The 56,381-nt window shown below is 56.3% G+C and carries 57 protein-coding genes, 1 tRNA gene and 1 riboswitch (2 of these 59 only partly in view); of the genes, 36 read left to right on the forward strand and 22 right to left on the reverse strand.

Annotation, left to right across the window (positions count from 1 at the left end; translation table 11 throughout):
- Positions 1–1,251, forward strand: partial view of a flagellar hook-length control protein FliK gene (locus BC777_RS12200; protein WP_100368453.1) — the 3' portion only. It extends 57 nt beyond the left edge of the window; only the last 1,251 of its 1,308 coding nucleotides appear in the window; its start codon lies beyond the left edge, outside the window; it ends in the stop codon at positions 1,249–1,251.
- Between the two features lie 9 nt (positions 1,252–1,260).
- On the forward strand, positions 1,261–1,923 hold the full coding sequence (locus BC777_RS12205; RefSeq protein WP_100368454.1) for a flagellar hook capping FlgD N-terminal domain-containing protein: 663 nt from the start codon (positions 1,261–1,263) through the stop codon (positions 1,921–1,923).
- 98 nt (positions 1,924–2,021) lie between these two features.
- Here BC777_RS12205 and ubiB read toward each other — a convergent pair whose 3' ends face one another.
- Positions 2,022–3,551, reverse strand: coding sequence for a 2-polyprenylphenol 6-hydroxylase (gene ubiB / locus BC777_RS12210; protein ID WP_100368455.1), 1,530 nt, complete (start codon positions 3,549–3,551; stop codon positions 2,022–2,024).
- A gap of 2 nt (positions 3,552–3,553) precedes the next feature.
- Positions 3,554–4,306, reverse strand: coding sequence for a bifunctional demethylmenaquinone methyltransferase/2-methoxy-6-polyprenyl-1,4-benzoquinol methylase UbiE (gene ubiE, locus BC777_RS12215; RefSeq protein WP_100368456.1), 753 nt, complete (start codon positions 4,304–4,306; stop codon positions 3,554–3,556).
- Positions 4,307–4,393: 87 nt separating this feature from the next.
- On the opposite strand from ubiE, the gene BC777_RS12220 reads away from it, so the two are divergent.
- From BC777_RS12220 to gyrB, 10 genes are all read left to right on the forward strand, one after another.
- Positions 4,394–5,059 (forward strand): hypothetical protein, encoded by a 666-nt coding sequence (locus BC777_RS12220; protein ID WP_100368457.1) that lies wholly within the window; start codon positions 4,394–4,396, stop codon positions 5,057–5,059.
- Positions 5,059–5,910: a bifunctional DNA-formamidopyrimidine glycosylase/DNA-(apurinic or apyrimidinic site) lyase gene (gene mutM / locus BC777_RS12225; RefSeq protein ID WP_100368458.1), complete on the forward strand. Its 852-nt coding sequence runs from the start codon at positions 5,059–5,061 to the stop codon at positions 5,908–5,910. Before BC777_RS12220 ends, mutM begins: the two co-directional genes overlap by 1 nt.
- Before the next feature lie 63 nt (positions 5,911–5,973).
- Positions 5,974–6,750 (forward strand): enoyl-CoA hydratase, encoded by a 777-nt coding sequence (locus BC777_RS12230; RefSeq protein WP_100368459.1) that lies wholly within the window; start codon positions 5,974–5,976, stop codon positions 6,748–6,750.
- A 170-nt stretch (positions 6,751–6,920) separates the two neighbouring features.
- On the forward strand, positions 6,921–7,184 hold the full coding sequence (gene rpsT, locus BC777_RS12235) for a 30S ribosomal protein S20 (protein ID WP_100368460.1): 264 nt from the start codon (positions 6,921–6,923) through the stop codon (positions 7,182–7,184).
- Positions 7,185–7,779: 595 nt separating this feature from the next.
- Positions 7,780–9,117: a chromosomal replication initiator protein DnaA gene (dnaA, locus tag BC777_RS12240; RefSeq protein ID WP_100368461.1), complete on the forward strand. Its 1,338-nt coding sequence runs from the start codon at positions 7,780–7,782 to the stop codon at positions 9,115–9,117.
- 128 nt (positions 9,118–9,245) lie between these two features.
- A complete protein-coding gene (gene dnaN / locus BC777_RS12245; RefSeq protein ID WP_100368462.1) occupies positions 9,246–10,364 on the forward strand; it encodes a DNA polymerase III subunit beta in 1,119 nt (372 codons plus the stop codon).
- Positions 10,365–10,425: 61 nt separating this feature from the next.
- Positions 10,426–11,526, forward strand: coding sequence for a DNA replication/repair protein RecF (gene recF, locus BC777_RS12250; protein WP_100368463.1), 1,101 nt, complete (start codon positions 10,426–10,428; stop codon positions 11,524–11,526).
- A complete protein-coding gene (locus tag BC777_RS12255; protein WP_100368464.1) occupies positions 11,523–11,954 on the forward strand; it encodes a VOC family protein in 432 nt (143 codons plus the stop codon). The genes recF and BC777_RS12255 overlap by 4 nt, the downstream gene beginning before the upstream one ends.
- Positions 11,951–12,571: a LysE family translocator gene (locus BC777_RS12260; RefSeq protein ID WP_100368465.1), complete on the forward strand. Its 621-nt coding sequence runs from the start codon at positions 11,951–11,953 to the stop codon at positions 12,569–12,571. Before BC777_RS12255 ends, BC777_RS12260 begins: the two co-directional genes overlap by 4 nt.
- 94 nt (positions 12,572–12,665) lie before the next feature.
- Positions 12,666–15,080 (forward strand): DNA topoisomerase (ATP-hydrolyzing) subunit B, encoded by a 2,415-nt coding sequence (gene gyrB, locus BC777_RS12265; RefSeq protein WP_100368466.1) that lies wholly within the window; start codon positions 12,666–12,668, stop codon positions 15,078–15,080.
- On the opposite strand, the gene BC777_RS12270 is transcribed toward gyrB, so the two are convergent.
- From BC777_RS12270 to BC777_RS12280, 3 genes are read right to left on the reverse strand one after another with little or no spacing between them, the layout of a single operon-like run.
- Positions 15,081–16,124: an AbrB family protein gene (locus BC777_RS12270; protein ID WP_100368467.1), complete on the reverse strand. Its 1,044-nt coding sequence runs from the start codon at positions 16,122–16,124 to the stop codon at positions 15,081–15,083. It lies immediately after the preceding gene.
- 5 nt (positions 16,125–16,129) lie between these two features.
- Entirely contained in the window at positions 16,130–17,035 is a 906-nt protein-coding gene (gene trhO / locus BC777_RS12275) for an oxygen-dependent tRNA uridine(34) hydroxylase TrhO (protein WP_100368468.1), read from the reverse strand.
- A 24-nt stretch (positions 17,036–17,059) separates the two neighbouring features.
- On the reverse strand, positions 17,060–18,307 hold the full coding sequence (locus BC777_RS12280) for an Hsp70 family protein (RefSeq protein WP_100368469.1): 1,248 nt from the start codon (positions 18,305–18,307) through the stop codon (positions 17,060–17,062).
- Positions 18,308–18,455: 148 nt separating this feature from the next.
- On the opposite strand from BC777_RS12280, the gene pncA reads away from it, so the two are divergent.
- Positions 18,456–19,049: a bifunctional nicotinamidase/pyrazinamidase gene (pncA, locus tag BC777_RS12285; protein WP_100368470.1), complete on the forward strand. Its 594-nt coding sequence runs from the start codon at positions 18,456–18,458 to the stop codon at positions 19,047–19,049.
- Here pncA and BC777_RS12290 read toward each other — a convergent pair.
- Positions 19,046–19,903 (reverse strand): DMT family transporter, encoded by an 858-nt coding sequence (locus BC777_RS12290; protein WP_100368471.1) that lies wholly within the window; start codon positions 19,901–19,903, stop codon positions 19,046–19,048. The two genes, pncA and BC777_RS12290, sit on opposite strands and share 4 nt — an antisense overlap.
- Positions 19,904–19,928: 25 nt before the next feature.
- Positions 19,929–20,468 carry a hypothetical protein gene (locus BC777_RS12295; RefSeq protein ID WP_100368472.1) on the reverse strand — a complete coding sequence of 180 codons (540 nt, stop codon included), beginning with the start codon at positions 20,466–20,468 and terminating at the stop codon, positions 19,929–19,931.
- 72 nt (positions 20,469–20,540) lie between these two features.
- On the opposite strand from BC777_RS12295, the gene pncB reads away from it, so the two are divergent.
- Positions 20,541–21,833: a nicotinate phosphoribosyltransferase gene (gene pncB / locus BC777_RS12300; RefSeq protein WP_100368473.1), complete on the forward strand. Its 1,293-nt coding sequence runs from the start codon at positions 20,541–20,543 to the stop codon at positions 21,831–21,833.
- Between the two features lie 66 nt (positions 21,834–21,899).
- Here pncB and BC777_RS12305 read toward each other — a convergent pair whose 3' ends face one another.
- From BC777_RS12305 to BC777_RS12335, 7 genes are all read right to left on the reverse strand, one after another.
- Entirely contained in the window at positions 21,900–22,997 is a 1,098-nt protein-coding gene (locus BC777_RS12305) for a GGDEF domain-containing protein (RefSeq protein WP_100368474.1), read from the reverse strand.
- A gap of 73 nt (positions 22,998–23,070) precedes the next feature.
- On the reverse strand, positions 23,071–23,484 hold the full coding sequence (gene arfB / locus BC777_RS12310; RefSeq protein WP_100368475.1) for an alternative ribosome rescue aminoacyl-tRNA hydrolase ArfB: 414 nt from the start codon (positions 23,482–23,484) through the stop codon (positions 23,071–23,073).
- Between the two features lie 313 nt (positions 23,485–23,797).
- Entirely contained in the window at positions 23,798–24,439 is a 642-nt protein-coding gene (locus BC777_RS12315; protein ID WP_100368476.1) for a queuosine precursor transporter, read from the reverse strand.
- Positions 24,440–24,517: 78 nt separating this feature from the next.
- Positions 24,518–25,330 carry an esterase-like activity of phytase family protein gene (locus BC777_RS12320; protein WP_168769153.1) on the reverse strand — a complete coding sequence of 271 codons (813 nt, stop codon included), beginning with the start codon at positions 25,328–25,330 and terminating at the stop codon, positions 24,518–24,520.
- 39 nt (positions 25,331–25,369) lie between these two features.
- Positions 25,370–26,275, reverse strand: a complete 906-nt coding sequence (mepA, locus tag BC777_RS12325) for a penicillin-insensitive murein endopeptidase (RefSeq protein ID WP_100368478.1) — start codon at positions 26,273–26,275, stop codon at positions 25,370–25,372.
- Entirely contained in the window at positions 26,260–27,636 is a 1,377-nt protein-coding gene (locus BC777_RS12330) for an MFS transporter (RefSeq protein ID WP_100368479.1), read from the reverse strand. The genes mepA and BC777_RS12330 overlap by 16 nt, the downstream gene beginning before the upstream one ends.
- A 69-nt stretch (positions 27,637–27,705) precedes the next feature.
- Positions 27,706–28,248 carry an acyl-CoA thioesterase gene (locus tag BC777_RS12335; RefSeq protein WP_100368480.1) on the reverse strand — a complete coding sequence of 181 codons (543 nt, stop codon included), beginning with the start codon at positions 28,246–28,248 and terminating at the stop codon, positions 27,706–27,708.
- A gap of 138 nt (positions 28,249–28,386) precedes the next feature.
- Here BC777_RS12335 and BC777_RS12340 point away from each other — a divergent pair, with 138 nt between their 5' ends.
- From BC777_RS12340 to BC777_RS12365, 6 genes are all read left to right on the forward strand, one after another.
- Positions 28,387–28,674 carry a YggT family protein gene (locus BC777_RS12340; RefSeq protein ID WP_100368481.1) on the forward strand — a complete coding sequence of 96 codons (288 nt, stop codon included), beginning with the start codon at positions 28,387–28,389 and terminating at the stop codon, positions 28,672–28,674.
- A 129-nt stretch (positions 28,675–28,803) separates the two neighbouring features.
- A complete protein-coding gene (locus BC777_RS12345) occupies positions 28,804–29,205 on the forward strand; it encodes a PA2779 family protein (protein WP_100368841.1) in 402 nt (133 codons plus the stop codon).
- Positions 29,163–30,032, forward strand: a complete 870-nt coding sequence (locus BC777_RS12350) for a PA2778 family cysteine peptidase (RefSeq protein WP_245834339.1) — start codon at positions 29,163–29,165, stop codon at positions 30,030–30,032. The genes BC777_RS12345 and BC777_RS12350 overlap by 43 nt, the downstream gene beginning before the upstream one ends.
- A gap of 136 nt (positions 30,033–30,168) precedes the next feature.
- Positions 30,169–32,937 (forward strand): formate dehydrogenase subunit alpha, encoded by a 2,769-nt coding sequence (gene fdhF, locus BC777_RS12355; RefSeq protein ID WP_100368482.1) that lies wholly within the window; start codon positions 30,169–30,171, stop codon positions 32,935–32,937.
- Positions 32,938–33,062: 125 nt separating this feature from the next.
- A complete protein-coding gene (locus BC777_RS12360) occupies positions 33,063–34,535 on the forward strand; it encodes a peptidoglycan-binding domain-containing protein (RefSeq protein ID WP_100368483.1) in 1,473 nt (490 codons plus the stop codon).
- Between the two features lie 25 nt (positions 34,536–34,560).
- Complete coding sequence (locus tag BC777_RS12365) at positions 34,561–35,406, forward strand: MBL fold metallo-hydrolase (protein ID WP_168769154.1); 846 nt, start codon at positions 34,561–34,563, stop codon at positions 35,404–35,406.
- An 8-nt stretch (positions 35,407–35,414) separates the two neighbouring features.
- Here BC777_RS12365 and BC777_RS12370 read toward each other — a convergent pair whose 3' ends face one another.
- On the reverse strand, positions 35,415–36,161 hold the full coding sequence (locus BC777_RS12370; RefSeq protein WP_168769155.1) for an IclR family transcriptional regulator: 747 nt from the start codon (positions 36,159–36,161) through the stop codon (positions 35,415–35,417).
- A 140-nt stretch (positions 36,162–36,301) separates the two neighbouring features.
- Here BC777_RS12370 and BC777_RS12375 point away from each other — a divergent pair, with 140 nt between their 5' ends.
- The 10 genes from BC777_RS12375 (at position 36,302) to kce (ending at position 44,834) form a co-directional block, all read left to right on the forward strand.
- Positions 36,302–37,141: a cyclase family protein gene (locus BC777_RS12375; protein WP_100368485.1), complete on the forward strand. Its 840-nt coding sequence runs from the start codon at positions 36,302–36,304 to the stop codon at positions 37,139–37,141.
- A gap of 61 nt (positions 37,142–37,202) precedes the next feature.
- On the forward strand, positions 37,203–37,550 hold the full coding sequence (locus tag BC777_RS12380) for a cupin domain-containing protein (protein ID WP_100368486.1): 348 nt from the start codon (positions 37,203–37,205) through the stop codon (positions 37,548–37,550).
- On the forward strand, positions 37,550–38,347 hold the full coding sequence (locus BC777_RS12385; RefSeq protein WP_100368487.1) for an SDR family NAD(P)-dependent oxidoreductase: 798 nt from the start codon (positions 37,550–37,552) through the stop codon (positions 38,345–38,347). Before BC777_RS12380 ends, BC777_RS12385 begins: the two co-directional genes overlap by 1 nt.
- On the forward strand, positions 38,344–39,273 hold the full coding sequence (locus BC777_RS12390) for a 3-hydroxyacyl-CoA dehydrogenase family protein (RefSeq protein WP_100368488.1): 930 nt from the start codon (positions 38,344–38,346) through the stop codon (positions 39,271–39,273). Before BC777_RS12385 ends, BC777_RS12390 begins: the two co-directional genes overlap by 4 nt.
- Positions 39,274–39,296: 23 nt before the next feature.
- Entirely contained in the window at positions 39,297–40,568 is a 1,272-nt protein-coding gene (locus BC777_RS12395) for an ABC transporter substrate-binding protein (protein ID WP_100368489.1), read from the forward strand.
- A gap of 10 nt (positions 40,569–40,578) precedes the next feature.
- Positions 40,579–41,307: an ABC transporter ATP-binding protein gene (locus BC777_RS12400; RefSeq protein ID WP_100368490.1), complete on the forward strand. Its 729-nt coding sequence runs from the start codon at positions 40,579–40,581 to the stop codon at positions 41,305–41,307.
- Complete coding sequence (locus BC777_RS12405) at positions 41,300–42,010, forward strand: ABC transporter ATP-binding protein (RefSeq protein WP_100368491.1); 711 nt, start codon at positions 41,300–41,302, stop codon at positions 42,008–42,010. The genes BC777_RS12400 and BC777_RS12405 overlap by 8 nt, the downstream gene beginning before the upstream one ends.
- Positions 42,007–42,873 carry a branched-chain amino acid ABC transporter permease gene (locus BC777_RS12410; RefSeq protein ID WP_311135475.1) on the forward strand — a complete coding sequence of 289 codons (867 nt, stop codon included), beginning with the start codon at positions 42,007–42,009 and terminating at the stop codon, positions 42,871–42,873. The genes BC777_RS12405 and BC777_RS12410 overlap by 4 nt, the downstream gene beginning before the upstream one ends.
- Positions 42,870–43,892, forward strand: coding sequence for a branched-chain amino acid ABC transporter permease (locus BC777_RS12415; protein ID WP_245834341.1), 1,023 nt, complete (start codon positions 42,870–42,872; stop codon positions 43,890–43,892). The genes BC777_RS12410 and BC777_RS12415 overlap by 4 nt, the downstream gene beginning before the upstream one ends.
- A gap of 3 nt (positions 43,893–43,895) precedes the next feature.
- Positions 43,896–44,834, forward strand: coding sequence for a 3,5-dioxohexanoate:acetyl-CoA acetone transferase (gene kce / locus BC777_RS12420; RefSeq protein ID WP_100368492.1), 939 nt, complete (start codon positions 43,896–43,898; stop codon positions 44,832–44,834).
- A 153-nt stretch (positions 44,835–44,987) separates the two neighbouring features.
- Here the strand turns inward: kce and BC777_RS12425 are convergent, their stop codons facing one another.
- From BC777_RS12425 to BC777_RS12440, 4 genes are all read right to left on the reverse strand, one after another.
- Positions 44,988–46,184, reverse strand: coding sequence for a DVUA0089 family protein (locus BC777_RS12425; protein ID WP_100368493.1), 1,197 nt, complete (start codon positions 46,182–46,184; stop codon positions 44,988–44,990).
- A 117-nt stretch (positions 46,185–46,301) separates the two neighbouring features.
- Positions 46,302–47,489 (reverse strand): oxidoreductase, encoded by a 1,188-nt coding sequence (locus BC777_RS12430; protein WP_100368494.1) that lies wholly within the window; start codon positions 47,487–47,489, stop codon positions 46,302–46,304.
- Between the two features lie 127 nt (positions 47,490–47,616).
- Complete coding sequence (gene ykgO, locus BC777_RS12435) at positions 47,617–47,742, reverse strand: type B 50S ribosomal protein L36 (RefSeq protein ID WP_008231708.1); 126 nt, start codon at positions 47,740–47,742, stop codon at positions 47,617–47,619.
- A gap of 82 nt (positions 47,743–47,824) precedes the next feature.
- Positions 47,825–47,899 (reverse strand) — tRNA-Val (locus BC777_RS12440).
- A 154-nt stretch (positions 47,900–48,053) separates the two neighbouring features.
- On the opposite strand from BC777_RS12440, the gene BC777_RS12445 reads away from it, so the two are divergent.
- Positions 48,054–48,917 carry an N-formylglutamate amidohydrolase gene (locus BC777_RS12445; RefSeq protein ID WP_100368846.1) on the forward strand — a complete coding sequence of 288 codons (864 nt, stop codon included), beginning with the start codon at positions 48,054–48,056 and terminating at the stop codon, positions 48,915–48,917.
- Between the two features lie 13 nt (positions 48,918–48,930).
- Here BC777_RS12445 and BC777_RS12450 read toward each other — a convergent pair whose 3' ends face one another.
- Positions 48,931–49,515 carry a TetR/AcrR family transcriptional regulator gene (locus BC777_RS12450; RefSeq protein ID WP_100368495.1) on the reverse strand — a complete coding sequence of 195 codons (585 nt, stop codon included), beginning with the start codon at positions 49,513–49,515 and terminating at the stop codon, positions 48,931–48,933.
- A 102-nt stretch (positions 49,516–49,617) separates the two neighbouring features.
- Between BC777_RS12450 and BC777_RS12455 the strand changes: the two genes are divergently transcribed.
- Entirely contained in the window at positions 49,618–50,184 is a 567-nt protein-coding gene (locus BC777_RS12455; RefSeq protein WP_100368496.1) for a carboxymuconolactone decarboxylase family protein, read from the forward strand.
- A 21-nt stretch (positions 50,185–50,205) separates the two neighbouring features.
- Here the strand turns inward: BC777_RS12455 and BC777_RS12460 are convergent, their stop codons facing one another.
- On the reverse strand, positions 50,206–51,729 hold the full coding sequence (locus BC777_RS12460; protein ID WP_100368497.1) for an ABC-F family ATP-binding cassette domain-containing protein: 1,524 nt from the start codon (positions 51,727–51,729) through the stop codon (positions 50,206–50,208).
- Between the two features lie 215 nt (positions 51,730–51,944).
- On the reverse strand, positions 51,945–53,198 hold the full coding sequence (locus BC777_RS12465; protein WP_100368847.1) for a DNA polymerase IV: 1,254 nt from the start codon (positions 53,196–53,198) through the stop codon (positions 51,945–51,947).
- Between the two features lie 116 nt (positions 53,199–53,314).
- Here BC777_RS12465 and BC777_RS12470 point away from each other — a divergent pair, with 116 nt between their 5' ends.
- The 4 genes from BC777_RS12470 to BC777_RS12485 all read left to right on the forward strand — a co-directional run.
- A complete protein-coding gene (locus tag BC777_RS12470) occupies positions 53,315–53,752 on the forward strand; it encodes an NUDIX hydrolase (protein ID WP_100368498.1) in 438 nt (145 codons plus the stop codon).
- A gap of 93 nt (positions 53,753–53,845) precedes the next feature.
- Positions 53,846–53,933, forward strand: a riboswitch (glycine riboswitch).
- 106 nt (positions 53,934–54,039) lie between these two features.
- A complete protein-coding gene (locus BC777_RS12475; protein ID WP_100368499.1) occupies positions 54,040–55,290 on the forward strand; it encodes a D-amino acid dehydrogenase in 1,251 nt (416 codons plus the stop codon).
- Positions 55,291–55,331: 41 nt separating this feature from the next.
- Positions 55,332–56,225, forward strand: coding sequence for an SPFH domain-containing protein (locus BC777_RS12480; protein ID WP_100368500.1), 894 nt, complete (start codon positions 55,332–55,334; stop codon positions 56,223–56,225).
- Positions 56,225–56,381, forward strand: partial view of an NfeD family protein gene (locus BC777_RS12485; RefSeq protein ID WP_100368501.1) — the 5' portion only. The gene runs 116 nt beyond the window's last position; the window shows 157 of its 273 coding nt (coding positions 1–157); its start codon is at positions 56,225–56,227; its stop codon lies beyond the right edge, outside the window. Before BC777_RS12480 ends, BC777_RS12485 begins: the two co-directional genes overlap by 1 nt.

Consider the following 56,381-nt stretch of genomic DNA (forward strand, 5'->3'; position numbering starts at 1 on the left):
ACAGATCGTGCAGCAGATGATTCATCGGCAGCGACCTTTGGTGATTTGATGGCTGACCCGGACGCTCCGATAGATGCTGCGCCGGCCCTTGAACAAAATCTGACAGATAACCTGCTGCCTGAAACTGACCCCGACATTGCGGAAACGGATCTGCCCCTCTCTGATCAACCGACGCCAGAGGATAAGGTGGCGGTGCCGCTTTTGGCAGACGCACCGCCACCAGCAAAACCTGTTGCAGATGCAACTGGCGCTTTGATCAAGGGCGACCAAATGCGCCCGCCGCCGCGTGCCGCGAATGTACCTGCTGATCCAGCTGCTCAGGACGGTGAAAAGGCAACCCTGCCGCGGCAGGCCGAAAAACCCGATATCCGCATGGCGGATGCCAAACCACAGCGCCCGTCGGTTGCGCAATCCGTGATGGAAGGGAAGTTGCCCCAGTTGCCCGCACAAGAGACGGTGCAAAAGGCAAATGTCACCGCAGTTGCCCCAGCCAAGCCTGAGGCAGATGTAGTGCCCCTTGTCACTACGCCACCACCCGGCAATAAGCCAGTTTTGGCGTCACCCAATAATGATCTGAAACCAAAATCAGTCAGTGGCTTAACGGCTGAGGAACGCGCGGACCCGCCTCGCGAAGACCCGCGGCGCGAGTCTGCGATTACCACCCTTGCAAAGCCGACAGCGCCACCACTTGCCCCAGCGCCACCGCCCGCTGTGGCGCTGGCCCAAGCTGCAGCACAACCGCTGCGGGAGGCGAATGAGAAAAATGCTAAACCCGCCGTTGGGGACCTGACGATCACATCTGCGCCGCTTGAGAGGCAAGCGCCACTCACCAGTTCGCCAACAACGGTGGCGGGCACGGCATCACCTGAAACGGCGCGTCAGGTCGCAACCCAAATCGCTATTGCGGTGTCTCATGGACCGGGTAAGACGACCGAAATTGCGCTGAACCCCGAAGAACTGGGGCGGGTTAGGCTGAGCTTGTCGGCGGTGGATGGTGCTATTTCGCTGAACATTTTGGCTGAACGGCCCGAAACAAGTGACCTGATACGCCGCCACATGGACCTTCTTTCGCAAGAATTCCGCCAGTTGGGGTATACCTCAATTTCATTCTCATTCGGGGACCAAAAGGATGAGGCCAATGCGCAAGGCACGCCATTGGACGAGACGGCTGAACCGGAGGTTCAGGAGATCGCCGAAACACCGCAAATCGTGTCAGAGCCGCCGACCTCTGGCCTAGATTTACGCATATAAGGAACGAAAATGGAAATCACACAATCCACCCAACAAGCCGGGACAACGGCGCTTGCGACCTCTGCAACATCGACGCAGATCAGTTCTGATTTCGAAGTATTCTTGCAGATGCTCACGGCACAAATGCAGTATCAAGATCCGCTCAATCCAATCGATTCAACCGACTATGCCACCCAACTTGCCACGTTTTCAGGTGTTGAACAGGCTGTATTGACCAATGATTTGCTGCAATCGCTGACCACGCAAATGAATACCGGTGGGCTGGTTGATATGGCGGCCCTTGTGGGAAAAGAAGTCCGTTCGACTGCGTCGGCCTATTTTGATGGGCAACCGCTGACATTGATGCCGACGCAAACCGTTGCGGCGGACACTGCCCAACTTGTTGTGCGCAATGAAACTGGCGCAGAAGTGCAGCGAACTGCAATTGCGACAGGGGCGCAGACACTGGAATGGGCCGGGGTTGGCACAGATGGCGCGCCGTTCCCTGTGGGTGTTTATCAATTCGAAATAGTGTCCATGTCAAATGGCGACATTATTGCAGAGACCCCGGTAGAAACCTACAGCACCGTCAATGAAGTACGGCTGGACGGTGGTAGTACAATTTTGGTGCTTGCGGGTGGCACGACCGTCGCCAGTGACGAGGTGACAGCGCTGCGGGAAGGTGGGGCCTGAACATATCGGGTTAGATCTGAGCCTCACGCATCGCCAATTGGGTTTGCGTTGTAAGCGAAAGGTCGCGATTGGTGATGCCTATCGTCGGTCCGAATGTTCTAAAACAATGTGCTGATCCAGACAGCACCACCCACCAACACACCGCCTAACGCCATCCAGGACAAGCGCGCAATGCGGCGCTGTGGTTTTGGTGGTGGTGGCGGATTGTTCAGACGGATCAGCGCATCTTCGGCCAGCCGTGGCAATTGTGGGCCAAAGCGGGCGAGGATCACTGCGGTCTTCTGCAAGTCACGCAGCAGCGCCTTTGGCCCAATGCTTTGTTTGATATAGTCTTCGACGACGGGTTTGGCGACCTGCCATATGTTCATATGCGGGTCCAGCGACCGGGCCACGCCTTCAACCACGACCATGGTGCGTTGCAGCAAGATCAGCTCGGTTCGCGTTTCCATCCCGAAACGTTCGGTTACTTCAAAGAGGTAACTCAGCAGGCGGGCCATCGAAATACGGCTGGCGTCCATGCCAAAGATCGGCTCACCCACAGCGCGCAGCGCACGGGCGAATTCGTCGACGTCTTGGTCGGCAGGCACATAGCCCGCCTCAAAGTGGACCTCAGCGACGCGTTGATAATCCTTGCGAATAAAGCCAAACAGGATCTCGGCATAGACCCGGCGGGTATATTCATCAATCCGGCCCATGATCCCGAAATCATAGGCTATGATATCACCATTGGAGGCGACCTTTAGGTTGCCTTGGTGCATATCCCCATGAAAATATCCATCGCGGAGCGCGTGGTTCAGGAACAATTGCAACACACGGGTCGCCAATTCACTGCGGTCAATGCCAGCGGCATCCAGCGCGTCATTGATCCCGATATTCGTCCCTTCGGCCCAATCCATCGTCATGACCCGCCGCCCAGACATATGCCACAGCACTTTGGGCACCTGAAAGCCTGCGTCATTTACCGTATTCGCGCCGTATTCCGCCGCCGCTGCACTTTCCAGCCGCAGGTCCAATTCGCCCATGACGACGCCTTCGAAATGGGTGATCACATCCATCGGGCGCAGACGGCGGGAGGAGGGGGAAAGCACCTCAATTGCGCGTGCGGCAAAGTAGAACGCATCAATATCGGTTCGAAACGCCCGCTCGATCCCCGGACGCAGAATTTTGACGGCAACCGCTTCGCCCGTGTCTGACAGATGCGCCTTGTGCACCTGCGCCAAAGACGCGGCCGCGACAGGCTCGGAAAAAGAGGAAAAAAGCTGATCGAAGGATGAACCAAGCTCTGTCTGGATCGCCCGCTTCGCCTCGGCCATGGAAAACGGCGGTAGTTTGTCCTGTAGCACCCGCAGTTGCACGGCCAGTTCATCGCCCACCACATCGGGCCGGGTCGAAAGCACCTGACCAAACTTGATATAGGCCGGGCCCAACGCGGTGAGCGCACGCACCGCGGGCGGCATCGTGACATCGCCCTTGTAGCCCAGCCATTGAAACGGCCAGACCAGCGCGCGGAAGGTGATGCGCAACAAAGGACCCGCGTCAAACGCATCCAACACGACCTTCATCGCGCCTGTACGCTCGAACGTGGCGCCTGTACGGATCAGGCGGATGATATTGTGCGGGCCGCGCATGTTTACAGCTTCCAGCCTGAATGCAATGCGGCCACACCCATCGTCAGGTTCCGATACTTGGCGTTGCCGAAACCTGCATTGCGGAGCATCCCAAGAAAGGTCTCTTGATCAGGAAATTTGCGAATCGATTCGACCAGATATTGATAGCTGTCACGGTCCCCTGCAATTACCTGCCCCATGCGCGGGATGACGTTGAAAGAATAAGCGTCATAGGCGGCTTGCATCATTGGGTTCGGCAATTGGCTGAATTCTAGCACCATCAAGCGGCCACCGGGTTTGAGCACGCGGTAGGCTTCGGTCAAGGCGTCCTGCGGGCGGGTCACATTCCGGATGCCAAAGCTGATTGTATAGACGTCAAAGCTATTGGCCTCGAATGGCAGCGCCATTGCGTCGCCCACAACCCAATCAAGGCTGTCTGACATCCGTTCGGCCTCGGCCCGTTTACGGCCTTCGACCAGCATTGGTTCGGTCAGGTCCAACACTGTCGCATGACCGTGTCCCGCACGTTTGAGAAACCGGAAAGAAATATCACCGGTCCCACCTGCTACATCCAGCAACCGCTGACCAGGGCGGGGGGCAAGCCAATCCATCATCGCGTCTTTCCAGATCCGGTGCACACCGCCCGACATCACATCGTTCATGATGTCGTATTTGCTGGCGACCGATGAAAACACCCCTTGCACCCGGCCTGCCTTTTCATCCTCGCGGACGGTTTCAAACCCGAAATGGGTGGTGGGATCGGATTTGTTGGTCATGTCATGCTTTCGCCTGAATACTGTCCTGATTGGGGTTATACCCAAGCGGCAGGATAGACAAACTGTCAATGTGCCACGGAGGGCCGAATGAACGCACAAGCGATTGAGGCTTTCAGCTTTTCACAAATCTACAGCAGCCTTGCGTGGACGTTTGGCCCGATGGTCTTGGCGGCTGTTGTCCTGTTGATCCTTCGCCTGCGTAATGGGCCGCCCTACCGTAAAAACCCTCCCAGCGCGGGCGTCCAAAAGACGCTGATCGCACGCCTTGATGGCGGTATGCCGCTGGATTTGAGCCTGATCGCCGGGGCTGGTCGCAACGGCCAAGCGCCGCAAACGTTCCAAGACACTTACTTGCGCCCCACGATCGGTGTCAGGCTGATCATGTTTGGTTTTCCGGTACTCCTATATTTCATTTTGCAGAGCCTTGAGGCGGTCCAGGGAACCCACCCGGACGGCACAAATTGGAACTACGTGTTTTCGGCGGTCCTTTTGGTGCTGATGGTGCATAATATCATCTACTTTAGCATCTATGAGCTGCGCTATGATGATACACGCATCGTCCACCGCACATGGTATTATCAGCGGCTTGAAATGCCACTGTCGCAGTTGCTCAGCATTCGTGATGACGGCATGTATTTCTATATTCTACATAGCGATAACGGCAGAAAGGCCTATATCCCTAAACATCTGATCGGCATTGAGGATTTTGTGCGTGTCGTGAGGGCCGCGATTGCAAGGAATGATCCCTATTAATGCCCGAACTCCCCGAAGTTGAAACTGTTAAAGCCGGCATCGCCCCCGTGATGGAGGGGCATGTGATTGCGCAGGCCGATGTGAACCGCCCTGACCTGCGCTGGCCATTCCCCGACCGGATGGCAGAGCGGTTGACGGGCAAACGCGTGCTGGGTTTACGTCGCCGGTCAAAATACATTCTTGTTGACCTTGATAGTGACGAGACCCTGTTGATCCATCTGGGCATGTCGGGCCGCATGTTGATTTCAGGGCATACGGTGGGCGAATTTCATCACCCCCATCCTGTGCCTGCGAAACACGATCATGTGGTTTTTCACATGGACGATGGCGCCCGCATCACGTTCAACGATGCGCGGCGGTTCGGCGCGATGGATTTGATGCAGACCGCCGCGCAGGACGATCACTGGCTCATCCGCGATCTGGGGCCAGAGCCGTTGGGCAATGCGTTCAATGAAACCTACCTTATTGAGCGACTTAAGGGGCGCAACACTCCGATCAAATCCGCTTTGTTGGATCAGCGGATCGTGTCGGGCCTTGGCAATATATATGTGTGCGAAGTGCTGTTCCGCGCAGGCATTCATCCGGCGCGCAAAGCGGGGCGGATCAGTGCGGTACGTGCCGCCAGCCTTGTGCCACTTATCCGCGATGTTCTGTCCGAAGCAATCGCCGCAGGCGGGTCGTCTTTGCGTGATTACCGACAATCAGATGGCGAATTGGGTTATTTTCAGCATGTTTTTCAGGTCTACGACCGCGAGGGCGATCCTTGCGTAACCCCCGGATGCGACAGAACAATCAGCCGAATCGTTCAGTCGGGACGCTCATCTTTCTTTTGTCCGCAATGCCAAAGATAACTTGATCCGCCCGCCCGCTTTGCTAACCCTTGGGGTCATACCGGCGGCAACAGGGACGGCAGCATGGCCTTTGAAACGATCATCGTGGATATCAGCGACAATGTCGCGATCATCAAGCTGAACCGACCGGACGCGATGAACGCGCTGAATAGCAAACTGCTGGGCGAACTTTGCACAGCGCTGGAAGAGGCAGACGCCAGTGACAAAGTGCGCTGCATTATCATTACCGGTTCCGACAAAGCGTTCGCCGCTGGTGCGGATATCTCGGAAATGGCCAATAAGTCGTTTGTTGAGATGTATACCCAGCGGTTCTTTGAAAACGAAACCGACCGTTTTAATCGCACACGCAAACCAATTATCGCCGCCGTTGCCGGCTATGCGCTGGGTGGCGGATGCGAGCTGGCGATGATGTGCGATTTCATCATCGCTGCTGAGAACGCAAAGTTCGGCCAGCCTGAGATTAACCTTGGCGTTATCGCCGGGCTTGGCGGGACGCAGCGCCTGACGCGGTTTGTTGGCAAGGCAAAGTCGATGGATATGCACCTGACGGGGCGCTTTATGGATGCTGCGGAGGCAGAAAGCAGCGGGTTGGTCAGCCGTGTTGTGCCTGCAAAGAAGTTGATCAGCGAAGCAAAAGCCGCCGCAGAAAAGATCAGCGAAAAATCCCTGATTGCAACCATGGCGGCCAAGGACGCCGTTGACCGGGCCTATGAGACAACCCTCGCTGAGGGGCTGAATTATGAACGCCGCCTTTTCCATTCGCTTTTTTCGACCGAAGACCAAAGCGAAGGCATGTCGGCCTTTACCGAAAAACGCGAAGCGCAGTTTCGGGACAAGTAACCTGCATTAGGGCTTTCCTTTAAACCAAAACTATTCTAAGGGCTGCGGCAGACATGCGCGTGAGGCCCGCTTTGGCCAGATCATCCGGTTCGAAAACCCGGGGCTTGGGCTTATTGCGCTGACCATTTTTAATTTGGCCCATCTCAGGCCCAGACGTAGGAAACGAACACATGGCAAACTCACCACAGGCAAAAAAACGCGCCCGTCAGAACGCAGCGCGCTTTGCAGTCAACAAAATGCGCCGCTCGCGTATCCGCACCTATCTGCGTACCGTAGAAGAGGCGATTGCCTCTGGCGATCAGAAAGCTGCAGCTGAAGCATTGAAAGCCGCACAACCTGAATTGATGCGCGGCGTGACCAAAGGTGTCATGCACAAGAACACAGCAGCGCGCAAAATGTCGCGCCTGTCTTCGCGGGTTAAAGCGATCGGCTGATTCTGCCCAAATCGGCGGAAAACCAGAAATTCAAGCGCGCCCAAACAGGGCGCGCTTTTTTTGTCCGACTGTGTTCTGGCCGCGCAGAAAGCCAGACTTTTCAAAGGGCACATAGATTCTTTTTCGCCAATCGCTGAGTCAAGTACGATGTTGTGTTGAAGCGGCCCCAAACCCCTTGCTACGTTGCCCATGCGATTCACATCGTTCCGGGGGGACATGAGGGGGTTTGCGCTTAATACGGTCAGGAAATGCCTTGTTTGGCATATTCCTTTCACGACCGAAGACGCTGCAAACTTTACGTAATGGTGGGATAGGACCAGCAGCAAAAGCTGCGGAGACTAACCCGTTTGTGTCTGCGCCAAAACCAAGGTCTGCTCCTTGGTGGTGGATGCTGCTTGTGGCCCTTTTGCTGCCGATTTGCGTTGATTGCATCTTTTGGATGCGTGTTGGTGCTGCGGTCTATGGTTATTGGGAAAAGGCAACCCGTTCAGGTTGGGCAACCTGAACGCGCTGACTTTTGTACCGGTGCGTGTGTCGTCTGCATCCGTTGGGTGCTTGTATGGTTAAATGGCAAAGTTTGGGGCAAGGGGACAAAATGACGAACGATATCTGGGCAAAGGTGTTGAATACGCTGAAGGGCGCATTGGGCGCGAATAGTTATTCCAGCTGGATTGAACCCCTTGAATTCACCCAACTGTCCGATGGCGTTGCAATCTTTGACGTGCCGACCAATTTTATCGGTAACTATGTGTCCCAAAATTTTGGCGACCAGATTATTTATCACATGAACAACGCTGGCGAAGACGTGCAACGCCTGCAATTCCGTGTCCCGAGCCAAAGCCGGCCTACGACGAAGCCCAAGTCGATCAAGAAGGCAAATGAATCTGAAGCGGCGTCTGGCGCGCCGCTCGACAATCGCTTTACCTTCGATACCTTCGTTGTCGGCAAACCGAATGAATTGGCTCATGCCGCTGCGCGCCGTGTTGCCGAAGGTGGTCCTGTTACCTTTAACCCCCTCTTTCTTTATGGTGGCGTTGGCCTTGGTAAAACCCACCTGATGCACGCCATAGCGCATGAGTTGAAAGAACGCTCACCTGAACTGAACGTGCTGTATCTATCGGCCGAGCAATTCATGTACCGTTTCATCACTGCCCTGCGAGAACGCAAGATGATGGACTTCAAACAATTGTTCCGCTCGGTCGATGTTCTCATGGTTGACGACGTACAATTCATTGGTGGCAAAGACAGCACGCAAGAAGAATTCTTTCACACATTCAACGCCTTGGTGGATGGTCAGAAGCAAATCATCATCTCTGCTGATCGCGCACCGGGTGAGATCAAGGATTTGGAAGAGCGCATTAAATCCCGTCTGCAATGCGGTCTTGTCGTTGATCTGCACCCAACGGACTATGAATTGCGCCTCGGCATTCTGCAATCCAAGGTCGATGTCTATTCCGCCCAATATCCAGAACTTGAGATCGCTGATGGTGTGCTGGAATTCCTTGCACATCGTATCTCGACCAACGTCCGCGTACTTGAAGGTGCCTTGACGCGTCTGTTCGCCTTCGCATCGCTTGTTGGCCGCGAAATCACGTTGGAACTGACACAGGATTGCTTGTCTGATGTGCTGAAAGCCTCTGATCGCAAGGTCACGGTCGAAGAAATCCAGCGCAAAGTATCCGAACACTACAATATTCGCCTGTCCGACATGATCGGCCCGAAACGTGTGCGTAACTATGCCCGCCCCCGCCAGATCGCGATGTATCTGGCCAAACAAATGACCAGCCGGTCCTTGCCAGAGATCGGGCGCCGCTTTGGCGGTCGCGACCACACGACGGTGATGCATGGGGTGAAACGGATCGAAGAGCTGATGGCCCTGGATAGCCAGATCGCCGATGATCTGGAACTCTTGCGCCGCGCTTTGCAGGAATAAACGTGCACCCCGCTTGACGCGGGCAAACCCATCGTAAACAGTCCAACAAAACGCTTGAGAGTGACGCGAAATAGGATACATTTCGCGTCCCGGCAGCGTCCGGTATCAAGATATGCGGAGATTGGGACATGAAATTCAGCATCGAACGTGCGGTACTTTTGAAGGCGGTGGCACAAGCCCAATCCGTGGTCGAGCGGCGCAACACGATCCCGATATTGGCGAATGTTCTGATCGAAGCCGAAGGTGACGATGTGCAGTTCCGCGCGACCGATCTGGATATCGAAGTGGTGGACCGCGCGCCAGCCAAGGTGGAGCGGGCAGGGGCCACGACAGTGGCCGCCGTGACGCTGAACGAGATTGTGCGTAAATTGCCTGATGGGGCCTTGGTCACATTGACTGAAGACGGCGCATCGGGCAGGTTGACGATTGAAGCGGGGCGCTCGAACTTCTCGCTCGCGACCTTGCCGAAAGAGGATTTCCCAGTCATGGCGTCCTCTGAATACGCCGCCAATTTCTCGGCCCCCGCACCGGTGCTGCGCCGCCTGTTCGACAAATCCAAATTTGCAATTTCGACCGAAGAAACAAGGTATTACCTCAACGGTGTCTATATGCACGTGTCTGACAGCGATGGCGGTAAAGTGCTGCGGTGTGTGGCCACCGATGGCCACCGTCTGGCCCGCATTGATGCCGATCTGCCCGATGGTGCGGCCGACATGGCAGGCGTGATCGTACCCCGCAAAACAGTGGGCGAATTGCGCAAGCTGTTGGATGACGACGATATGCAAATCGCTGTCTCGGTCTCGGAAACCAAGATCCGTTTCGCGACCCCGGATATTACACTAACATCCAAGGTCATCGACGGCACATTCCCCGACTACACCCGCGTCATCCCGCAAGGAAACACCCGCAAGCTGGAAGTGGACGCCAGCGAATTTGCCAAAGCAGTTGACCGTGTGGCGACGGTTTCGTCTGAACGGTCGCGCGCGGTGAAACTGGCGCTGGATGAAGACAAATTGGTCTTGTCGGTCAACGCGCCGGACAGCGGTGCCGCGGAAGAAGAGCTTGCCGTGGCATACGGCGACGAGCGGTTAGAGATTGGGTTCAACGCCAAATACCTGTTGGAGATCGCAAGCCAGGTGGATCGCGAGAATGCGGTGTTTATGTTCAACTCCGCAGGCGACCCGACCTTGATGCGCGAAGGCAACGACACTTCTGCGGTCTATGTCGTTATGCCGATGCGCGTGTGACGGCCCCCAAAATTTCCAAAAATTTTGGAGGCAGGATTTTCCAAAATCCTGACAGCCAGCCATGACGACGCTTGCGCTAAAAGAGCTGACGCTCTCGCATTTTCGATCGCATAAACGCGCAGACCTCACGCTGGACGCGCGCCCGCTCGCGATCTACGGCCCCAATGGCGCGGGCAAAACCAACATTATTGAAGCCGTCTCGTTGCTATCGCCCGGCCGCGGCCTGCGCCGTGCAGGCGCCGATGACCTGACGCGCAGGCCAGAAGCGCTAGGCTGGAAAATCACAAGCGTCCTGCAATCGCTGCATCAAACCCATGAAATCGAAACATGGGCCGAGGCGGGCAATGCCCGTCAGTTGCGTATTGACGCGAAAGCCGCGCCCCAGACAGCATTAGGGCGCATTGCGCGTATCCTATGGCTGGTTCCGTCCATGGACCGGCTTTGGATAGAGGGAGCCGAAGGGCGCAGGCGCTTCCTTGACCGCGCGACGCTCAGCTTTGAACCCACCCACGCAGAGGCAGTGCTGACCTACGAAAAGGCGATGCGTGAACGCAACCGGTTGCTCAAAGACATGGTGCGCGACCCGCACTGGTACACGGCAATCGAGAGCCAGATGGCCGAGGCCGGAGTCGCCATCCAAAAGAACCGGCACCGCGCGATTGAAGAACTGACCGCGGCGCAAGAGGCCGCAACGACAGCCTTTCCGACCGCGACTTTGGCGCTGACATCAGCCGAACCCATTCCCGATGACCTGCAAACTGCCCTCGCCGACAACCGCAACCGCGACATGGCCGCAGGTCGCACGCTGGTTGGACCACATCGCGCTGACCTAGACGCGGTTTTTGCCGACAAGGGCGTGGCGGCCAAAGACTGTTCCACTGGCGAACAAAAGGCCCTGCTGATCAGCTTGATCCTGGCCAACGGTCGTGCATTGGCCCGCGATTTCGGCGCCCCGCCGATCCTGCTGCTGGATGAGGTCGCGGCCCACCTTGACGCCACCCGCCGCGCGGCGCTCTATGACGAGATATGCAGCCTTGGCGCGCAAGCCTTTATGACCGGCACGGGGGCAGAGCTGTTTGCAGAACTGGGCGACCGCGCGCAATATGCCGAAGTCACAGAAACAGACGGGCAATCCACTGTCGCACAGAAAGGATCACTATGACGCCGCAACGTGTGACACTGATCACTCTGGGTGTTGCCGATCTGGAACGCTCCAAGGCGTTCTATGGTGCGCTGGGCTGGACGCCAACACGTGAAGTTGCGGGCGAGGTCGTCTTTTACCAGATCAACGGGATGGCGCTGGGTTTCTTCGGCCTTGACGCTCTTGCGAAAGACCAAGGGCGGCCAGACGCCAAACTGGGAACAGGGGGCATGACGCTGGCGCAAAACTTCACAACCGATGCAGAGGTCGATGCGGCCTATGCACTGGCTCTTGAGGTTGGGGCAATTGCGCTAAAGGCGCCTGAAAAGGTCTTCTGGGGCGGATACTCTGGCTATTACGCCGACCCGGACGGGCATGTGTGGGAAGTCGCGCAAAACCCGTTTTGGGAGTTAAGCGCGGACGGCAGTTTGACCTTACCAGCGTCATGACAATAACAGCCTACGACATGCTGCTTTATGCCGGCGCTCTGGTCATCTTGTTCATGACGCCCGGCCCTGTTTGGGTCGCGCTGCTGGCGCGGTCGCTGTCCGGCGGGTTTCAGGCCGCCTGGCCGTTGGCAATTGGCGTAGCCATTGGCGATATCCTTTGGCCGCTGGTGGCGGTTCTTGGCGTCGCCTGGCTGGTGTCTGAGGTCGAGGGGTTCATGATCATTCTCAAATACGTGGCGGTCCTTGTCTTCATGCTGATGGGGGCTGCTCTGATCCGCAACGCAGATCATGCGCTGGACGCCAACAGCAGACTGACACGGCCCGGCATGTGGGCGGGCTTTGTCGCGGGCGTCGCTGTCATCGTGGGCAACCCCAAGGCCGCACTTTTCTACATGGGTATCCTGCCCGGTTTCTTCGATCTCAGCGCGGTAACAGCGCTGGATATGGTGGCAATCTGCACGCTGAGTTTTGTAGTGCCGCTGATAGGCAACCTGATCCTCGCGGCCTCTGTCGACCAGGTGCGCGGTGTGCTGAAATCATCCGCAGCGGTGCGCCGGATGAATATTATCGCAGGCTGTCTTTTGATCGGTGTTGGCATCGTGATCGGGCTAACGTAAGCCCCTGCCAAAAAACACAAAATCTTGTGCCATTTGCGTGACAAACCCACGCAAAACGCATATATTTTGGGGATAAGAATACAGGATTACCTTCATGGCCGAAGACAACAAGAATCAAGAAGACTATGGCGCAGATTCTATCAAAGTTCTCAAAGGCTTAGAGGCGGTTCGCAAGCGACCCGGCATGTATATCGGTGACACCGATGATGGGTCTGGTCTGCACCATATGGTTTATGAGGTCGTGGACAACGGTATTGATGAGGCTTTGGCCGGTCACGCCGACCATGTTTATGTGAAAATCAACCCCGATGGGTCGGTCACGGTGGGCGACAACGGGCGCGGTATTCCCGTTGGTATCCACGAGGAAGAGGGCGTATCGGCGGCCGAGGTCATCATGACACAGCTGCACGCGGGCGGTAAATTCGACAGTAACTCTTACAAGGTGTCCGGCGGTCTGCACGGTGTGGGCGTGTCTGTGGTGAACGCGCTGTCTGATTTTCTGGAACTACGCATCTGGCGCGACGACAAAGAACACTACGCCCGGTTTGAAGGTGGCTTTACGACGGAACACTTGCGCGTTGAAGGCCCCGCAAACGGGCGCAAAGGGACCGAGGTGACATTCCTTGCCTCAACCGATACGTTCAGCAACCGTGATTTCGAGTTCAGTACGCTGGAAAAGCGCCTGCGCGAACTGGCCTTCCTGAACTCTGGCGTGCGCATCATTTTGGAAGACTTGCGCCCGGCGGAACCGCTGAAAGCTGACCTGTTCTACGAAGGCGGCGTGAAGGAATTTGTCAAATACCTCGACCGGTCCAAGACCCCGCTAATGGACACGCCGATTTACGTCGCAGGCGAACGCGACGACATCGGCGTCGAGGTCGCGATGTGGTGGAACGACAGCTACAACGAAATGGTGCTGCCCTTCACCAACAACATCCCGCAGCGCGATGGCGGCACACACCTTGCCGGTTTCCGCGGTGCGCTGACCCGCGCGATTGCGAAGTATGCGACCGAGACGGGGATTTCGAAGAAAGAGAAAGTCTCGTTGACTGGCGATGACGCGCGTGAAGGTCTGACCTGCGTGTTGTCCGTCAAAGTGCCTGATCCGAAATTCTCGAGCCAAACGAAAGACAAGCTGGTGAGTTCCGAGGTCCGCCCCGCGGTCGAAAACCTGATGGGTGAAAAGCTGAACGAATGGTTCGAAGAAAACCCGCAGATCGCCAAGGCGATCATTTCCAAGATTGTTGAAGCGGCCGCCGCGCGTGAAGCCGCGCGCAAGGCGCGTGAAATCCGGCGCAAGTCGGCGATGGATGTGAACTTCAACGCGTCCAAGCTGAAAGACTGCTCTGAAAAAGACCCATCAAAGACCGAAGTGTTCCTCGTGGAGGGTGATTCAGCAGGTGGGTCCGCCCAAACTGGCCGCGACCGTGGCACGCAGGCGATCTTGCCGTTGAAAGGTAAAATTCTGAACGTCGAACGCGCGCGATTTGACCGGATGCTCTCCAGTCAGGAAATCGGCAACCTTGTCATGGCCTTGGGTACTGGCATTGGCCGCGATGAATTCAACATCGACAAGCTGCGGTATCATAAGGTCATCATCATGACTGACGCGGATGTCGACGGCGCGCACATTCGGACGCTGCTGTTGACCTTTTTCTTCCGCCAGATGCCGGAACTTATCGAAGGTGGTTACCTCTACATCGCACAACCGCCGCTTTACAAAGTGGCGCGCGGCAAGTCCGAGGTTTACCTCAAGGACCAGCCTGCGATGGATGAATACCTGATCGAACAGGGCATTGATGGCGCGATGCTGCGGCAAGGTAATGGTGAGGAAATCGCAGGCGCCGACCTGCGACGTGTGGTGGACGAGGCGCGTCAGCTGAAACGCGTATTGGAAGCCTTCCCAACGCATTACCCCCGCCATATCCTTGAACAGGCAGCTATTGCAGGGGCCTTTGTACCCGGTGTTGTTGATAATGACCTGCAAGGCACCGCAGATCGCGTTGCTCAGCGGTTGGACCTGATTGCGCTTGAATGGGAACGCGGCTGGCAAGGCCGTATTACCCAAGACAAAGGCATGCGTCTGGCCCGTATCCTGCGCGGCGTCGAAGAAGTGCGCACGCTTGACGGCCCTATGCTGCGCGGTGGCGAAGCAAGGCGCACCGGAACGTTTACGCAAAGCCTGCAAGAGGTCTACAACCTGCCTGCCACCTTGGTACGCAAAGACCGTAGCCAAGTCATTCACGGGCCATTGGACCTGCTGAAAGCCATCCTTGAAGAGGGCGAGAAGGGTCTGTCTCTACAACGTTACAAGGGCTTGGGCGAAATGAACCCAGATCAGTTGTGGGAAACCACGCTGGATCCTGATGCGCGCACGCTATTGCAAGTGAAGGTCGAAGACGTGGCTGAGGCCGACGATCTCTTTACCAAGCTGATGGGTGACGTGGTTGAACCGCGGCGGGAATTTATCCAGAACAATGCGCTGAATGTAGAAAATCTCGATTTCTGATCAGCGTCGGGTCAACTTAAACACAAATGGCGCCACCGCAATCACCAAGGTGATCCGGATGATATGCATCACAGAGACATAGGTGACATCCTGTCCCATCGCCAAGGTTAGCAGTGACATTTCGGTCAACCCGCCCGGCGAAAACGCAAGGAAGGCCTGCGCCAAGGGGATGCCGCTGATCATCACGATCAACTCGGCAAAGCCCACGGCGGCGATCAGCATCAGGAGTGATGCGATGGCCGAAAGGCCGATGTCTTTCCTGATTTCGGCCAATGTCGCGCCGATAAACCGCGTGCCGATGACCGTTCCGATTGTGATCTGTGCTGCGATCACGAAAATGGTCGGCGGTGCAACTGTGACCCAACCCGCGATATGGGCAATCCCACTTAGGATCATGGGGCCAAAGACCGGCGCGGCCGGCAGGCCCAACCATTGGCCCAGCAATGCACCCACCACTGCACAAAACCCAAGGATTGCATAGTCCAGCGGTGTGATCTGATAAAGGCCGATCCATTGAACCGCGCCGCGACTGCCGCTGGAAACGCCCAGAATCAGACCAAAAAACAAGGCCACAAAAATGATGATGATCAGCACGCGCGCAGCATGCGCCAAGGCGATGCGCCGCTCGTCCCCGCCTGCTTCGGCACCCAGAATCAGCATTTCGTTCAATCCACCGGGCATTGCAGAATAAAACGCAGTTACCGGGTCATATCGCCCGATGCGTCGGTAAACCGTATAGGAAATACCCGCCGCACAGGCCAGAAACACAGGCAAGACCAAAAGGGTCAGCACCCAAGTGCCCAACAGACCGAAAAGGTCTGCCGTGACGCCAGACCCCAGCATCACCCCAATCACCGGGATTACAAAGGGGCGCAGCCGATCCGGCCCGGCAATCGGTGCGCGCAGCATGGCCGCCACCGTGTTGGCAATCATCGGCCCCAGCATCCACGGCAGCGGTAAACCCGCAAAATAAGCCACCAACCCACCTGCCACACCTATTGCGAGTGCAATGAACTGCGGCAAGAGGGGGTGTGGTGCGTTCATCCGGTTTATAAGCCGCCGATGTGATGCGTGCCGCGTTCTTTGGCCAGTTGCATCTGCTTTTGGCGTTCGCGGAAACGGGCCTTATCCGCATCGGTCGTTTCATCAATGCATTGGTGACAGGATACGCCTTGTTCAAACGCAGGATGCACGCGGTCTTCAGGCACAATCGGGCGACGGCAGGCATGGCACAGGATATGTGGCCCTTCCTGCAACCCATGTCCGACGCTCACCCGTGCATCAAAGACAAAGCATTCGCCGTCCCACTTGCTGTCTTTCTGCGGGACCTCTTCAAGGTACTTCAGGATACCACCTTTCAGATGGTACACATCCTCAACACCCTGACCCATTAGATAGTTTGTCGACTTCTCACACCTGATCCCGCCTGTGCAAAACATCGCCACACGTTTGTTATGAAACCGGTGCTTGTTCTTTTCCCACCACTCCGGAAATTCGCCAAAGCTTTTGGTTTCGGGGTCAACAGCGCCTTTAAACGTGCCAATCGCAACCTCATAATCGTTGCGGGTATCAATGACCGCCACATCGGGTGCGCTGATCAGATCGTTCCAATCGGCAGGATCAACATAATTGCCCACCCGCGCGACCGGGTCCACATCTGGTTGGCCCATCGTCACGATCTCTTTCTTCAGGCGCACCTTCATGCGGTGAAACGGGGGTAGCGTCGCGGTGCTTTCCTTCCACTCCAGATCGGCACAACCGGGCAGGGCGCGCAAATGGGCAAGCACCGCATCAATGCCTTCGCGTGTTCCGGCGATGGTGCCATTCACCCCTTCCTTGGCCAAAAGAAGGGTGCCCATAACGCCACCTGATTTGCACAGATCAAGCAATGGTCCTTTCAAACCTGCAGGGTCATCGAAACGGGTAAAGTGATAAAGAGCAGCGACAGTATACATGTGATTTCAGATACGCCTGTCCGTTCAAAGGGGCAAGTCACGCGATGCAGCAATTGCCAAACCATCAGCAACCGCGGTAAAGGCCTCGGCCCGCTCAAGTGCGGCACCGGGGAACATTGCGATCATTATGTCTTCGACGACCTTCAATAAACTGGAACCACCGACAAAGACGATCGTGCCAATTTGCGACGCAGAGACGCCCGCGATCTCCAATGTCTCACGGGCGCAATCCGCAATTTGGCCAGCATGTATTGCCAGTACGTTATCCATCCCCGCCTGTGTCAGCTGTGCCCAAAGGGCCGGTTCAATGACGCGCAAATCGATACCTGCTTCTGCCAAATCCGGTTGGTTCAGCTGAATCTTTCCCGTCTCAACCGCAAAGGCAATGTCATGTCCCAGCTCCATCTCCAACACGACTTTCAACCGTGCAAACAGCGCAGGATCGATACCCAGTTTTGCAAAATCTGCGGCCATCTGGCGGTTTTCACCTGTATAGACGAAGGGAATTTTCTGCCACGTCGCAAGGTCATTGAAGATCGCATTCGGGGCCACATGACGGCCCTGTCCTAGCGCATTGCGCACCTCGGCCCCGCGACCCAAAAGTGGCATGACCTCGGATATACTGATCGCGCGGTCAAAGTCTGTTCCACCCACACGCACACCATGGCTTGCAATAATCCGCGTCGCGTCTCCGTTACGTTCAAAGATGGAAAAATCAGACGTCCCGCCGCCGATATCCACGATCAGCCCCAATTCACCCTTGGCAAGTGGGCCACTGGCCAGCGCTGCAGCTTCCGGCTCAAACATGAAGGACACGTCTTTGTATCCGGCCAGCATATAGGCGTCGCGCAGATCAACCTCGGCCTGTGCATTACGCGCGGTATCGGTCGAATGAAAGCGGACAGGTCGGCCAGAAAGGGCGGTGTCATAGGTCTGCCCTGTCTCGGCCTCTGCCCGTTCGCGGATCATCCGCAGAAACCGGGCGACCACCTCAATCAACGTTAGCCGTTCATAGGCAATCTGGCGTTTTTCGCGCATCAAGGGCGTGCCCAGCACGGACTTTAGCGCGCGCATGAACCGCCCTTCGCGGCCATCAATCAAAGCGGCATTCGCCACCGACCCATAGGTCGTGACCTTGCGGTCATAATCAAAAAATACAGATGTCGGCAGCGTTTTGCGCCCCGGCTCTACCGTGATCAAATGCGGATGGCCCGCCGCCATCACCCCGGCCGCCGTGTTGGAGGTTCCAAAGTCGATACCCAAAGTCGCCATTCTGGCCTCCTGCAAGAACGTGAAAGACGCGGCTGATATGAAATCACGCTGTCCGTGACAAGTGCTGTTTTGCCGGTACATACACAAAGCAGTCGCAGGGGCGGGCAGAACCCGCTATTTTACCCATACCCAAACCCCGGAGCACGCCATGACCCACGCCTTACTTGTCATTGATGTCCAAAATGATTTCTGCCCTGGTGGTGCGTTGGCTGTCGCGGGTGGTGACGACATCGTGGCAGGCATCAATGCGAAAATGGCCGATTTTGACGCGGTTGTCCTGACGCAAGACTGGCACCCGGCGGGTCATTCCTCTTTCGCTTCAACGCATGGTGCGGCACCGATGAGCATGGCCGAGATGCCCTATGGCCCACAGGTGCTTTGGCCCGATCACTGTATTCAGGGCAGCAAGGGTGCGGCGTTTCATGCCGACCTGCAGATCGACCGTGCAGATTTGATTATCCGCAAAGGCTATAACCCGGCGATCGACAGCTATTCCGCATTCTTTGAAAACGACAAGACAACCCCAACCGGTTTGGAAGGTTACCTGCGCACACGCGGTATTGATACGCTGACTTTGGTGGGTCTGGCGACCGATTTCTGCGTGAATTATTCCGCCGTTGACGCCGCCAAACTGGGGTTCAATGTCAACGTCGATATGGCGCTTTGCAGGGCGATTGATTTTGACGGCTCGCTCAATGCGGCCAAATCCGGGATGCAGGATGCCGGTGTCAAGCTCATCTAGCGGCCTTTGCCTGCAAACCAAACCGATGACACGCCCGCAACTATAATGATGATAAGACCCATCAGGCTCAGGCCATCGGGCCACTGGCCAAATACGGCCCAACCGATGATCATGGCTGCCAGTAGCTGGCTATAAATCAGAGGCGCAACCACGCCTGCGGGTGTTGTGCGGTTGACCAGAACCAACAGTAAGTTTCCTCCGGCCGAACCCAAGGCAGAGATCGTGATTAACCCAAAGAGTGGCAGAGTAACTGCGGGAACCTCTGCCAAGGCAAAGGGTGACAACAGGACCGCGCCGATGATCAACTGGGAAAACAAGAGGAACCGTGGCCGAAATTCACCCGCCAACCACCGTGTTGCAACCAGATAAGAGCCGTGAAAACAGCCAGCCAAAATGGCGAAACCCATGCCCGTTGTCATGCCAAACCCAGGACGAACCACCAATAAAACACCGGCAAAGCTGGTCATCAAAAGGCAGGTCCGCAGTGGTGTAATCCGCTCGCCCAGCAGGGTGGCTGACAGGAAATAAGACACCACCGGCCCTACGAAAAACCCGGCAAAGACATTCGCCATAGGTTCGGTCTTGAGCGCTGTCAGAATACTGACGATACCACCAACAATCAGCCCCGCACGCAGATACAACCGCCAATCGCGAAACAGGCCAAGGTCGGCGCGCCCCAAACCGCAAAGCGGTGCCAGCAAGCAGGCTGCCAGGGCAAAGCGGGTCCATGCCACGAAGGTCTGCGGAAAGCCTGCGCCGGTTAACACCGTCGCGGCGGCATCGCCCCCGACAATCAGCGTCATTGCCAGAACAACCGCGCCGACCAGCTGTGTAGAATAGGGTGAGCTGGTCATGACAGACGGGCCTTGCGATTGCGGATCAGTTCAATGTCTGACTTGCAACGTAGAAAATCATGATCAGGCCCAGCAAAGATCCACCAAGTGCCATCATCCGGCGCCCCTTATCTTTCCGGGACGCGATACGCGCCTCAGCCACCGCGCGGTCATGTTCCGGTGTCGGTTTTTTCGTGGGGGCCAACAACTCATCTTCGACAGGTGTGGCTGCGTCGAGCGCGTCCATGAACGCGTCAAAATCAAACGTGCCCCAGGCCGCATTGGTCAGATCATGCGTTTCAAGATTGGCCGTCAGCCGGTCAATCACAGCGATGCGCGCGTCTTCGTCGCGCATCGCAAAGCGGCCAGTAGGCGCGCCGCTATCAAAATGTGAAAGGGCAAAACCACTATCGGTGAAATAGGTGCGTACTGCCGCATCGGCGGTTTTCAAGGCGTTGGCGGTCTGTGCGTCGCGAAACATGGCGACCTTTTCGGCTGCCACGCCTGTGACGGTCAAATCGCCAAATTCATCTGGCAAACCCTCTGGCGTGATTGCCACCATATCGAAATCGTAACGCAATGCCATGTCTTTAAGGCCCCCCTTGCCACATCCGCGTCCTGTTGATCTAACACTAAGCGCCGACAGGGGGAACTGCATATGGTCGATATCGCAACACGGGTCTGGAACCACAAATGGAAGATCGATCCGATTGTACGGTCGCTCATTGATACGGACTTTTATAAACTGTTGATGTGTCAGTCCGTATTCCGCAATCACCCGGACACGCAGGTTACCTTTTCATTGATCAACCGGACAAAATCCATTCGGTTGGCCGAACTGGTGGATGAAGGGGAGTTGCGCGAACAGCTGGACCATATCCGTTCGCTGCGGCTGACCCGCGGCGAAAGCACCTGGCTGCGCGGGAACACCTTTTATGGCAAACGACAGATGTTTACCCCGGCCTTTATGGAATGGTTTGAAAACCTGCAATTGCCGCCCTACCACCTTGAAAAGAAGGACGGGCAATATGAGCTGACTTTCGAAGGGACCTGGCCCGAGGTGATGCTGTGGGAAATCCCGGCCTTGGCTGTGATCATGGAACTGCGCGGGCGGGCGGTTCTGGGCGACATGGGCAAGTTTGAGCTTCAGGTACTATATGCGCGCGCGATGACCAAGCTGTGGGAAAAGGTTGATCAACTCAAATCAATTCCCGACTTGCGCTTGGCTGATTTCGGCACCCGGCGCAGGCATTCCTACCTGTGGCAGGATTGGTGCGTGCAGGCGATGATGGAAGGGTTGGGGGAAAACTTTACAGGTACCTCAAACTGCCGCATCGCCATGATGCGCGAGATTGAGGCGATTGGCACCAATGCCCATGAACTGCCCATGGTCTATGCCGCCCTTGCGGAAACGGATGCGGCTTTGCGTCAGTCCCCCTATGATGTGCTTGCTGATTGGCATGAAGAACATGACGGCAACCTGCGCATTATTCTGCCAGATACATATGGCACCAAAGGGTTCCTGGAAGGTGCGCCTGATTGGCTGGCCGGTTGGACAGGGATCAGGGTGGACAGCGGCGATCCGGCCGCGGGGGCCGAAACGGCCATCAATTGGTGGACATCACGCGGTGAGGACCCACGCGAAAAGCTGGTCATTTTTTCGGACGGGCTGGATGCCGACAAAATCGTTGAACTGCACAAGCAGTTCATCGGGCGCTGCCGCGTCAGCTTTGGGTGGGGCACCATGCTGACAAATGACTTTAAAGGCCTTGTCGCCGATGATGCGCTCGCGCCCTTTTCGCTGGTCTGCAAGGCGGTGTCTGCCAATGGGCGCCCAACCGTGAAGCTGAGCGATAACCCCAAAAAGGCGATGGGCCCAGAAGAAGAGGTTGCACGCTACAAGCAAGTTTTCGGTGTTGGTGCGCAAGATGCGATCGACGTGGTTGTGTAAGCCAGCGCGCTTCTACCGGGCAGGACACGCCAGCCTTCAGATGCCGCCAAAACAGACCAAGTTTAGCTAGGCGACAGCGGCGCTCTGCCCTTGATTGTCGTAGGCAATCTGCGCGCGGTTCTTGCCGGCTTGTTTCGCTAAAAGTAGCTGTGCATCGGCGAGGTCGATCATCCGCTGGACCGGTAGGTTGTTCTTGGTCCAGAATCCACCAATGCTGATCGACACGTTAAAAGTATGACCATCAAAAACAAAGGCTTGGCTTGATATGGACGCACCAATCCTGTTGGCGACCGCCTGCATATCCGTCGCATCCAGCCGCCGCATATAGATTGAAAACTCATCACCGCCGTGGCGGGTAAAGATCGCTTCATCCCGGATGCTGTCTTTGATCCGCGCGGCGACAATGGCCAAAGCTGCATCACCTGCGCCATGCCCGTACGTGTCATTGACGTGTTTGAAATTATCAATGTCGAAATAGAACATGGCATGCCCGACATCCGCATCAAACTTAGTGGCGCAGATTTCGGCATCCATACCCCGACGGTTCAGCAGGTTCGTCAAAGAATCTGTATTTGCTTCATCAACCAGCTTTTTGTTGAGTTGCAAGTGGTTCACCTCGCGCCGAAACACAAAACCAATGGCGATCATTCCCACAATATCCACCACGATCAGTGTTGGCAAAATAGAGGCCAATATCGATACTGCCAGATCGTAGGGCAGTACAAAGACACTCGCCGCCGCCGATGTGATGATCAAGGCCATCAGGAAGTCTTTCAAGACCGGGTGCCGAATGCGGTTCTTAAGCAGCGTGGTTCCAATATAGGCAAAGCCAAAGGCCAACAGCAGGCCAACAACCCCGGCCGACATGCCGGCACCACCAATGACAATGCGGCAAATGATCCCGATGCCGGTCGCAATCACGCCCGCGATGGGCCCGACAAAGGCAACTGCGGCACCCACCAATACTGTGCGCGTATCAAAAATAACCCCTTCACCAAGGGTGAGGGGGTTTATCATCCCAAAGCTGATCGTGAGGCCAAAAAGCAGGCCAAAGGCGATTTGTTCAAATTTTGAATCGTGGAAGTGCCGCAAGATGGTGTTGAACAAAAAGGCCAAGCCCATCAGGGCAACAATTGGCGGAACCATGACTTGTAGCTGTAGCATACGGCAGAATCCATAATCGACTGCCAGTTAATATTGATGATATTCCTTAATAACTGATGAGCGTGATCAGGATTCACTCATCAACTTTTCCGCGCAGCGCCTTCACTTCGCCGCGCGCCTTTTTGCTGGCAAGGCGGCGTTTGACCGACCCATAGGTCGGTTTGGTTGCAATCCGCCGCTTTGGTTTTTCGCAGGCGCGCTTGATCAGATCCGCCAAGCGTTCGCGCGCAATCTCGCGGTTGCGGGCCTGACTGCGGGTTTCCTGAACAAAAAGCACCAGTGCACCATCCAGCGTCCAGCGCCGCCCGGCCAGCCGTTTCAACCGTGCCTTGACCTGTGCAGGCAGGTTGGGCGACCGTGCTGCCTCAAACCGCAACTCCACCGCCGTCGACACCTTGTTGACGTTCTGACCACCCGGACCAGACGACCGGGCAAAGCTTTCTGTCAGCTCCCAATCGGCAATTTCAATCTGATCATTGATCCGCATTGTAGGTCCATGTGTATGTACAGGTTCTGTACGCTGTATGTACGCCTTACATACGCTGGTTTTCCGAAAGAAAAAGGGCCACCCCGGCGACGGGATGGCCCTTTCCTGATCTACGGAGGTGGGTCGGTTAGGATCACCACCTTGGGTCATCTTCAGCCAAGGGCTGCCCTAGCTGCGATCCTCCCAAGTTGTCCCGACACACTTCTCCAATACCTCATGATGCACTGGATCACCTCCTTTCAAAATGTTTCGCCTGAAGTAAGGTTCGCACAGATTTGGTATATTTCAAGTAAAAAGATACCTGATATCGTGTTTAGGCGCTCCGCAGCAAAAGACGCGTAACAATGATGCGAAATGGTATCAAAGCAAGCAGCGCAATGGTCAGCTTCACCCCCCAGTCCGCGATGGCCAATGTTACCCAAAGTGGAGCATCAGGGCCGGTCAGCAACAGAGGTGCCGTGTCCTGCGCCCACATCACTTCTTCTGCGGCTGAGGCACTGAAGCCGTTGAAGACGGCGGCAAACGCGATGGAAAAGAAGATCACCGTATCGACTGTCGAGCCCACAAGCGTGCTGCCCAAAGGTGCTTTCCACCATGACCCTGCGTTCAGGCGTTGGAACACAATAATGTCCAGCAATTGGGCAATCAGGAACGCCGTCGCCGAGCCAATTGCGATCCGCAGCGCAACGGCTGGATATTCATAACCATCGCCTTGCAGCATGATCTGACTGCCGATCAACGAACAGATAATGCCCACGACCAGACCAGAGAGAACAACCTTACGGGCGGCACCCGGCCCATAGACCCGGTTCATCACATCGGTGACAAGGAACGCCAGCGGATAGGTGAACGCCCCCCAGGTCAGTAGCCCATCAAGGATGAGGAATTGCACAAGAATATTGGACGCCACAACGATGGTGGCCATGGCGATAACGCCGGGAAGGATGCGTGTCATTTGATAAATTCCGTTTTGACAAGGGTGCGGCACTTGGCCCCCGGACGTCGGGGACATCGGCGACCTAAACCCCCGCGCCTATTCCGTCAATCGGTATTCGACGATCTCTGTGCGCTGAAAACTGCGAAAGTTGTCGTCCGAAATCAGCGTCATGCGTAACCCATCGGTATCTTCCCAAATGCTGATGCCTTCCAGATTATCGTGGGCGCGCAGGCTGGTTTCAAGGATCGCCTCTTCGCTGCTGCCATCCAGCGCGAAACGCCTCACACGGCTGCGAAAACCGATGCCGACAAAGTCACGCTCGAGGACATAGAGCAGACCATCAGGTCCGATATCTGCCCCCGACAGCAGGTAGGGTCCGCGGCGTGGTATGGTAAAGGGCACGTCCCATTCCCCATTCATGAGACGAAAGACAGGGAAGGGTTGTGTTGCCCGCCCTGACCGTTCCGGCATGGTATAGAGTGTGCCGTCAGGGCCTATGGCAAGCGCTTCGAGCGAGGCATTGTCCTGCATGCCGGCAAAGGCGGTGCTGGTGATCAGGTCAGAGGTGGATTCAGTGTCCGCGCCGAATACCCTCAGCCCATGCATCCACTCGAATGATATATAGATCAGCCCATCGGATGCAATCGCCAGCCCTTCGCTGTCACTGTTTGCGCGATCCAGCGGGACACTGGATGCGCCGCGCAATCGTTTGATTGGTCCAGCCTCGACCCCTACAATCACGCTGTCCTGTCGTTGGAATTTACCGCGTATCATCGCGCCACGGTCACTCAGCGCGACAAAGCCCATTCCGTCATCAAAGACTTCGATTCCGGAAAAGCCACCAAAGTCAGGATCTGCGATTATCCATTCATAGCTGCCCAGAAATATTGCATCCGCATAGGCGGGCATGGCCCTGAGAAGGGCCAGAAGGCATAAGAGACGCAGCAATTACTGGGCGTTCAGAACGGCAGCGCACTGACCAGGCAGATCGGCCATGGTCAATTCGGCGCGCGGCGTTGGCGCCGGGGCGTCAGGGTCAGGCGGTGGCGGGTTGAGAATACGGTCAACCCACGCCTGGGCATCATCACAGCCATCACCGGCAGGTGGTGGTGTTTGATTGGTGCAGCCCGTTGCCCCGTCCGGGCAATTCAGGCGCACATGGAAATGATAATGATGTCCCCACCATGGGCGTATCTTGCTCAGCCAGCTGCGATCACCAGTCGCATTGTTGCACATGGCCACTTTTGCCCCGGGAAAGACAAAGATGCGCGCTGTGCGCGGATCAGAAGCGGCAGCCTTGAGGATCTCCTCGTGCTGGGGGGTCCAACGGCTGTTGGTAAAGGCCCCGGCTTGACGGCGCATCGAGATGGATGAGAGGTTTTCGCGTTCTTCTACCGTGAGGTTCAGCCGGTCGGGTGGCAGCATCCAGATATCAACATCAAGCCCCGATTGATGGCTCACATGGCCCGTCAGCATCGGGCCACCGCGGGGCTGACTCATATCGCCAACATAAAGCCCTTCCCATCCGGGTTGTGTGGCGGCAAAGCGGCTGAGATCTTGCACGTAGTCGATCGTTGTTGGCTGCGCCCAATTGCGGTTTCGCGACAGGCGCATGGCCTGCCATGTCGGCCCGGTTTCCGCTAATTGCTGTCCGCCTGCCTGACAACCGCGCGAATAGCCCCCGATTGGTTGCGGCGTTTGGGCAGACCCAGCGGGTGCAGCCCCAAATAGCGCCTTGGCAATGCGCGTATCATTTGGGTCGCCTGCTGCCTGGCTGACCTCCGGTGGCGGTACGTCGGCTTGGCATGCCGCCAACCCGGCGGCGAGGACAAATGCAATTATGAAGCGGACCATTCTGCGCGATCTCCGTCTTTATTGACCCACCGTAACAACAAAAGCCCGATCAGGAAAAGGAAGATTACGGGCAGAAACCCTAATTGATTATTACCGGTCATGACCGTGAACAGCGTAATCAGCGCAGGCGCCAGAAATGCAGTCGCTTTGCCGGTCAGCGCAAATAGGCCAAAAGCCTCGGCCGGGCGGTCAGGATGGGTGTGGCGCACCATCATGGAACGGGACGAGGCGTAAACTGCACCACCCGCGCCACCGATACAGACGCCACAGATATAGAAAATGGTATCAGGTATGCCGGACCCGTCCGCCAAGGGGATGCCAAAGATCGCTTCACGCGACATGCCGACAATTGTGGCAGACACGATGATCAGCACCCAGACTGCGACTTGGATCACAGGCTTGGGACCAACGCGTGCATCTGCAAGGCCCGAAAGCCATGTGGTGACAGCGGCTGCAATCGCCGCAATGATCCCGAAGATACCGATCTGCGTCGTCTGCCAATCCAGCACCAGGGCGGCATAGACACCACCAAAGGCATATAACGCGTTCAGCGCATCGCGGTAAAACATGGAGCCGAGCAAAAAGTTCAACAGGCTTTTGCGGTGAAAGACCCCGCGGAGCGTGTCGAGCAGTTCACCCCAAACAGCACCCAATTGCGTCGACTTCTTTTCTGCCCTGGGATCGTCGCGCACAAACATAAAGAACGGGATAATGAAGATGGCGTACCAAAGTGCAATAAACGGGCCGACAAAGCGGGTGCCTTCGCGTGTTTCAGGATCAAGACCAAAAGCAGGGGCAAAGCCCACAAATGTCACCCCTTGGTCATTCTCGGCAAAGAAAATCAGCATGATGAAAAGGGACGTAACGCCGCCCCAATACCCGAATGCCGCGCCAGAGCCGGAGATGCGACCGACCTCTTGATCATTGCCCAGCGAGGGCAGGATCGCGTTGACAAAGTTCAACGCGCTTTCGGCGGCAAAGAACCCGACGTAAAATATAATAAGGGTTAGCATGATGGTCGCGCCATCTGGCGTCAGCCCCCAAAGCATGAAAGCAGCCACCACGTAGACGACCGAGAAAAACGCAATCCACGGCATTTTCCGGCCAGAGTTATCGGCGAAAGCGCCCAAAAAGGGGGCCGTAAATGCAATCATCAGGCCAGCAATCGTCTGTCCCAATGACCAAACCGCCTGCGATTGCGCTTTTGCGGCGTCTTCTGCCAACCCGGTGCCCAAAAAATACTCGGTCGCGACAACGGCGAAGTAGGGACCGAAGATAAAGGTCAGGCCAAGCGTATAGAAAGGTTGTGATGCCCAATCAAAGGCCATCCACCCCCAGATGCGTTTCTGCGCCACTGCCATATGCGTGTTCCTGCTCTTCCCTTGTGGGCATAAGGCACAGATAACACCTTCGCTGGCAAGAAATCTCTGTTACGACGTTCCGTTGTCAGTTGGTGGCCAGGGGCGGGTATTATCGGCATCGATCCACGCCTGAACCCATGCGGGTTTCTCTGGTGACGGTTGATCCATGCCGACAGCTGCAAAAACAAGTGCCGGGTTCACAATGCCATTCTTGTCTGTCACGGCCGAGCGATACAGCACCTGCACCGCGCATTCATCGCCAATCCAGATTGTCTGCTCCATGTAAAAGAAACGCTCGCTCCAGCCGACGGCCTTGCTGACCATGCGGAACTTGACGAAGGGTCTGATCCGCTTGCGATAACGGGCGGACGATCCGGCAATTGTCAGCCCCCAGCGGTTCTTGGTCAACGCGCCCAGTAGGCCAACGCGCTGGGCAAGGCCCGTCCGTCCAATATCAAGGATGCTGAGGATACGGCCATTGTTCATTTCCATGTACTGATCAATGTCTTGGGGCCAGCACCGGTGATAGGACACATGGCTGTCCAACGCATGCAGGGGTGGCATGCGGCGCGCCCTGAGCACTTCTTTGATTACGCGAATGATAGGATACATAGCTCGGTCCTTCGATACCCTGCCAGAAATGGTCATGCTTGACGTAAACGTCAACTTTGACCTTGCGGCAACCTTGGGCTTGTCGGCGCGCGCCTGAACGCTTAGGTCATGGCAGACCAAACAAAGGGCGCCTTTCGCATGATATCACTTATCCAAATCATCCTTTTGATCCTTGGAGTATTCCGGTTTTTTGTGATCGCCCATTTCATCATGAGCTGGCTGATCCGGTTTGAGGTGCTCAACATCCGGCAAGAGTTCGTGGGTCAGGTCTGGTATGGGTTGGAACGCATCCTTGACCCGATCTATGGCCGCATAAGGCGGTACATGCCCGACCTTGGCGGTATCGACATCACGCCAATTGCCGTTCTGGTCTCGATCGAGATTTTGCGGATATTCCTGACCAACGCGATGATTTCAATCGCCTAGACAATTTTTCGCCCGCCCGCGCCTTGTTTCACAGCAAGCGGTTGCGTCAAGGCGAAAATTGCTGAAAACTGTTTGTCATTGGGGCAACGCGGCAGGCCTGATATCTGCCGCCAATTCGGGAAGAACGATATGCGTTTTCTAAATCTCAGCAAAAAAGGCGTCGCGATTGTGCTGTCGGCGCAATTAGTTCTGGCCACACAGGCCGTTACGATGGCGCAGGCCGAAATGTTGGGCACCGATCAGGCGATCAACAAATACACAGCTTTGGCGAACCGCAACGCGCTGATGGATCAGATCCAGCGCGATGATGTACAGGCTGAAATCGTGGCCCTTGGTATAGACCCCGCCGAGGCAGAGGCCCGTTTGGCTGCACTGTCTGATGCGGAAATCGCAACCATGCTGACACAGATGGAGAATGACAGCGCAGGTGCGGATATCGTTGGCACGATGTTTACGATCTTCGTGATCCTGCTTGTCACTGATCTGCTTTGCTTGACGCGGGTGTTCAACTTTACACGGTGCGTGCGCTAAGGCCATTCGCAAGGCGGCTTGCCTGCCTGCTGGCGCTTTGCTGGCTTGCGGCATGTGCGCAGCCGTTTGATCCTGACGCACGGCTGACCATCGACGCACCGACGCGGGCGAGTGTCGCCGATGTGCCGCTGATCCGGCAAGAAGACTTTTTTTGCGGCCCAGCGTCCATTGCCATGGTCATGCAATGGGCTGGGTCCGAAATCACCCAAAAAGACGTTGCCGCTTTGGCCTTCAGCCCTGGTGCGGGCGGTACCTATCTGGCCGATATGATCGGGAGCAGCCGCCGGTTGGGTCAACTGGCGGTCGAGATCAATAACTTTGATCAGCTGTTGGCAGAGGTCACCGCAGGGCATCCGGTCATCGTCTTTCAGAACCTTGGGTTGGGGGTGCTGCCGGTTTGGCACTATGGCGTTGTGACGGGATATGATTTCGAAAAGGATGAAGTCTACCTCAACTCGGGCCAGTTGAACCAAATGGTGATGGCCTTTGCCGTCTTTGAACGGACATGGCGGCGAGGCGATTATTGGGCATTGGTGGTTTTGCCACCAGATGAGCTTCCGGTCAGCACGTCAGAGGCGGATGTGCTGTCCGCAGCTGCGGCGCTTGAGCGGGTGGAACAGTTTCAAGCCGCAGAAACACTTTATGAAACCGGCGCTGTAAAGTGGCCCGAAAATTGGCTGTGGCAGTTTGGCTTGGGCAACGCGCGCTATGCCATGGGTGATCTGCGCGGTGCGCGAACAGCGCTTAGGCGCGCCCGTGCGCTTGATCCGACCATTCCAGAGATCCGCGCCAATCTGGCTTTTGTTGAAAGCGAATTGGCAGGCTGATTGCCTCGCAACCGAAACGTCCGTAACCCATCGGAAATTACGCATGGCGCAAATGCGCCGCTGGCGGTCGCCCATGGCCTTTCGGCAAAGTGGTGCAAATGGTGTAGTCTTGGTCAGATCAGCCCGGAGAATCCCGATGTCAGACCGCATTTCATTCACGCTTGACGGCGAAACCGTCACTGCCGCACCGGGTGAGACGATTTGGGAGGTCGCCAACGGGCGTGGCCTCGTGATCCCGCATCTGTGCCACAAACCGGCACCCAGTTATCGGTCTGACGGAAATTGCCGTGCCTGTATGGTGGCGATTGAAGGTGAGCGAACACTGGCGGCCAGCTGTATCCGAGAGCCATCCGAAGGGATGGTTGTGACCACTGATCAGCCCCGCGAAAAGCAGGCCCGCCGCATGGTGATGGAACTACTGGTCGCAGACCAACCGGCGCAAGAGGTGGCACATGATAAGTCATCCCACCTTTGGGACATGGCCGAGAGCCAAGATCTGAGCGACAGCCGTTTCCCACAGAAAGAGCCGGATCATGTACCGCTGCTTGATGACAGTCACGTTGCGATGTCTGTCAACCTTGATGCCTGCATCCAATGCGGTCTTTGCGTGCGCGCCTGCCGCGAAGTTCAGGTGAACGACGTCATCGGCATGGCAGGGCGTGGCGGCACGGCTTATCCGGTGTTCGACATGGACGATCCAATGGGGGCGTCCTCTTGTGTAGCCTGCGGCGAATGCGTGCAGGCTTGCCCCACCGGGGCGCTTTTGCCTGCCACGGTTACCGATGAAAACCAAATGGGTGATACCAAGGATTACGACCGCGAGGTCGAAAGCGTCTGCCCGTTCTGTGGTGTCGGTTGTCAGGTGTCGCTGAAGATCAAGGACAACAAGGTCAAATTCGTTGAGGGGATCAACGGCCCGGCCAACGAAGGGCGGCTTTGTGTCAAAGGCCGTTTCGGGTTTGACTATATCCACCATGATCACCGCCTGACCAAGCCACTGATCCGCCGTGAAGATGCACCTGCGAAGGGCCTCAACGTCGATCCGGCGAACTGGCAAACGCATTTCCGCGAAGCGACGTGGGAGGAGGCGCTGGATGTCGCAGCAAATGGTATGAAGGAGATAGGCGGTACTGGCGTCGCAGGCTTCGGTTCCGCTAAATGCACCAACGAAGAAGCGTATCTGTTCCAGAAGCTGATCCGCCAAGGGTTCGGTCACAATAACGTCGACCATTGCACACGGCTTTGTCACGCATCCTCGGTTGCTGCATTGATGGAAAACGTCGGTTCCGGTGCTGTTACCGCGACCTTCAATGAGATTGAAAATGCGGACGTCGCCATCGTAATCGGCGCTAACCCCATCGAAAACCACCCCGTCGCCGCGACCTATTTCAAGCAATTCACCAAGCGTGGTGGCAAGCTGATCGTGATGGACCCGCGCGGTCAGGCGCTCAAGCGGTTCGCGTCGCATATGCTGCAGTTCCGGCCCGGTGCCGATGTGTCGATGCTGAACGCGATTATGCATACGATTGTCGAAGAAGAGCTTTACGACCGGCAATATATCGAAGCCTACACCGAAAACTGGGAGGCGGAGAAAGCGCATCTTGCAGATTTCACGCCCGAAAAGATGGAAGGCATCTGTGGGATCGATGCTGAGACCCTGCGCGATGTGGCACGTACCTTTGCGGGTGCCAAGGCCGCGATGATTTTCTGGGGCATGGGTGTCAGCCAGCACATCCACGGCACCGACAATTCGCGCTGCCTGATCAGTCTTGCGCTGATGACCGGTCAAGTGGGCCGTCCGGGTGCTGGGCTGCATCCGCTACGCGGCCAAAACAACGTGCAGGGTGCATCGGATGCGGGGCTGATCCCTATGTTCCTGCCTGATTATCAGCCGGTGGGCGACGATGGTGTCCGTTCTGCTTTCCAAGAGATTTGGCAAGAGGGGTCGATTGATCCCAACAAGGGACTCACGGTGACCGAAATCCTCGATGCGGTGCATGCGGGCGATATCCATGGGATGTATATCCTTGGTGAAAACCCGGCCATGTCGGACCCTGATGTCGAACATGCACGCGATGCGCTGGCGAAACTCGACCACCTTGTTGTGCAGGACATCTTTATCACGGAAACGGCCAACTATGCCGATGTGATTTTGCCTGCTTCGGCATTCGCCGAAAAATCCGGCACGGTGACGAATACGAACCGGCAGGTTCAAATGGGCCGCCCTGCGGTGCCGCCTCCGGGTGAGGCCAAGGAAGACTGGTGGATCACGACAGAGCTTGCCAAGCGGCTGGGGCTGAATTGGACCTATACACACCCCTCCCAAATCTTTGCCGAAATGGCGCTGTCGATGAGGTCGCTGTCGAACATCACTTGGGAGCGTCTGGAAACGCAGAATGCTGTAACCTACCCGTCGCTTTCACCCGAAGATCCCGGCCAACCCATCGTCTTCGGCGATGGCTTCCCGCGCGAAAACGGGCGGGCGAAGTTTACGCCTGCCAGCGTGATCGCGCCGGATGAGACGCCGGATGCCGACTATCCGATGATCCTGATCACCGGGCGGCAGTTAGAGCATTGGCACACCGGCTCCATGACGCGGCGGTCCAAGGTGCTTGACGCGGTGGAACCTGAGGCCAACTGCTCGCTACACCCCTCGACCCTGCGCAAGCTGGGTGTGGAGCCGGGCGGTTTGGTCACGCTTTCCACGCGTCGTGGCAGCATCACGATCATGGCACGCGAGGATCGGGCGGTGGCACCTGATATGGTCTTCGTTCCCTTCGCCTATGTCGAAGCAGCGGCGAACATTCTGACCAACCCGGCCGTTGATCCCTACGGCAAAATCCCCGAATTCAAGTTCTCAGCGGTGAAGGTGGAAAAAGCCGCAAACTCGGTCGCGGCAGAGTAGCAAACCGCGCATCTTCGGTCGCTTTGTGCCGCGCTATTGAATAGCAGCGGCGCACTGGCCTAGCGTCTTTGGTGCGTACGGCCTCTTTCATGGCTGTTCGCATGAATAACCAAAGGAGACGCATCATGCGTAAATTGCCCCTTATCGCCGCCCTTGCTTGCCTCGCTGTCCCGGCTTTTGCTCAGGATGCAGCCCTTCTGATGGGCGTGTCACGCTATGAGGAGTTTCGGCGCGTGGGCAATGCCCTTGATGTGCTAAACCCAGCCGATGCCTTGCGCGGTGCGGGCTATGATGTCAGCACACTGTCCAATGGTGCAGCCGACGACATGGACCGCTTGCTGAATCGCTTTGCCGTCGATGCGACAGATGCGAACCGTTTGATTGTCGGGCTCTCGGGCAGGTTTGTGACTGACGGGACGCGCAGCTGGTTTTTGGCAGCGGATGCGGATCGTCCCTCCCCCTTTGGTCTGGACGATGCGGTGTCAGTTGAGATGATTATGCAGGTGATGGCGCGCGTACCGGGGCAGGCGATCCTGATTTTGGGATATGATGAGGATGCCGATGATGCGATCGGGCCGTATTTGCGCGAAGGGGTGGGCACGCTTGCTGTGCCGCAGGGGGTGACCGTGCTTTATGGTGCGCCAAATCAGACCGATGATGTGGTACAGGATGCCGTGATCCAGCCGGATGGTGATGTGATGGCCTTTGTACGCAACAACCGCCGCCTGACAGCAGTAGGCTATGTGCCCCAAAGCTTGATTATGCAGTCCGCCGATGCTGCCGCACCCGCCGCAGGTCTGCCAAGCATTGAACCGACATTGCGGGCATGGACCCTCGCGCAAGAACGGGACACGGCAGATGCGTATCGGGATTTTATCTTTGATTACCCCGCCAGCCCCTTCATCACAGACGCGCGGCGTAGGTTGGATGTGATTGAGCGCGATCCTGTGCGGCTTGCCGAAATTGAGGAAGACGGGCTGAACCTCACGCGCAATCAACGCCGGACGGTTCAGCGTAATCTGACCGTGCTGGAGTTTGACACGCGCGGTGTGGACGGCATTTTTGGTCCTGGCACCCGTGGGGCGATCCGCAACTGGCAACAAAGCAATGGGTTTGCCCAGACCTCGTTTCTGACGGCAGAGCAGATCAACCGCATTGATGCTCAGGCAAGTCGGCGCACAGCCGAGATCGAAGCTGAAGAAGAGCGCGCTCGCGAAGAGGCCCTTGCATTGGACCGCGATTACTGGGAAGAAACCGGTGCGCGGGGGACAGTTGCAGGGTACCGCGCGTATCTTGAACGCTACCCAAGCGGCATCTTTGCCGATCAGGCGCGCGCTAGCCTTCCGGTTGAGCAGGAAGACACCATCGATGACGCCCGCGCGGCGGAGCAAGCGCTGAATATCAACCCTGTCCTGCGGCGGTTGATTGAGAACCGTCTACAGCAACTCGGGCACAACCCCGGACAAATCGATGGGCGGTTTGATAGCGACACGCGCCGTGCAATAGGACGGTATCAGCGGCAGGGGGGGCTGACGGCGACGGGATATCTGGATCAAGCAACGCTTGCCCGGCTCTTGTCAGATACGTTTGGCCGGTAATGGAATAGGGGACGGACTAAAAACAATGCTCTGCAAAATCGGCGAGGTTGAGGTGTGGCGCATCCTCGAAATCCATGCCCCTTTTATGCCGCCCGAAGACCTGTTTCCGACTGCGGGATCGGACGTCAGTGCCGTCATCGAAAGCCTTGCTCCGGGCAGCATCGATGCGGTATCCGGCCGTTTGATCCTGCCGATACAGGGCTTTTTGCTGAAAACCCCTTCGCATAACATTCTCGTCGACAGCTGTGTCGGCAATCATAAGACAAACCCCAATGACCCTGACTGGCATCAACGCTCTGACGGGCGGTTTATGGCGGCGTTGACAGCCGCCGGCATCGGCCCGGCAGAGGTGGATTACGTCCTTTGCACCCATCTGCACATAGATCACATTGGATGGAACACGCAGCTTGAGGATGGGCGTTGGGTGCCCACATTTCCGAATGCGCGTTACCTAATGCCTGCGGATGACGAAGCGGTACAGCGCGCGCGGCATAGCCATGCCTATATTGAAAGCGTGCTGCCGGTGATTGAAGCAGGACAGGCCGAACTGGTGCAGGCCGGACATTGCTTGGGGGATCACGTGACGCTGATCCCCACACCGGGGCACACGCCGGGCCATGTGTCTGTATTGGTGAAAAGTGGTGACCGGCAAGCGATCATTACCGGAGATGCGTTGCATTCGTCCGCGCAATGTTGGCACCCTGACTGGCATTTTCTGTATGATGTGGATGCCGAGATGGCGGTAACATCGCGCAGGGATTTGTTGGAGCAGTGTGCGGAAAGCAATTGTACGGTCCTGGGAAGCCATTTTGCTTTGCCTTCGATCGGTCACGTGAAGGCAGAGAAAGACGCGTTTCGTTGGGAAGAGTAGCGCGGGCGTCAGGACATGTAACCTGCGCGGAACGCTTCGAGTGACGTTGCTAACTCCGCTGCCTTGCGTTCGAACCGTGAAGAGGGAACTGGGATCGAAATAGCATAGACATCGCTGCCCGGCTCACTGATCGCAAAACCCAAGGCACTAACACCTTCGGTATGCTCGTTGATATCGCGTGCGAGTGCGCCAGACCGGATTGCTTCAATTTCGGCAAAAAAATCGGGCAAGCGTGGCGCGAGGGCCGGTCTTTCCTCGAACTCTGCGATGATCAGCTTGTCGGCCTCCACCGGGTCCAAACAGGCCAGAGCTGCCTTGCCATTGGCCGTCGTTGTAAGAGGGAACGTTTCCCCGATGCTTGAAACAGTGCGCAACCGCTGGCTCCCGACGATCTGATCGATAAATCGCATCCGGTGGCCTTCAAGTACGGCGAGGTCCACTGTCTCTCCCGTCAACTCTGAGATTTGCTTCATCAAAGGCCGCAAACGGTCGCGGATAGCGGCTGCACTTGCTTGGGCCAGGCTTTGGATTTCCGGGCCGAGCCTGATTCCTGCGTTGCCCTTTTCTATCGAAATAAACCCCTCCAGTGCGAGAGCTGCAACGATCCGTTGTACCGTAGAACGGGGCAGCTCGACCTGATTGGCGATCTGCCCAAGGCTGAGCCCCGATGTTTCCCGACCCAACACGCGCAAGATGTCAGTCGCGCGGGAAATGACCTTAATACGCTGATTATTAATAACTTTATTTCCGTCCAATTTCTGTCTCCGCTTGCGCAGTCGCCTGTATTCGCTCTGCTTTAGCCTAAGGGTGGGTATTTTCCAAATCAATACTTGACCGTATGGCGATACATATGCACCATTTTGCGGGACACGCGCTTTGCGACTGGGAGGAACCAATGAGCATCACAATCCGTGGAATTGAATTTCAGGCCAACGACGACAACGACATGGGGTTGGAGTTTGTGAACCTTAGCCACCGGTTTGGCTACCAGTGCCCGAACTGGCCGTACTTTCGCGACGTTCAGATTGAGCGGATGCATTATATGGCGAAGTCCGGTGTGCTGTCGCAGACCTTGACGCATACGATGCACGTGACCACGCACATCGACGCGCCCGCGCACGTGGTGCAGGGTACCCCGTTCATTGATGAAGTCCCGCTGCCGCATTTCTTTGGTTCTGGCCTCGTGGTCAGTATCCCCAAGAAAAAGTGGGAACAGATCACGGCTGATGATCTGGAAAAGGCCTGTGGTCACGCGATCCGCAAGAATGACGTGCTTATCATCAACACTGGCTGGCACAAACATTATGAGGACGGCGATTACTTCCCTTATTGTCCGGGTTTGGTGTCTTCGGCCGCCGAATGGATGGTTGAGAAGGGGGTCAAGGTCGTGGGTCACGATACGCAGGCCAATGATCACCCCTTGGCGACAGCGATTGGGCCGCAACGGAATGGACCTCTACTGCCGCACCTTGAGGCGGAATATAAGGAATGGTCCGGCGGTATCGGTTGGGAAGAGGCCTTTCCTGAGTGGGAGCCGGTCCACAACATTCTGTTCAACAACGGCATCCTCGGCATCGAGAACGTGGGTGGTGATCTGGACAGTGTGACAGGCAAGCGTGTCACCTTCGCGTTCTTCCCATGGAACTGGGATCGGGGTGATGGGTGCATCATCCGCCTGGTCGCGATCACCGACAAAAAGCAAGCCTACCGTATCGAGGCTGGAGAAAGCTTCTAGGTCTACCTCAGTGCACCGGCGTATCACCGGCGGTGCCATTGATCTTTTGGGAGGATGATCGATGCTGATTAAACGTTTCGCAGATGCAGCAAAGTATGAGGCCCCCAATCATTGGGAGGTCACCGGCTTGCGCCTGCAAGGGTTCGAGGATGGCGGTCCGACCAATCAATGGGTCGGGTTTTCACAATTCCTGCCCGGCGGCGGTGCTGGCCCTGACAGTACCCCCTTCGAAAAGGTTTATGTTGTTCTTGAAGGTGAAATGACGGTCGAGATTGCCGGTGAGATCTCAACGCTTGGCCCCATGGACAGCTGTACAATTCCGCCCGGAGAGATCCGCCGGATCGAGAACAAAACCAACCATATCTGTAAGATGTTGGTGGTCATGCCATATCCGCCGGAGACCACCTGATGACCGCATTTTCAAACCCACTTGATATGTTTGCCGTCAAAGGCAAAACAGCGTTGATTACAGGCGCCTCCGGTGCATTCGGCATGGTTGCCGCGCGGGTGTTGGCTGGTGCGGGCTGCAATCTGGTTTTGGTGGCGGGAAATCAGCAGGCCTTGGATGATATTGCATCCGAATGCCGGGGCGTTGGGGTTGCGGTCACAACCGTAAACACACGTCCGATCGATGAAGGCATCTGTGCTGAGCTGGTGCAAACAGCGATTGATAGCTTTGGTGCACTTGATATTCTTGTCGTGGCTTCGGGCATGAACAAAGTCGCGCTGGTGAACGACATGGCACCCGAAACTTTTACCTCTGTGATGGATGCCAATGTCACCCAAAGCTGGCTGCTCGCGCGTGCTGCGGCAGGGCAGATGAAGGCCCAGGGAACGGGTGGCAAGATCGTCTTGGTCAGTTCGGCCCGTGGTCTGTTGGGCCACCCTGCGGGGTATTCGGCCTATTGCGCGTCAAAAGCCGCCGTTGATGGCATGACCAAGGCCTTGGGCTGCGAGCTTGGTCCAACCGGGATTACCGTGAATGCCATCGCACCGACGGTGTTTCGCTCTCCGCTGACACAGTGGATGTTTGAAGACACCGAAGAGGCGACGAAGGTACGCGATGGCTTCTTATCGCGGGTCCCCAAGGGACGATTGGGTGAACCGGAAGATCTGGCGGGCCCACTGTTGTTCCTCGCCTCGCAGGCGTCGGATTTTTATACGGGACACATCCTTTATGCTGATGGGGGATATACGGCAGGATGACCCGGAAGAACCAAAATATTGGGGTCATTGGGGCGGGTCTTATGGGGCACGGGATAGCGCTGACGATGGCGCGGGCAGGATACAGCGTTTGGGTCTACGACCCGACCGCAGATGTGCTGGCAAGTGTCAAAGACCGTATCGATGACAGTCTGACACTGATGGGCGTGGACGACACCAAACGTGCCGCGGCATTGGCCAATGTGCACCCGAGCGACACGCTTTCGACAGCAGTATCGGAGGCCACAGCAGTCTTTGAAGCGGCCCCTGAAAAGCTGGAACTGAAACAAGCCATTTTTGCGCAAATTGAAGAACATGCGCCAGAACATGCGATCTTGGCGTCAAATACGTCGGTCATTCAGATCAGCAAGATCATGAAGGGGCTTTCCAGTCGTCACCGCGCCCTTGGCACCCATTGGTGGAACCCGCCTCATATGATCCCTTTGGTTGAGGTGGTGAAAACCGAATGGACTGACCCGTCAGTCGCCCAAGCCATGTATGATGTGCTGTCTGATGCGGGCAAAACACCTGTGATGGTGGAAAAAGATGTGCCCGGCTTCATCGGCAACCGGTTACAGCATGCGCTCTGGCGAGAGGCTATTTCGCTGGTGGAAAACGGCATTTGCACAGCTGAGGCTGTGGATGATGTTGTAAAGGCCAGCTTCGGACGGCGCTTGGCGGTGCTGGGACCGCTAGAGAATGCCGACCTGGTCGGGATTGAACTGACGCAAGATATCCACGCGCAGGTGCTGGCAGATTTGGAAACAACACCAGAGCCTTCGCCATATCTGCAAAAGCTACGCGATGCGGGCCGCAGCGGCATGGCCGCGGGGGCGGGTTTTCGCGACTGGAAATTTGGCGATCTGGAGGTAACCAAGGCCCGCGTCGCGGACCATTTGAAAGAACTGGAAAAGATACTACCGGGTTAATCAATCTTTGGGAGGAGAACGACATGACATTGAAAACAAACAGAAGACAGCTTCTGGGGGGGATGGCGGCAACGGTCGCGGCACCGGCACTTTTGACGGCAACCCGCGCTTACGCACAGGTGCCAACTATCCGGATAGGCCACGTGAGCCCGCGCACCGGACCCTTGGCCGGTTTTGCCGAGGCTGATGACTTTATCATTGAAGGTATCCAGGCTGCATTCTCTGGCGGGATTGAGAACAACGGCAAGTCCTACAATGTCGAGATCATTTCAAAAGACAGCCAATCCAACCCCAATCGCGCGGCAGAAGTCGCGGCTGATCTTATTCTTGGCGACGAAGTCGATATCATCGTTGCGGCCTCTACACCCGACACGGTGAACCCTGTGTCCGATCAGGCGGAAATCAACGAAGTGCCCTGCATTACAACTGATTGCCCATGGCAGCCTTATTTCTTTGGCCGTAACGGCAACCCCGAAGCGGGCTTTGATTTTACATATCACTTCTTTTGGGGGTTAGAGGACGTGATCGCCAACTTCCTTGATCTTTGGGGCGGGTCAGGTGCGGCCAAGTCGATTGCGGGATTGTTCCCAAATGACGCTGACGGTAATGCGTGGGGCGACCCGGAACTGGGCTTCCCTCAGCCACTGGCCGACAACGGTTACGCATTGGTCGATCCGGGTCGCTATCAGCCGCTGAATGACGATTTTTCGAACTACATTGCCGCCTTCAAGGAGGCAGGTTGCGAGATCGTCACCGGCAATATGATCCCGCCCGATTTCGCAACATTCTGGGCACAGGCTGCACAACAGGGGTTCAGCCCGAAGGTCGTCACGATTGGGAAAGCGTTGCTTTTCCCATCTGTCGTCGCAAGTCTTGGGGACCGCGGAAATGGCTTGACCTCGGAAATCTGGTGGAGCCCGGATCACCCGTTTAGCTCATCCGTGAATGGCGATAGCGCAAAGGCATTGGCCGATGGCTACACCACCGCAACGGGGCGCGCTTGGACACAGCCCATCGGCTTTAAACATGCGTTGTTTGAGGTGGCAGGCGATGTGATCTCGCGTGCGGCTGACCTTGATGATCCTATGGCGATTGTTGAGGCTATCAAATCCACGAATATGTCGAGCATCGTGGGGGACGTGAATTGGGCGAATGGCCCAGTTCCGAATGTCAGCAAAACGCCATTGGTCGCTGGGCAGTGGCAGAAAACTGGCGATGCCCTTGATCTTGTGATCACCACAAACGCGCAGGCACCTGACATCCCTGTGGGCGGCGAACTGCAACTGTTGAGCTAAGGGGCCGGTCTTGTCAGCACTTCTTTCAGTCTCGGATCTCAGCAAATCCTTCGGCGCCGTCATCGTCGCCGATGAAACGAGTTTCGAGGTCGCACAGGGGGCCGCTATTGGCATCCTTGGACCGAATGGCGCTGGCAAGACATCGCTTTTTAATTTGATCACCGGCGCGATGACACCAAATGCGGGTCGGATCACCTTTGATGGTGCCGACATCACGGCTGTCCCTGCAGCGAAGCGTTGTAAAATGGGTATCGCGCGGTCATTTCAGGTGCCGCAACCCTTTGGCGGTATGACTGTTTTTGAAAATGCGCTGGTCGGTGCGGTGCAAGGTGCCGGACTTTCCGGGCGCGAGGCCGAAGCCCATGTTCTGGATGTGTTAGAGGCGACGGGCCTGATGAATAAGGCGAACGTCCGCGCCGGGTCGTTGTCACTTCTTGATCGCAAAAGGCTGGAGATGGCGCGGGCTTTGGCCGCCAAGCCAAAGCTGCTGCTGTTGGATGAAATCGCTGGCGGACTGACAGATGCCGAATGCGTGGCTTTGATTGAGACAATCAAAAATGTTCATGCCGCGGGCACGACCATTATCTGGATCGAACATGTGGTTCACGCTTTGCTGGCGGTTGTCGAGAAGCTGATTGTAATCAATTTCGGCAAAAAGATCGCCGAAGGCGCACCCAAGACCATCATGGACAGCCCCCACGTCAAAGAAATTTATCTGGGGGTTGATCCGCATGCCTGACACCTTGCTGGCCTTGAATGGATTGGATGCACACTATGGTGACTTTCAGGCGCTCTTTGGGGTGGATATGGAGGTACACGCGGGCGAGGTGATTTCCATTATCGGCGCGAATGGCGCAGGAAAAACCACGCTTATGCGCTCAATCACGGGATTGATGCGCAATACAGCTGAGCAGATTAACCATCTTGGTCAGCCTATTGGACGGCTGCGCGCCGATCAGGTGGCGCATCGTGGTATTGCGATGGTACCCGAAGGCCGCCAGTTGTTCCCGTCACTTAGCATCGAAGAAAACCTGCTTGTCGGCGGGAAAGTAGGCCGTACAGGTCCTTGGTCCTTGTCAAAAGTCTATGACATGTTCCCCATACTTGCAGAACGGAAAGGGCAAAAGTCGATGTCCCTTTCAGGGGGCCAACAACAAATGGTCGCGATTGGGCGTGCGTTGATGGCGAACCCGGACCTGATCCTCTTTGATGAGATCAGCCTTGGCCTTGCGCCAGTTGTGATCAGCGATATTTACAAAGCGCTTCCAGACATCATCGGCGAAGGCATGACGGCCATGCTGGTCGAGCAGGATATTTCCCGCGCGTTGCAAGTTTCCTCACGGGTTTACTGCCTGCAAGAGGGGCGTGTGTCCCTTGAAGGTCGCACCGGTGACGTCAGCCGCGACGATATCACAGCCGCTTATTTTGGGGTGACAACATGATGGAATGGACCAATGCTATCGTTCAGGGCGTTCTGTTGGGGGGGCTTTATGCGCTCTTTGCGGCGGGTCTTTCGTTGATTTTTGGGGTCATGCGGCTGGTCAACATTGCCCATGGCGACCTGATCGTGTTGGCCGCCTATTTTGGGCTGACAACCTCTGTGATGTTGGGGGTTCATCCGTTTGCTGCGCTGATGGTCGTCGTGCCCTTGATGGCGGGCCTTGGTTATGTACTGCAAAGGGGGCTTTTGAACCGGACACTTGGGGACGATATTCTGCCGCCCCTTTTGGTGACGTTCGGATTGTCGGTTATCATCCAGAATGCGTTGTTAGAAAGCTATAGCTCTGATCCGCAAAAATTGAGCGGCGGCGCTATTGAAACAGCAAGTTTGCAGATCGGTGGCTTGGCCCTTGGGGTGCTGCCCCTTTTGACGTTTGGTATTGCGGTGGTCGTGATCGCGCTGTTGCAATGGATTTTTTATGCAACAAGCCTTGGCCGCGGTTTTCGCGCCGTATCCGATAATCAGGACATCGCGCAGATCATGGGGTTCAACAAAGCCCATGTTTTTGGACTGGCGATGGCACTGGCGCTGGCAGTCACGGCGATTGCGGGCATTTTGTTGGGTATCCGTACCAGCTTTGATCCGTCAGTAGGCGGTGGTCGTCTGATCTTTGGCTTTGAGGCTGTGATCATCGGCGGTTTGGGCAATCTTTGGGGCACATTGGCCGGAGGCGTTATTCTAGGGGTCGCCCAAACCATCGGTGCCAAGATTGATCCGGGCTGGCAGCTTTTGGCAGGGCACATTGTTTTCCTTATCGTACTGGCCGTGCGTCCGAACGGATTGTTCCCGAGGGTAGATCATTGACTACAGCTTTCGTCACACGCAGTACGCGCGCCTCCCGGATTGCGATGATCATCGCAGTGCTGGCACTCATCGTTCTGGCCGCGGCCCCATGGTGGGCGGGCCGTGCGGACCTGCGCCTGATGGGCGAGATATTTTTGTACCTCGCGCTGGCCTGTCTTTGGAACTTGATGGCGGGGTATGCCGGGCTGGTGTCTGTTGGACAGCAGGCCTTTGTGGGCTTTGGTGGCTACATGCTGTTCGCGCTGACGATGTTTGGTGGGCTGCACCCTGTTGTGGCCATTCTGGCGGGCGGGGTCTTGGCCGCGATCGTATCCGTCCCGATTGCGATCCTCGTTTTTCGTTTGCGCGGGGCTTATTTTGCCATCGGCACCTGGGTGGTGGCGGAAGTCTTTCGTCTGTCTTTCGCGCAGGTATCGTCGCTTGGCGGTGGGTCTGGTTCTTCGTTGCCGGTTGATGTGGTGCGGTCTTTGGCCGACAGCCGTTCGGGCCGGGAAGCATTGGCCTATTGGCTGGCGCTGGGGGCGGCTGTTGTCGTGATTGGTGTCGTCTACGCTTTCTTGCGCACCCGGCGCGGGCTGGCTTTGACAGCGATCCGCGACAGCGAAGTAGCGGCGTCTGGCCTCGGAATTGATATCTGGCGTACCAAGCTGGAGGTCTATGTGGTGACCTCTGCCTTCACTGCGATCATTGGCGGTCTGATCTTTCTGCAAAAGCTGCGTATCTCTCCCGATGCGGCCTTTAGCGTGAATGATTGGACCGCCTTTGTGATCTTCATTGTGGTCATTGGCGGTATTGGCACCCTCGAAGGACCGATTATCGGTACGCTGTTATTCTTCGCTTTACGTGAAACGCTTGCCGACTATGGCACTGCTTATCTGATCGCACTTGGTGCGGTTGCCATCGTCGTCATGTTGAAAGCACCCAAAGGCGTCTGGGGCCTGATCCGAGATCGCTTTGATATCGAACTTTTCCCGCTCAGTTATCGGGTGCGCACCCGTGACGATCATCAAGGAAACTAAGCCATGGCACGTCAGCAGAAAACCATCATCACTTGCGCTGTAACCGGGGCGATCCATACCCCGACCATGTCAGACGCCCTGCCTTACACCTACGACGACATCGCAGCCCAAGCGATAGACGCAGCAGAGGCCGGCGCGTCGATCCTGCATTTGCACGCGCGCGACAACGAGACAGGTGCCCCTTCGGTGAACACCGATGATTTCGCGCCGTTCCTGCCGCGGATCAAGCAAGCGACAGATGCGGTGGTGAACATATCAACGGGTGGTTCCCTCACCTTGTCGATCCAGGACCGGATCAATCCAGCCGCAACATTCAGTGCTGAGATGTGTTCGATGAACATGGGGTCGATGAATTTCTCGTTTCATCCGTTGGCAAAACGGTACGGAGACGACGATTGGAAATTTGATTGGGAAAAGGAATATGTCGCGAACTCTGATGGCAATATATTTCGCAATACCTTCCGCGACATCGCGGAAGCGGCCAAAACGCTTGCGCCCCATGATATCAAATTTGAACATGAATGCTATGATGTAGGGCATCTTTATAACCTGAAGTTCTGCATGGATATCGGACTTTTCAAAGCGCCGATCTTTGTTCAGTTCGTGATGGGTATTCTGGGGGGTATCGGCGCGGATATCGACAACCTTGTTTTCATGAAAAAGACGGCAGACAAGCTGTTCGGCGATGACTACCGCTGGTCGATCCTTGCCGCCGGGGCCTCGCAAATTCCGATGGCGACAACGGCCAGCCAGATGGGCGGGCATGTGCGGGTCGGTTTGGAAGACAGCTTGTTTATCAAACGCGGCGAATTGGCAGAAAGCAACGCCCAGCAAGTCGCCAAAATCCGGCGTATTGTCGAAGACCTCGGCTCAGCTATCGCGACACCTGACGAAGCGCGCGAGATACTTGATCTCAAAGGCGGTGACCGCGTGAATTTCTAAAGTGGTCTTAGCTGTCGGGTTCCCTTGTGGGACAGCGTCAGAACGATAGCATTTCGGCTTTGATTTGAGATGTCTGTTGTAAATACCGCTGAGGGTGCAGATTGAACGGCGCCCCGCTATTGGGGCACCGTCGCTTCATATGTTGATCGCGGCTTACTGCGCGCGAACGTATCTTTCCGCCAGCAGGCGGATGAAACCCTGCCCACCTTGGTATTGCCGCACACCGATAATATAGGTGCCAGCCTGCAAACGCGCGGCGACCAGGCTATCCAACCCGTCACCATAATCATCGCTCAGACCCACCTGACGCCCCAGATCATCATAGACCACCAGCCAAGGGTCGCTATTGCCATTGGCAATCGCCTCAACCACCAAAAGGCCTGCATCTTCAAAACCGATGCTGAACCACGTCACGTCTTCGGTTGCTTGTACGTCTTGACGCACACGGGACGTTAGCACACCCAGATCAGTCACAGGGATGCTGCCATCAAGGGGCGGGGCGGCTTCACCGCGGGCATAAAGGCTTCTGAGGGCTTCTGCCGCGTCATATTCGTTGATGCTGACGGTGATGGGCAGGCTGTCGTCATTCAACGACGTCACAGCCAGACAGTAAGTGCCGGCGGCCAGACCATCGGTAAGGTCGAGGCGAGAGTTCAAGCCATCATAGTCATCGTTTTCGTCGATATAGATCTCGCCCGGACCGTAAAGCGTAATCACAGGATCAGCGGATTCGTTTTCGGCAGTGATGGTGATCGGGGTCTGGGTCTCAAGTTCGAAACTCCAGAATGGGGTGTCATCAACCGAGGCCGAAACGCTGCTGCCAAGCGCACCATAGGGGACCGCACTCTCGCAGCTGCCCGAAGGGTCATTGCTGCTGCCCGCATCAATGCCGTCCGTCAGTGGTTCGTGCTCTTGCCGTCCGATCCGCACAAAGGCCGTCATTGGGCCGCCGTCATAGCTGCGCATCGACATGCAATATGTGCCTGCATCCAATGTGGTTTCCGCACGCGAGGCGGCATTGCCGCCGGAATCATCGTCTGACAGGATGATCTCTCCGGTGCTGTCGAGCAAATCAATGATCGGATCACCAGAGCCGCGTCCTGCGGCCTCAACCCGTACGTCGGTGGGACCGCTCAGGGTAAACAAGGACACATATTCATTGCCCCCTAGCACCAAGGCCATTTGTTCGCGGTAAACATCCGCTGTGGTGATGTCAGAGCTGGCTTCATCTCCGCCGATCCATTGGCCGCTATCACCAAAGCCGCCGCAGATATCTTGGGCAACGGCAGGGGCAGCCACGCCAAGCATCAACGCGGCAATGACCGTTGTTTTGAGGGGGAAGCGTGTCATGGGGGCGGGTCCTTTATCTTTGCACCTAATACGTTAGCGGGCAGGGTAACGTGACTGTGACAACATTGGCTAGGGCTGATCGCAGAAAGTCGTGAAAACCTGACCATTTATCCGTGCTTAAGGTTTGCCGAATTTTGAATGCCACAACGGGATTCGGGCGGCGTCGCGGGCTTCATAGGCCGCGATGGCGGCATCAAGGTCAGCGTTTGGATCAAGCGGCGCATCCTGTCCAATGCGGGTCATCTGCTGGGTATACCAAGCGGTGATGCCGCCTTCGGGTGGGTCGGTGAACCGTGGAAAGGAAGTGCCAGAGCCGTTGTTGCGCCATGTGTCAGGCAGGCTGGGGTCCAGAATGAAAGCGCGGGCCAGACCGATCATTTCTGCAGTGCCCGCCGTCAAGATATCCATGGCTTGTTCACGTGTCTTAATCCCACCGGTGAGCATCAGCGGCTTGTCGGTCTTTTTGCGGGCCGCACGACAGAAGTCCGCAAAATACGGCCCTTTACCGCCGCTATCGGATGCGGATTTGGCACCGGGGAAATAGGTGCCGCCACTGATATCGATCATATCGATGGATGTCTGATCCAGCATTTGGACGACCTTGAGCGCTTCGGCCGCGGTCAAGCCACCCTCCAGTTGATCGGTTGCATTCAGCTTGACGATGACGGGCAAGGCCGGCCCGACAGCATCGCGCACCGCATCAACGACGTCATGCAGCAGACGGGCGCGGTTGTGCAGGCTGCCGCCATAGGCATCGTCGCGCTTGTTGAAAAGCGGAGAGAGGAATTGGCTGAGCAGAAAACCATGGGCCGCATGGATCTGGACGCCACCAAAACCGACCCACTTGGCCTGTTGCGCGGTTTTTGCAAACTGCGCGGGCAGGGCGCGGATATCGTCGCGGGTGAATGCTTCACAGACTAAACCGGGCAGTGACAGCGCACTTGGCCCTTTAGGGCTGCCAATAGGCGGATGTGTCATTGCACCTGCATGGCCCAATTGGGCGAACAGCAGGGCACCGTTTTGTGCGCCACGCTGTGTCAGTGTGCGTAACTTGGCCTGATCAGACCGCGGCCCAAGAACCAGATTGCCGGGTTTTTCTGCCGCATGGGGGTCGCCTTGGACTTCACCAATGATAGTCAGTGCGGCCCCGCCCATCGCCCAGCGTTCGTATAGTCTGATTTGTTCAGGGGTAGGGTCGCCGCAACCGTCGCCGAGGGAATCTGACATGGCCGATTTGGCAAGGCGGTTTTTGAGAGTGACACCGCAAGGCAGGGTCAGCGGTGCAAAAAGAGGGTCGGTTTGCATGTGAGTGTCGCCCGTGGCGTCAGGTAAGGTGGATCATGATCCACCTTACGCGCAGCAAACAATCCTGAAAACGAAAAAGGGCTGCGCCAGCTGCACAACCCTTCTCGATAATTCTGCTTATTAGATTTCAGCCCTGACGGGCCTTAAACCGGCGTTGCGTCTTGTTGATCACATAGACGCGGCCCTTACGGCGGACGATGCGGCAATCGCGATGACGCTGCTTGAGCGAGCGGAGGGAGTTACGTACCTTCATGGTCGTTTTCCTTCATGTCACGGCGCGCATTGCGCCTTGGGTTACAGTTTCATCCCGGTTCAGCCCCGGAACGGCGAATTCATGGTGGACGATACTGGGATCGAACCAGTGACCCCTTCGATGTCAACGAAGTGCTCTACCGCTGAGCTAATCATCCATGTCGTCTGCGTTTCACCATCGTCCCATAACGAAATAGGACGCGGGGCGAACCGCGTCAGTCGTGCGGTCTATAAAAGGAGTCGAGAAAGGGATCAAGGGCTTTTGGTAATTTCCCAAAACGCGCTATCTAAGGACAAGAAGGAATGCAAATCGTGCTTGAAACTGCTTACAGCCTCACCCGTCCTGATGCCCGCACCACCAGCGTGGTCTTTGCCTCTCCGCACAGTGGGCGCGATTATCCTGCATCCTTTATGCGGCGTGCCGTTTTGAATGCAAGCGAGATCCGGTCGTCCGAGGATGCATTCGTGGATCAGCTGTTCGCGGCCGTGCCATCCTATGGTGCGCCGCTTTTGACGGCAAAGGCACCGCGCGCCTATGTCGATCTGAATAGAGGTGCGGATGAGCTTGATTCTGCCTTGATCGAAGGGGTGCGCCGCGCCGCGCACAACCCGCGTATCGCCAGCGGCCTTGGGGTGATCCCGCGTGTCGTGGCCAATGGTCGCCAGATTTATCGCGGCAAGCTAACCCTGATTGAGGCCCATCAGCGTATCGCGCAATACTGGCGTCCCTATCATGATCAATTGCAGACATTGCTGGATGAAAGCAGCAATACTTTCGGCGAGGCAATTCTAATCGATTGCCACTCTATGCCCCATGAAGCGCTCGAGAATGTAGGCCCGCCCGGCAGCGCCCGTCCGGATGTGGTTTTGGGGGATCGGTTCGGAGCGACCGCAGCAAGCTCAATTGTGGAACAGATCGAAGCCGCGCTTGCCAGCGCTGGCCTGCGGGTTGCCCGTAACATGCCATTCGCAGGGGCCTTTATCACCCAGCATTACGGTCGCCCCGCCCGTCAGCAACACGCCATACAGATCGAGATTGACCGCGCACTCTATATGAACGAACGCACGCTTGAGCCCAATGAGAGCTTTGAAAGCTTCAAGACTCTTCTGACCGGTGTGATTGCTGAGATTGCCGATATTGGGCGGGCCGATGAGCAGAAGATTGCGGCTGAGTAAGGACCAGCCAATTTCAAGCCGTTTCAGAAAGCCGTTTCACGTCCGCAGCAAGGTCGTCGGCGATTGAAATAGCGTCCGCTTTGTTCCGTTCTGCCGTAACCCGGAGCCCCAGTAAATCAGACTGATACTTCCGCGCCAGCTTTTGCGGATCATGCATTTTGCCAATATCGCCTTGTGCTTGCGCTTGTGCAAAAAGAGCGGCGAATTGCGCTTCCATTTTTGTGAGATTCTTGTCGGCCTTTCTTGCAAGCGGGTGGTTGCGGGCCTGTAGTTCCAGATAGGTCTTCGACAGCATGCATGCCTTTGCGGGCGCGTCGTCATTCGTGATCACGTGGGCCGGGAACTGTTGGAGGGCCTGAAGTGGTCCTAGTTTTGCGGCCAATGCACCCAGACGAGCAGCGCCATCGCTGGCATATTTGTCCAATGCCAATTCAAAGAGCGCGTCTTTTGATCCGAAGGCTGCGTAAAAGCTGCCCGGCTTCATTTGCAGAGCGGCTTCGAGATCTTTCAATGACGTACCCGCCCATCCGTGCTGCCAAAAGAGATCACGGGCGCGTTCAATCAGGTCGTCGCGGTCATAATTGGGCCTGCGTGGCATGTGTTCACCATTATTTGAGCGATTGCTCAATTATATACTTGAGTGATCACTCAATAAACCCTAAATGTGGGCTTGTCACAAAAACCCAAAAGGACCACGCCCATGTCATTCCCATCCCACGATCTTGAATCAGCCCCCGAAGCCTCCAAGCCACTGCTTGAAAACTCACAAAAGGCTTTTGGCCGTCTCCCCGGCCTCCATAAAGTGCTGGCAGAAAGCCCGCAGGCCTATGAGGGCTATCAACTGCTGCACAAACTGTTCACTGAGACAGATTTTGATGCGGATGAGCTAACGGTGGTCTGGCAATCCATCAATGTGGAGCATGAATGCCACTACTGCGTGCCAGCGCACACTGGCATTGCCAAGATGATGAAGGTTTCGGACGACATCAGCGACGCTCTGCGTAACGAAACGCCGTTACCATCCACCAAACTGGAGGCGTTGCGTACTTTTACCGTGCAAATGGTGCGGGCCCGCGGCAACGTCACCCAAGCGCAAATGGATACATTCTTTGCCGCAGGTTATGGTTACCGCGCGGTGCTGGATGTGATCTTGGGCTTGGCTCAAAAGACGATGTCTAACTACATCAATCATGTCGCGCAGACGCCTGTGGACGAGGTGTTCCACCCACTGTTGTGGAAACGTGGCGACACACCGTTGAGCGTTTAAGAACTTATCGGCGCCCTCCTGTTAAGGCGGCGAGGGCGTCATCTCCTGCGCCAGGAACGCCTCCGGGTCATCCACTTCGACCAGTCGTTTGCGAATGATCTGCCAGAAGCGATTGCCCACATTGCGCAGAAAACTCCGGTCGTGACTGACCAGCAGGCAGGTCGCGCCATGGCTGATCAATTCATCCTCCAAGGCTTCCTGCCCTTCGATATCGAGGTGGTTTGTCGGTTCGTCGAGAAGATAGAAGTTTGGCTGTTTGAGGCGCAAAATCAGCATCGCCAACCGGGCCTTCTGCCCACCTGAGAGCGCGCCGATCTTTGTGTCCTGCATTTGAATACTCACCCCTGCACCAGCTAGCAGGCCTCTCGCGCGTTGGTCGCCGACGTCGAATTGACCGGCGACTGCTGTCATCGGCGTATCGGCATCGTCCAACTGGCTGAGATGTTGGTCGGAATAGCCCATCGCGACCGTTGCCGCACTTTTCACACCAGCGACTTCGCCAGACACGGCGCGATGGATCAGTTTGACAAGCTGGGTCTTACCTGTCCCATTCGAGCCCAGCAAAACGACGCGATCACCTCGATTGATCCACTTCTTGCCGGTGGTATAAAGCAGGCTCTCGTTAGGGGTTGTCACAGCTACATCATCCAGCGCGATCAAGGCCGTGGCATGTGTGCCGCTGTTGGTCAGCTTGATATCGCCTGCGCCACGCTCTTGATGGGCGGGTTTGGCCGCCGCCTCGATCTTGGCAGCGCGCTCGCTGAGTTGCTTGGTCTTGATGACCAGCAGGTCAGAGCCCGAGTTGATCCCGATGTTTTTGAGTTTTGCGGCTTGTTTGCGCAACTGCTGCGCCTTGTTCAGGTCATTGGCAAAGCGGCGTTCGTCAGCGTCGTCTGCTTCGGTCAAAGCTTCGCGTGCTTGGCTGAATGGGAGTTGAAAAACCCTGCTGCGTTCGGCCCGGAGAAAGAGCGTGCGATTGGTTGTGGCATCAAGGAAAGCGCGGTCATGGCTGGTGATGATCACGGGGGTATCGCGGGGGAGGGCGCCCAGCCAGTCTTGCAGCAGGCCGATGCGGTGCAGATCAAGATGGTTGGTGGGTTCGTCCAACAGAAGGATATCAGGCTCCATGATCCAGGCGGCTGCTAACAAAGCGATGCGTTGCCAACCGCCGCTCAACCCGGCCATTGGTTTTTGTTGAAGGTCGTAGGGCACTTTCAAATCATCCAGCACCACATCCACACGCCAGCTTTCATAGTCGGCCTGATCCTGCGGGAGGGCGGCGAGGACTATCTCGTAAAGGGTGCGTTGTTGCGCGGAGGCCGGGACGTATTGCGCGACGTACCCTACGCGCAGACCGCGTGCGCGGGTGATGTCGCCTGTCGCGTGCTCAAAAATGCCTGCAATACAGCCCATCAATGTGGACTTGCCGCGCCCGTTTGCAGCGACCAAGCCGATACGGTCGCCTTTGGAAATGGTGAGGTTAAGGTCAGTGAAAAGTGGGTCGCCCAAGGTCACGCCAAGGGCATTGATATTGATGATGGTCATAAGAGGTCTCAGTCACGTCGAAAGGGTGCCGCACGCGGCATCTGGGCAGATCGTGAACTGATCAGCCCTGCAAAACGGATTTACAGGGCGTGGCGGGGGCCATGCTGAAGGCGACGGATGATACGCATGCTCAGCACTGTCCTCCTGTTGTTGATGTGACCTTTGGAAGAACCGTATGTCCAGCATGTAAGGTGGGTCAAGACCCACCTTACCTTTCAGCGAAGTGCGCGCCCTTTGATAATGGCATCCTTGCCAAACCTCTCTCTGATCTTGTCAGCGGCCCTTTCCGCTTCCATCCGTTTTTGTGCGCCGGGGTCCAGAAGATCACCTTCCCGGTCCGCATGCGCGTCGGACGTGATCTCTGACAGGCCGACGCCCAGCAGGCGAAACGGTCCGCGATTGCTGACCTGATCGAACAGACCGCGCGCCGTCCGATAGACTGTGTCGGCGATCTGGGTCGGGTGGTGCAGACTTTGCCTTTTCGAGATCAGTTTGAAATCAGAAGTCTTGAGTTTCAGGGTGACAACCCGCCCCGCTTTATCCTTGGCCTTGGCCCGCGCGCTGACCTTTTCGGCCATCCGCCAAAGATGACCATCAAGGATATCCACATCACCAGTGTCTTCGTTGAAAGTTGTTTCATTCGAGAGCGTCTTGACCGGGCTGTGGGGTGAAATGCGCCGTCCGTCTTCGCCGCGTGCAAGGCTGTAAAGCCGCTCACCCATCCCACCAAAACGGTCATGCAAATCGCGCCGGTCCCAGCGCAACAGGTCATCAAAGGTACGGATGCCCGCATTGTTAAGGCTGGTTTGTGCGGCCGGGCCGATGCCCCAAATCAGGCGCACCGATTTGGGGCGCAGGAAGGCTGTCGTTTCCTCCTTCCCGATGATTGAGAAACCGCGCGGTTTATCGAGATCGGAGGCGACTTTGGCGAGAAATTTATTGTGGCTGAGGCCGATGGACCCTGTCAGCCCCAATTCATCCTTCATCCGCCTGATCAACCGTGCCAGCATCACCGCCGGTGGGGCATGGTGGAGACGTTCGGTTCCTGTAAGGTCCATGAAGGCTTCGTCTAACGATAGCGGCTCGACCAATGGGGTCAGCTCATCCATCATTTCGCGGATAGCTTTGGAGGCTTTCACATACGCATCGAAGTTCGGGCGTATGACCACAGCTTCGGGGCAGAGTTTCAGCGCCTTGAACATCGGCATCGCGGATTTCACGCCTTTTATCCGCGCAACATAGCAAGCAGTCGACACCACCCCCCGCCGTCCGCCCCCGATAATCACAGGTTTATCGGCCAGCTCCGGGTTGTCGCGCTTTTCGACAGAGGCATAGAACGCATCACAATCCATGTGGGCGATGCTCAGGTTGAACAATTCCGGGTGCCGCGTCACCCTTGGGCTGCGGCATTGCGGACAACGCGGCTCATCGTCGAAGGTGGTCAGGCAATCACGGCAAATGGCGGGCATGGAGATAAGATATGACGCCGCGATGGTGGACACAACGGACAGATGCCGATGCTTTTTGCGCGGTCAGGAGCCTCCGGCGGGAGTTTTTGGGCCAAGATGAAGATGGGAGCTGAGCGATGTTGACCCAAGGGCCGCATGATGGGGCAAAGGTTGCGCTGTTTTTGGGTGATCATTTGATCAGTATCCTGCGCGATGACTTTGACCATATCTCTTATCCGAATCTATGGGATCTGCCAGGCGGTGGGCGCGATGCCGGTGAAACCGCGTTTGAAACGGTGGCCCGTGAGGTGCGTGAAGAGCTTGGTTTGATCCTGCCAGCTGATGCGGTGCTGTGGGAAAGTGCCTTTCCTGCGAATGATGGTCTTGGCAAATGGGTGGCTTTCTTTGTCGCACAGTTGCCGACGGTGGCTGTCAACGATGTTGTCCTTGGCGATGAAGGCCAACGCTGGGCGCTTTATGATCTACACACTTTTATCGGCTTGCCTAACCGCGTGCCGTCTTATGGCACCCGCTTGCGGCGCTGGATGGCAGAGGCCGGCGAGCTTGGGGTGTAAGTCGCAAGGTTCCCACAGTTTGGTGAGCCGCTGAAATGCCCGCAAATATCTGTTGCTTTATACGGTAATCTGTCTATGAGTTTCCAATAGGAAACACGCTGACCGGGAGAGACCGGATCAGTCCGGCGCCGAAGGAGCAACCGCCCCGGTCACTCTCAGGCAAAAGGACCGGTTGGGGTGCAACACGCCGAAGAGAGACCTTAAATGGTCCGCCGAAGGAGCAAGCCTTAGCGGGCGAATCTCTCAGGTAAAGCAGACGGCGGGGGCAGATGGTAAGGAGATTTACCATGCCTTCTATTGCTGTTTTGGGTGCTGGGATCACTGGCGTGACCACTGCTTATTCACTTCACAAGCGCGGTTACGACGTGACCGTTTTTGATCGCCAGCGTTATGCGGCGATGGAAACAAGCTTTGCCAACGGCGGGCAGTTGAGCGCGTCTAACGCCGAAGTTTGGAACCAGTGGTCAACCGTCCTTAAGGGCATCAAATGGATGTTGCAGAACGACGCACCTTTGTCCGTGAACCCGCGCCCCAGCTGGCACAAGATCAGCTGGATGGCCGAATTTTTGGCGAATATTCCAAAGTATAAGAACAACACCATTGAGACAGCGCGTTTAGCCGTGACTGCGCGCGCTGGGCTGTCGGAGATGGCGGACCGTGCAGGGATTGATTTTGATTTCACGCCTGCTGGTATTCTGCATTTCTATAAGACTGAGAAGGACTTTGCCCATGCGCGCAAGGTCACTGAACTGCTGGCCCAAGGTGGGTTGCGGCGGCATGAGCTGACAGCGGAAGAAACCTTGGCAAAGGAGCCGACTTTGCGCGGCGATATCCTTGGCGGATTTTGGACCGAGAGTGATAGCACAGGTGATATCCACAAGTTCACCGTTGGGCTGGCTGGGTGGCTGTGCAAGCAAGGCGTACAGTTCGAAATGGGACATGCCGTTGATGACGTGGCGGTTGATACCAATGGTGTGACTGTGCAGGCCCGTGATGAACAGCTCTTTGATGCCGTTGTCGTTTCTGCCGGTGTGGCTTCGCGTAGCTTGGCCAAGAAGCTGGGTGACCGGGTGAATGTTTATCCGGTGAAAGGCTATTCGATCACTGTAAACCTGCCTGATGAGGTGTCTCAGGCAGCGGCCCCGACGGTTTCATTGCTTGATGACAAGGCGAAGATCGTGACCTCTCGTTTGGGGCGTGACCGCTTCCGCATTGCTGGGACGGCTGAATTCAACGGTGAGAACCGTGACATTCGGGCGGATCGCGTAAAACCCCTTGTTGACTGGTGTGAAAGCCACTTTCCAGACGTGTGCACCGAAAACGTTGTCCCATGGGCTGGCTTGCGCCCAATGATGCCGAATATGATGCCCCGTGTGGGCGCTGGCCGGCATGAACGTGTGTTCTACAACACCGGTCACGGGCACCTTGGCTGGACCCTCTCTGCCGCAACCGCCGATATCGTTGCAAGCACGGTACAGTCCCGGTTTTCCACGCAAAATTCAGTCAGTATACAACAGCATACATTGAAATCGGCCTAAACAGTACCTATCTGTCCTTCATAACAATGAGGGACAGATATATGCCGATAGAAGACTTATTCGCTGAATTTTTTGGACAAAACATACTTTGGCTTATGCTGGCGGTGTTCATCATCGTCTGCATTATGGCCGGTGTTCGCATCGTGCCGCAGTCAGAGAAATACGTGGTGGAAAGGCTTGGGCGGCTCCGCTCGGTGCTTGGGCCGGGTATCAACTTTATCGTGCCGTTTCTGGACCGTGTCCGGCATAAGGTATCGATTTTGGAACGCCAGTTGCCGTCCATGAACCAAGACGCGATTACATCGGACAACGTGCTGGTGCAGGTCGAAACATCGGTGTTTTACCGGATTATCGAGCCGGAAAAAACAGTTTACCGTATTCGTGACGTGGATGGTGCGATTTCCACGACCGTTGCTGGTATTGTACGTTCCGAGATTGGTCGCATGGAGCTTGATCAGGTACAGGCAAACCGTTCGAACCTGATTGATGCTGTGCGGTCACAAGTGGCCGAACAGGTTGACGATTGGGGTATCGAAGTGACGCGTGCCGAAATTCTGGACGTGAACCTTGACCAAGCAACCCGCGAAGCGATGTTGCAGCAGTTGAATGCTGAACGTGCGCGTCGTGCGCAGGTGACGGAAGCCGAAGGTCAAAAGCGTGCGGTTGAGCTGCAATCTGATGCGGAACTTTATGCCGCCGAGCAGGACGCCAAGGCACGTCGTGTATTGGCCGATGCGGAAGCTTATGCGACCCAAGTGGTTGCGGTGGCGATTGCTGAAAATGGCTTGGAGGCGGCGCAGTATCAGGTCGCACTCAAGCAAGTCGAAGCTTTGCAGAAGCTGGGTGATGGTGCGGGTAGCCAGACAGTTGTCTTGCCAGCCAATGCGGTCGATGCTTTCTCGAATGCCTTCGCAATGTTGAAAGGACGTGGATAATGCCACTTTGGACGGAATGGTGGGTTTGGATGTCAGGGGCGCTTGTCCTCGCAACACTCGAAGTGTTGATCCCCGGCTATATCTTTCTGGGGTTCGCACTGGGTGCGGCAATGATGGGGCTGCTGATCCTCTTTGGGGTTTCAGCATCCGGTCTGG

Source organism: Yoonia maricola (assembly GCF_002797915.1).
GTDB lineage: Bacteria > Pseudomonadota > Alphaproteobacteria > Rhodobacterales > Rhodobacteraceae > Yoonia > Yoonia maricola.

What these genes read in the sequence shown, in the direction of transcription:
- ubiB (WP_100368455.1), bottom strand. Translation starts at nt 3,551, where the DNA reads ATGCGCGGCCCGCACAATATCATCCGCCTGATCCGTACAGGCGCCACG.
- kce (WP_100368492.1), top strand. Translation starts at nt 43,896, where the DNA reads ATGGCACGTCAGCAGAAAACCATCATCACTTGCGCTGTAACCGGGGCG.
- pncB (WP_100368473.1), top strand. Translation starts at nt 20,541, where the DNA reads ATGGTCGATATCGCAACACGGGTCTGGAACCACAAATGGAAGATCGAT.
- BC777_RS12205 (WP_100368454.1), top strand. Translation starts at nt 1,261, where the DNA reads ATGGAAATCACACAATCCACCCAACAAGCCGGGACAACGGCGCTTGCG.
- mutM (WP_100368458.1), top strand. Translation starts at nt 5,059, where the DNA reads ATGCCCGAACTCCCCGAAGTTGAAACTGTTAAAGCCGGCATCGCCCCC.
- BC777_RS12380 (WP_100368486.1), top strand. Translation starts at nt 37,203, where the DNA reads ATGCTGATTAAACGTTTCGCAGATGCAGCAAAGTATGAGGCCCCCAAT.
- mepA (WP_100368478.1), bottom strand. Translation starts at nt 26,275, where the DNA reads ATGGTCCGCTTCATAATTGCATTTGTCCTCGCCGCCGGGTTGGCGGCA.
- recF (WP_100368463.1), top strand. Translation starts at nt 10,426, where the DNA reads ATGACGACGCTTGCGCTAAAAGAGCTGACGCTCTCGCATTTTCGATCG.
- BC777_RS12385 (WP_100368487.1), top strand. Translation starts at nt 37,550, where the DNA reads ATGACCGCATTTTCAAACCCACTTGATATGTTTGCCGTCAAAGGCAAA.
- BC777_RS12340 (WP_100368481.1), top strand. Translation starts at nt 28,387, where the DNA reads ATGATATCACTTATCCAAATCATCCTTTTGATCCTTGGAGTATTCCGG.
- BC777_RS12460 (WP_100368497.1), bottom strand. Translation starts at nt 51,729, where the DNA reads ATGACCATCATCAATATCAATGCCCTTGGCGTGACCTTGGGCGACCCA.
- BC777_RS12255 (WP_100368464.1), top strand. Translation starts at nt 11,523, where the DNA reads ATGACGCCGCAACGTGTGACACTGATCACTCTGGGTGTTGCCGATCTG.
- BC777_RS12270 (WP_100368467.1), bottom strand. Translation starts at nt 16,124, where the DNA reads ATGAACGCACCACACCCCCTCTTGCCGCAGTTCATTGCACTCGCAATA.
- BC777_RS12425 (WP_100368493.1), bottom strand. Translation starts at nt 46,184, where the DNA reads ATGACACGCTTCCCCCTCAAAACAACGGTCATTGCCGCGTTGATGCTT.
- dnaA (WP_100368461.1), top strand. Translation starts at nt 7,780, where the DNA reads ATGACGAACGATATCTGGGCAAAGGTGTTGAATACGCTGAAGGGCGCA.
- ubiE (WP_100368456.1), bottom strand. Translation starts at nt 4,306, where the DNA reads ATGACCAACAAATCCGATCCCACCACCCATTTCGGGTTTGAAACCGTC.
- BC777_RS12480 (WP_100368500.1), top strand. Translation starts at nt 55,332, where the DNA reads ATGCCGATAGAAGACTTATTCGCTGAATTTTTTGGACAAAACATACTT.
- rpsT (WP_100368460.1), top strand. Translation starts at nt 6,921, where the DNA reads ATGGCAAACTCACCACAGGCAAAAAAACGCGCCCGTCAGAACGCAGCG.
- BC777_RS12315 (WP_100368476.1), bottom strand. Translation starts at nt 24,439, where the DNA reads ATGACACGCATCCTTCCCGGCGTTATCGCCATGGCCACCATCGTTGTG.
- BC777_RS12280 (WP_100368469.1), bottom strand. Translation starts at nt 18,307, where the DNA reads ATGGCGACTTTGGGTATCGACTTTGGAACCTCCAACACGGCGGCCGGG.
- BC777_RS12475 (WP_100368499.1), top strand. Translation starts at nt 54,040, where the DNA reads ATGCCTTCTATTGCTGTTTTGGGTGCTGGGATCACTGGCGTGACCACT.
- gyrB (WP_100368466.1), top strand. Translation starts at nt 12,666, where the DNA reads ATGGCCGAAGACAACAAGAATCAAGAAGACTATGGCGCAGATTCTATC.
- BC777_RS12365 (WP_168769154.1), top strand. Translation starts at nt 34,561, where the DNA reads ATGCTCTGCAAAATCGGCGAGGTTGAGGTGTGGCGCATCCTCGAAATC.
- BC777_RS12220 (WP_100368457.1), top strand. Translation starts at nt 4,394, where the DNA reads ATGAACGCACAAGCGATTGAGGCTTTCAGCTTTTCACAAATCTACAGC.
- BC777_RS12455 (WP_100368496.1), top strand. Translation starts at nt 49,618, where the DNA reads ATGTCATTCCCATCCCACGATCTTGAATCAGCCCCCGAAGCCTCCAAG.
- BC777_RS12305 (WP_100368474.1), bottom strand. Translation starts at nt 22,997, where the DNA reads ATGCTACAGCTACAAGTCATGGTTCCGCCAATTGTTGCCCTGATGGGC.
- dnaN (WP_100368462.1), top strand. Translation starts at nt 9,246, where the DNA reads ATGAAATTCAGCATCGAACGTGCGGTACTTTTGAAGGCGGTGGCACAA.
- BC777_RS12405 (WP_100368491.1), top strand. Translation starts at nt 41,300, where the DNA reads ATGCCTGACACCTTGCTGGCCTTGAATGGATTGGATGCACACTATGGT.
- BC777_RS12470 (WP_100368498.1), top strand. Translation starts at nt 53,315, where the DNA reads ATGTTGACCCAAGGGCCGCATGATGGGGCAAAGGTTGCGCTGTTTTTG.
- BC777_RS12410 (WP_311135475.1), top strand. Translation starts at nt 42,007, where the DNA reads ATGATGGAATGGACCAATGCTATCGTTCAGGGCGTTCTGTTGGGGGGG.
- BC777_RS12360 (WP_100368483.1), top strand. Translation starts at nt 33,063, where the DNA reads ATGCGTAAATTGCCCCTTATCGCCGCCCTTGCTTGCCTCGCTGTCCCG.
- arfB (WP_100368475.1), bottom strand. Translation starts at nt 23,484, where the DNA reads ATGCGGATCAATGATCAGATTGAAATTGCCGATTGGGAGCTGACAGAA.
- BC777_RS12320 (WP_168769153.1), bottom strand. Translation starts at nt 25,330, where the DNA reads ATGCCCGCCTATGCGGATGCAATATTTCTGGGCAGCTATGAATGGATA.
- BC777_RS12345 (WP_100368841.1), top strand. Translation starts at nt 28,804, where the DNA reads ATGCGTTTTCTAAATCTCAGCAAAAAAGGCGTCGCGATTGTGCTGTCG.
- BC777_RS12230 (WP_100368459.1), top strand. Translation starts at nt 5,974, where the DNA reads ATGGCCTTTGAAACGATCATCGTGGATATCAGCGACAATGTCGCGATC.
- BC777_RS12465 (WP_100368847.1), bottom strand. Translation starts at nt 53,198, where the DNA reads ATGCCCGCCATTTGCCGTGATTGCCTGACCACCTTCGACGATGAGCCG.
- BC777_RS12290 (WP_100368471.1), bottom strand. Translation starts at nt 19,903, where the DNA reads ATGACCAGCTCACCCTATTCTACACAGCTGGTCGGCGCGGTTGTTCTG.
- trhO (WP_100368468.1), bottom strand. Translation starts at nt 17,035, where the DNA reads ATGTATACTGTCGCTGCTCTTTATCACTTTACCCGTTTCGATGACCCT.
- BC777_RS12430 (WP_100368494.1), bottom strand. Translation starts at nt 47,489, where the DNA reads ATGCAAACCGACCCTCTTTTTGCACCGCTGACCCTGCCTTGCGGTGTC.
- BC777_RS12295 (WP_100368472.1), bottom strand. Translation starts at nt 20,468, where the DNA reads ATGGCATTGCGTTACGATTTCGATATGGTGGCAATCACGCCAGAGGGT.
- pncA (WP_100368470.1), top strand. Translation starts at nt 18,456, where the DNA reads ATGACCCACGCCTTACTTGTCATTGATGTCCAAAATGATTTCTGCCCT.
- ykgO (WP_008231708.1), bottom strand. Translation starts at nt 47,742, where the DNA reads ATGAAGGTACGTAACTCCCTCCGCTCGCTCAAGCAGCGTCATCGCGAT.
- BC777_RS12260 (WP_100368465.1), top strand. Translation starts at nt 11,951, where the DNA reads ATGACAATAACAGCCTACGACATGCTGCTTTATGCCGGCGCTCTGGTC.
- BC777_RS12450 (WP_100368495.1), bottom strand. Translation starts at nt 49,515, where the DNA reads ATGCCACGCAGGCCCAATTATGACCGCGACGACCTGATTGAACGCGCC.
- BC777_RS12390 (WP_100368488.1), top strand. Translation starts at nt 38,344, where the DNA reads ATGACCCGGAAGAACCAAAATATTGGGGTCATTGGGGCGGGTCTTATG.
- fdhF (WP_100368482.1), top strand. Translation starts at nt 30,169, where the DNA reads ATGTCAGACCGCATTTCATTCACGCTTGACGGCGAAACCGTCACTGCC.
- BC777_RS12375 (WP_100368485.1), top strand. Translation starts at nt 36,302, where the DNA reads ATGAGCATCACAATCCGTGGAATTGAATTTCAGGCCAACGACGACAAC.
- BC777_RS12395 (WP_100368489.1), top strand. Translation starts at nt 39,297, where the DNA reads ATGACATTGAAAACAAACAGAAGACAGCTTCTGGGGGGGATGGCGGCA.
- BC777_RS12335 (WP_100368480.1), bottom strand. Translation starts at nt 28,248, where the DNA reads ATGTATCCTATCATTCGCGTAATCAAAGAAGTGCTCAGGGCGCGCCGC.
- BC777_RS12330 (WP_100368479.1), bottom strand. Translation starts at nt 27,636, where the DNA reads ATGGCAGTGGCGCAGAAACGCATCTGGGGGTGGATGGCCTTTGATTGG.